The following is a 57,383-nucleotide window of genomic DNA, read 5'->3' as shown; positions in this document are numbered from 1 at the left end:
GTCAGGGTTCTGCCATGTGTACCAGCGCGTGTAGAAGAAGGGGGAGGGGTTGAGCCCCGCTCCTTGTCCGCTCGTCTTAAAATGCTCATAGGCTTGAATCTGATCATCGAATGTAGTGTCAGATTCTTGGGCGTAATGAACAAGATCGATGAGTCGCGATGGATGAACTGCAAGAGGTGCCATGGCTGTTACTGTGGCTCGTGGTATTTCATTCGAGCTGCTTGGAACATGTTGCGCCCCAATATTGAGTAATAATTCTCAACAATCTCCGGCGATTCGTTGAAGTAATTTAGGAGTTCAATGGCAGGATTGGTATTCGGATCACCGAGCGCCATAATCCCCAATCCATGGCTATGGCTAAACTTAAAAGAAGCTGTGGCCGAAGCTCGCACCTCTTCAAACAGCTGCCAAACGCCGAAATCAGTTTGGTACTCGCTCGTGTCGTGGAACAGAATAATGCCGTTCGCGCTAACGCGTGATCTCCAGGTTTCGTAGTCTTCCTGCACTGCATCGTAAGTATGAAGACCGTCGATGTGTAGAAGGTCAATTGAGCCAGAATCAAACGCTTTTACCGCATCGCTGAAGTATGAGCGGATGAACTTTCCACTGTTTGGGAAGTTCGTCGAAAGGAGATACTTGAAATTCTCGAATGTGGATTCGTCGTAGTATCCCGCTTGGTGATCCCCCTCCCACAGATCAATCGCAATGGCTTCGCCATAGTTCCCATTGGATTTGTAGTGCTGACAGGCAGCGAAGAACGATGCGCCATTGTGGGTGCCGAGTTCGACGTAGCGTCGCGGCTTGGTCGCTTCCATTAGTGTGAACAGGAACGGCTTGTGCCCGCTCCAGGCTGTCGGAACGATTACCTCAAGGTCTGTTGGGGCCGAAAGCATCACACGCTGGATGCGAGCCGCTTTCCCGGCTTCATCAAGTCGATCTATTCGCTCGGGCAGCTGTGAGAAAGTTGACTTGCTCAATGACGTGACAAAGTCCGGGCGCTGCGAGGCGGGCTGCGGAAAGCATTCCGCCATGATGCGATCAATCGAGTCTAGATTGAAGGAGGGGGTAGCTGCACTTGAGGTCTTCGTTGCCCGCTCAGACTGGGCAAACTTGAGTTTGAACGACCGTCCCCTCGAGCTATTGCCGGCCTCCACTGATTCAATAATTGCGTCGACAGGATCTCCGTAACGCAGTGCGATTTCTCGCAGGAGTGGGGGCTGAGAGCTCAACTTGCTCGCCTTCAGGTTCAGGTCGCGCCAGTGGCTTCCTTGAGACTGGTCTCGATGAGCGATCGACTCGTAAGCCTTGGCGCCTTGGTCAATCTTGCGCCAAAAGGCCTCCTCCGAGACAATAGGCACATGGAATAAGCCAAATGCCCGTTGGCCGACGTAGGAGCGGCGGTTGCCAATTGATACACTGTGGTTGCCCTGCTCTATGGCTATGGTGCCGCCGGCAAGCTGGCGCAGGTTCAGAGCAATCTTGACGTAGTTTGAGACGGTATCTGAGATTTCAACTTCTGCCCCGTTGACTGAGCCGTTTGCCAAATTGCGAAGCGCGAGATTGTACCAATGACTGTGGATGACATCACAACTGGCTAGGGGCACCAGGGCTTGCCGAAATTCACGCGCAGAATTGAACGGAAGGAACTCGTCGAAGTCTAGGAAGAAAACCCAATCGCTGACGCCTTCTCGTGCAAGTGCGTTAGCGGCTGCCGACATATATTCAGATTGGTAGTACCCGGTGTCTTCGCCTTTCAGAACCGTAACTTTGGCGCCTGAGGTGCCATTGTAACTGCCGACAATTGCAGCCGTGTCGTCATCTGACAAATGATCGATTACAACTACGCGATCAAACAACGCGCAGAAATGGCGCATTGCGTCGTGTGCACGCTGCGTTTCGTTGCGCGCCATTGCCACCACTGTGATGTGCGGGTCAAATTTCTGACTTACTGACGGAAGGACTGTCGGCATAGGTGTGGTCGGAGGAGGCGAGTAAGACACCGCGTTCTGGGGATCGTTGTCTTCGTGCTGCTGGACGCTGAAGTGCGTGCGCCATGCCTTCTTTTCCTTCCCTTTCCGTTTCCGGATTGAGTTGGAGATGTTCCGAAAGAACTTGGAACGTAGCCACCATTTGTCCTGCGCCATCAAGTTTGCGTCGTCGGCCATTTGCCTCGCAGACGAAAGAAGGTCCAGGTATCGTTGGTTCATGATGGATCGCGCCTGACTCGCTTCTTCGAGTTGTTGTTTTAGATTCTCACCATTGGTTTGCGCTTTCGCAAGATCATGGCGGAGAGCGTCAAAGGAATCCTGCAGGGTCTTCTGTTGTGCGCGTAGCTCGCCCTCGGTCAAAGCTGCCTGGGCAAGTAGGAGCTCCGACCTCTCTGGCTGCAACTGGCTGTCAGGCATCTCGTAGACACTGTGGGCGAGGGGCGTGAGTTGGGCGTTGGACGCCACAATAATGTCGTACCGACTTTCTGGAAGATCCGCGTGTGTTGCGTCAGCTGTATAAACAAGGAATGGAGTGCGAGCGTTCGATGTGATGACCGAAGCTGCGGTCGTTTTCTGGCTATAGTGTGCTATGTTTGCAAAATTAGATCTGATCAAATCAATAAATTCGTCGGTATAAAGTTCTTTCTTGTGGAACTGGTTTTTGTAATGTGTTTTGTCTGAGTAAACAGCCTTGTTTGGGCTCGATATTATGAGGGTTCCGTTTGGACGGAGTACCCGAAGTAGTTCGGAGATCATCTTGTCGTGATCGTCGAGGTGCTCGATGGTCTCAAATGAGACAACGATATCAATTGAGTTGTCCTCGAGCGGGATCTCGGTCGCGGAGCCTTGCACGAATGAAAGGCCGGCATGCCGATACTTAAGCTGTGCATGCGAAACGGCCTCCGGATCTATATCAACTCCGATAACCGAGCGAGCACGTGCCATCAGCATGTGGCTGCCGTAGCCTTCGCCGCTCGCTATGTCCAATACATCTTTGTCGTCAGCAAGTTCCAACGCCAACTTGTACCGGTGAAGGTGCTCAAGAGCGATTACGCCGGAGAAAAACTCAGGAATGTAGCGCTCGCCGGTAGCTGAGAGAGGTTTCATATTGCAGGTACCAAGTTACAAGAGTGGAGGAGGCTCAATGGGCCTAATTGGCCGCTTTTGGCGCGCAGCTGTGGTTCAAAGCGCCAATTCAATACTCCCCGTGGATATCCCACCAACCATCTATCGGCTCGCTATTCGGTGGCCGAACGTTGGCGCAATAAAACGCGAACGCTTCATGTGCTGTGAGCCAGGGCCCTTCAATTTCTTCGCCAAATGGCCCTGAGGACGAGCGGCCGAAAGTCTCTTGCGCCTTCGGTTGGTTGACAAACTTGAAATGCCTGACCCCGGCGTTCTGCAAGGCTAACAAGCTCTGGAAGCCACCATCTTCGATCGATATGTATCTGGGCCGGATCGCGCATTTGCCAACGTCAGCCGCGACGATCTCATCGATTCCCTCAACATCAACCTTCATGAAGAATGGGATTCCGTGCCGCGCGAGCAGGTCGTGCACGGTAATGCAGTCGACCGTAATCGTGTCGAATTGTCCGAGCCGTTGACCGAGGTGGGGAACAAACGAACTCCATTCGTCGCAAGCTAGGTTGCGATAGAATGGCAAGCTGCCAGGGTTTTTGTAAATGCCAACATTCTCAATCGTGAGGCGACCGCTTGCGATATGATCAGACAACTCGGTAGCGCATTGTTGCGCCAACACAGGATTGGCTTCAACGGCAACAACCCGATAGCCCATTGAAAGGTATCGTTTTGTATCGACGCCGCGATGCATGCCAATGTCGAAAATCAAGTCGCTTTGCCTGTTGGGCTGTCCGGCGACGCGTTTGCGCAAGAACGACAAGATCGGCAACTTCGTTCGAGCTGAATGGGGAGGGAGTGTCAAAAGCGCCTCGATTGGTATTGTGGATCCACCGCATGAGTGATCTAGCAGATTCCATGCCTGTGTGAATGGTTTGTTGCAATGTATCCGGCCTAGCCTGCAATCAAAGGCATCACAAAGGCGGACTCGGTTCGCGTGATAGTGTTGAGCAGGTTGCGGTGTGCGCTGTTTGCAACCATATAAATCTCTGGTTTGCTGGTTGCTTCGCGGGCCAAAGGGCGCGCAGAGCGCAAAGTGCCCCCTTGCTTCCGTACGCTGCCTGGAATTGCAACCATGATGAGCACGCAAGTACTCATGCACCTGAAAACCGCGCTCGACTTGTCACGCGGCGCGCCGTAGCTCTGTTGAGTGCGCCGTCGCGCCGGTCGCCAGTCTTCTTGCCGGCTGCCCATCTGCTTTGTTCTACCGTGATTATTTACGACAGAGAATGCGCAATGCAGATCGCCAAGGCAAACAACATTCCTGTTCTTCTGAAACGGGATTTGATATAGCTAGAGCCCAATTTCGTTTTAGGGGAGACCTAGCGGTGCGATGGGAATTTAGAGCGTTCAGGGAGATTCGCGAAGGAACCGTCTTTAGCGTTTATGCTTTGCCTCAGGACAAGAGTTCGCCGCCGCCCGCCCTAACGATTGGGGATAGTGTTTGGATCGATAACGACGACCATCGCATTCCGGCCAAAGTACTGAAAGCGGATCAAAGCGAAATCCTGCTGGCGTCCGACGATCTGCAAACGCTTCACTTACTGCCGGCATCGAACAGCCACCGGCACTTCGGCCTGGTTGGGCCGGGTATGTATTCCGAAGACTGGCAAGTGGAGCAACTTCTTCCGCCCGCGCGTTGAAGAGTATTCAACCGCCAGCGAGCCCGGAATGTTGCCCAACTGCCGAAAGATGGGGGCTTCTTCGTTTGAACAGGACAGCTACGCGTTTGTTTGACCGTCAAGGGAAATCAAGAAATTGGTCGAATCGTGGGCGAAGCAGTCTGGGGTCGCCCGCCGGAGCTCGTGATGTGCTTCGGATCGAAGAGGTCCTAGACGAATCGCGAATTTCCGGCACGCCGCGCGACTACGAAGACGCGATCCTCCGGCCGTACCTTGTGCATTGGGGCGATATGGAGTGGAGTTCCTCTGCATGCTGGAAGGCGAGGTCGTTTACCGCTACAGGAACAATCTCTATCGCATGACGCTAGGCGAGGGCCTGTTCTTCGACGCCGACGCTCCGCATGGTCCGGAAGAGCTGACCCATTTGCCGATCAGGTATCTGTCGATCATTTCTTATCTGCCCGGCCGCGGTGGCGACTGAGGAGGCGAGGCAGGAGTGAGGTTTTTGTTCGCTCGCCCAATCTGACCACTTGCATCTAGTTTGTTGATCTGTCCTCCGAAGAGACCGCCGACCCATTTAAGTAGGTGCGGCAAACGCTTGGACCTGTTGGCTCGCATATGTGCTAGACATCATTAGCTGACGTGGCCGCACGATTTCGCCACTCGCAGTTGGCCAATGCTCTCTCGCCACCGCGTTGGTCAAGACTGGCGAGCTGGGGTTAGCCGCCAGCCGGATCTATGGCGCCGCTTACCGGTCATTCCGTATCGAGTTCTTTCAGAGCTGATCGAGCACGGGGTCGGAGCACATTGACGAACGCATTGGTTCTGCTTGCAGCAACGTTGACGCCCCGGCGGGGAGGGCTGCCCCTTGCGGCTTCAATGCCATTTGGCGCCGGCTCCGTTGTTTTTCTACAGGAATAAAAAATTCATCACAGTTGAATTGGCATCCGGAACCTGCTAGCTTTTGTCACAGGCAGCCAATCAGGTGAGGAAACCGGGATGTGCGGAATTGTAGGACTCTTTTTGAAGGACAAGTCGCTGGAGCCCCAATTGGGCGCATTGCTGTCCGAAATGCTTGTAACCATGACCGATCGTGGCCCCGATAGCGCCGGCATTGCCATCTACGGCGGCGGCACAAAAGGTCATGCCAAGGTCACCATCCAGTCAGCCAATCCGGACGTGGACTTCAAGGGTCTGGACGCCGAACTCGGCAAGAAGATCGGCGCCAAGGTTTCATCGACGATCAAGTCGACCCATGCCGTGCTCGACGTGCCGACCGAAAAGGTCGCCGAAGCCCGTGCAGCACTTGCCGAACTGCGCCCCAACGTCCGTGTCATGGGCGCCGGCGAAGCGATCGAAATCTACAAGGAAGTCGGCCTGCCGGTCGAAGTCGTGAAGCGCTTCGACGTCACCAAGATGAGCGGCAGCCATGGCATCGGGCACACCCGCATGGCCACCGAATCCGCCGTCACCACGCTCGGCGCGCATCCCTTCTCGACCGGCCCCGACCAGTGCCTGGTGCACAACGGCTCGCTGTCGAACCATAACAACCTGCGCCGCGAACTGATCCGCGACGGCATGCGCTTCGAGACGGAAAACGACACCGAAGTTGCCGCAGCGTACCTGTCCTCGAAGATCGCGCATGGCCAGAACCTCGGTGAGGCGCTGGAAAGCAGCCTGAACGACCTCGACGGCTTCTTCACCTTCGTGGTCGGAACCAAGAACGGCTTCGGCGTCGTCCGCGACCCGATCTCCTGCAAGCCTGCCGTCATGGCCGAAACCGACCAGTATGTCGCCTTCGGCTCCGAGTATCGCGCCCTCGCCAATCTGCCAGGCATCGAAGACGCCAAGGTCTGGGAGCCCGAGCCGTCCACCGTCTATTTCTGGGAGCACTGAGATTATGCATTCAACAAATCTTGCGACCGCGCCTCTGCACCAGGCCAACTACGCGCCGAAGACCTTCGATCTGTCCAAGATCACTTTGCGCGAGTTCAACCAGGCCCTCCACAATGTGAAGGATGCCGCCGGTGAATCGAACTGGGAGGTTCTCAACCCCAAGGGCAGCCACGCCGTTGCCGTCGGCGCCGAGCACGCGATCTCGATCGATGTGCAGGGGTCCGTTGGCTACTATTGCGGCGGCATGAACCAGAACAGCACGATCACCGTGCATGGTTCGGCCGGCCCCGGCGTCGGTGAAAACATGATGTCGGGCACGATCATCGTGAAGGGCGACGCCAGCCAGTACGCAGGCGCCACCGGCCGCGGCGGCCTGCTTGTCATCGAAGGCAACGCCTCGTCGCGCTGCGGCATCTCGATGAAGGGCATCAACATCGTTGTCCGTGGCAACATCGGCCACATGTCGGCCTTCATGGCGCAATCGGGCAACCTCGTCGTCCTCGGCGATGCCGGCGATGCGCTGGGCGACTCGATCTACGAAGCCCGCCTGTTCGTGCGCGGCTCGGTGAAGAGCCTCGGTGCCGACTGCATCAAGAAGGAGATGCGCCCCGAGCACATCGCCATCCTGAAGGACCTGCTTGATCGCGCCGGCATCACCGACGTCAAGCCGGAAGAGTTCTCGCGCTACGGTTCTGCGCGCACACTCTACAACTTCAACATCGACAACGCCGACGCTTACTGAGGAACACTATGAGCTATCACAATCCTCCGACGACGCCACGCAAGTCGGCCACGTTCGATGAATACGCGATGTCCGAAATCCGTCGCGCCGCAGCGACGGGCATTTACGATATCCGCGGCTCCGGCGCCAAGCGCAAGGTCCCGCATTTCGACGACCTGCTGTTCCTCGGCGCCTCGATCTCGCGCTATCCGCTCGAAGGCTACCGTGAAAAGTGCGACACGTCAGTCGTTCTGGGCACGCGTTTCGCCAAGAAGCCGATCGAGCTGAAGATCCCGATCACGGTTGCCGGCATGAGCTTCGGTTCGCTGTCGGGTCCGGCCAAGGAAGCGCTCGGCCGTGGCGCAACGCTCTCCGGCACCTCGACCACCACCGGCGACGGCGGCATGACCGAGGAAGAGCGCGGCCACTCCAAGCAGCTCGTCTACCAATACCTGCCGTCGCGCTACGGCATGAACCCGCGTGACCTGCGTCGCGCCGACGCCATCGAAATCGTTGTCGGCCAGGGCGCAAAGCCAGGCGGCGGCGGCATGCTCCTGGGTCAGAAGATTTCCGACCGCGTCGCCGAGATGCGCACGCTGCCCAAGGGCATTGACCAGCGCTCGGCCTGCCGCCACCCCGACTGGACCGGTCCGGACGATCTCGAGATCAAGATCCTCGAAATCCGCGAGATCACCGACTGGGAAAAGCCGATCTACGTCAAGGTCGGTGGCGCACGCCCCTATTATGACACGGCCCTCGCCGTGAAGGCCGGTGCCGACGTCGTCGTGCTCGACGGCATGCAGGGCGGCACGGCAGCAACCCAGGAAGTGTTCATCGAGCATGTCGGCCAGCCGACGCTTGCCTGTATCCGTCCGGCAGTGAAGGCGCTGCAGGATCTCGGCATGCACCGCAAGGTTCAGCTCATCGTCTCCGGTGGCATACGCAATGGTGCGGATGTGGCCAAAGCGCTGGCGCTCGGTGCCGATGCAGTATCGGTCGGTACGGCGGCACTTATCGCACTCGGCGACAACGACCCGCGTTGGGAGGATGAATACCAGAAGCTTGGCACCACCGCCGGTGCCTACGACGATTGGCACGAGGGCAAGGACCCGGCCGGCATCACCACGCAGGACGTCGAGCTGATGAAGCGCGTCGATCCGATCGCGGCTGGTCGCCGTCTGGCGAATTATCTGAAGGTCATGACGCTTGAGGCACAGACGATCGCCCGTGCCTGCGGCAAAAATCACCTGCACAATCTCGAGCCTGAAGATCTCTGCGCTCTTTCGATCGAAGCTGCCGCCATGGCTGGCGTGCCGCTTGCGGGGACAAGCTGGGTACCTGGTAAGGGTCCCTTTTAAAACCACAAGGATTGGGAGGAGCAATTCATGGGTACGGCCTTCGAAGCCAAAATCGATCAGTCAGAGGTGACCGATCTCAAAGAGTTCGCAAGGGCTCGCAACATCAGATACTTCATGGTCTCGTATACGGACCTGTTCGGCGGCCAGCGCGCCAAGCTGGTACCGGCCCAGGCCATTTCGGACATGCAGAAGGACGGAGCCGGCTTTGCCGGCTTCGCGACTTGGCTGGACCTGACGCCCGCGCACCCCGACATGCTTGCCGTGCCGGATCCGCTCTCGGTCATCCAGCTGCCCTGGCGGCCGGAAGTGGCCTGGCTCGCATCGGACTGCCTGATGGAAGGCAAGGGCGTTGCCCAGGCACCGCGCAACACGCTGAAGCGCCTTGTCGCCGAAGCCGCCAAGGAAGGCATGCGCGTCAAGACCGGCGTCGAGCCGGAATTCTTCCTGACGACGCCGGATGGCAACCAGATCGCCGACGAATACGATACGGCTGCGAAATCCTGCTACGACCAGCAGGCCGTGATGCGCCGTTTCGACGTCATCGCCGAAATCTGCGATGCCATGCTCGACCTCGGCTGGAAGCCCTACCAGAACGACCATGAGGACGCGAACGGCCAGTTCGAGATGAACTGGGAGTATGACGACGTTCTCCAGACCGCCGACAAGCACTCCTTCTTCAAGTTCATGGTTCGCTCGATCGCCGAAAAGCACGGCCTGCGCGCAACCTTCATGCCGAAGCCGTTCCAGGGCCTGACCGGCTCGGGCTGCCACGCCCACATCTCGGTGTGGGATCTTGCCGGCAAGTCCAACGCCTTCGCCGACAAGAACATGGAACTGGGCCTGTCGGAGAAGGGCCGCTACTTCCTCGGCGGCATCATGAAACACGCCTCCGCACTTGCCGCGATCTGCAATCCGACCGTCAACTCCTACAAGCGCATCAACGCACCGCGCACCGTCTCCGGTGCTACCTGGGCGCCGAACACGGTGACCTGGACCGGCAACAACCGCACCCACATGGTGCGTGTCCCCGGCCCGGGCCGCTTCGAACTGCGTCTGCCCGACGGCGCGGCCAATCCGTACCTGATGCAGGCGATCATCATCGCCGCCGGCCTCAGCGGGATTCGCACCAAGGCCGATCCCGGCCCGCGCAGCGATGTCGACATGTACCGCGAGGGCCACACCGTCACCCACGGTGCCAAGCTGCCGCTCAACCTGCTCGACGCGCTCCGCGCCTATGACGAAGACAGCGAGCTGAAGGCTGCGATGGGCGAGGAGTTCTCCGCCGCCTACATCAAGCTCAAGCACCAGGAGTGGAACTCCTACGCGTCGCACTTCACCCAGTGGGAACGCGACCACACGCTGGACGTCTGAGGCACCCAAACAGGCTGTGCCCGGTCGTGGAGACCGGGCGCAGGCCTCGGATACACCTCACATTTCGCCGGAACACATGCGATGAAATATTCGATCTTCTCACTCGCCAAGGCTGCTCTGTCAGGCCACAAGGGCTGGACCCGGGCGTGGCGCGATCCGGCACCCAAAAGCCACTACGACGTGATCATCATCGGCGGTGGCGGCCATGGACTGGCCACGGCGTATTTCCTCGCCAACGAATACGGCATCCGTAACGTTGCGGTGCTGGAAAAAGGCTGGATCGGTTCCGGCAATGCCGGCCGAAACACCACCATCATCCGCTCCAACTACGGACTTCCCGGCAATACCGGCTTCTACGAGATGTCGATGAAGCTGTGGGAACGCATGGAGCAGGATCTCAATTACAACGCGATGGTTTCCCAGCGCGGCATCATCAATCTGTATCACTCCGATGCCCAGCGCGATGCTTTCGCCCGCCGCGGCAACACCATGCGTATCAACGGCATCGACGCCGAACTGCTCGACGCGGTGCAGATCCGCAAGGAGCTGCCGTTCCTCAACTACGACAGCCCGCGCTTCCCGATCATGGGCGGCCTGATGCAGCGCCGCGGCGGCACCGCCCGCCATGACGCGGTCGTCTGGGGCTACGCCCGCGCCGCCGACCAGCGCGGCGTCGACATCATCCAGAACTGCGAAGTCACCGGCTTCGTGCGCGACCACAATGGCAAGATCACCGGCGTCGAGACGTCGCGCGGCAAGATCAGCGCCGGCAAGGTCGGCATGGCGGTCGCCGGCAACACCTCCCGCGTGGCCGCGATGGCCGGCATGAAGCTGCCGATCGAAAGCCACGTGCTGCAGGCCTTCGTCTCGGAAGCGATCAAGCCGCTTATCCCAGGTGTCGTCACCTTCGGCGCCGGCCACTTCTACATCAGCCAGTCCGACAAGGGCGGCCTTGTATTCGGCGGCGACCTCGACGGCTACAACTCCTACGCCCAGCGCGGCAACATGCCCGTCATCGAAGACGTTTGCGAAGGCGGCATGGCGGTCATGCCAATGATCGGCCGCGTCCGCATGCTGCGCCAGTGGGGCGGCATCATGGACATGTCGATGGACGGCACGCCGATCATCGACAAGACGCCGATCGATGGCCTCTACCTCAATGCCGGCTGGTGCTATGGCGGCTTCAAGGCGACGCCGGCTTCGGGGCTCGTCTTCGCCCACCTCTTGGCGCGCGACGAACCGCATCCGGAAGCCGCCCGCTTCCGGCTCGACCGGTTCCGCCGCGGCGCGATGATCGATGAAAAGGGCCAGGGCGCCCAACCCAACCTGCACTGAAAGCGAGACTGGCGGAATGCGTATTGCATGTCCTTTCTGCGGCGAACGCGAGAACGGCGAGTTCACCTATCTCGGCGACGCTTCGCCCAAGCGGCCCAACTTCGCAGTCGATAGCGGCGAAAGCCCCGAGGGTGTCGAGGACGCCTTCTACGACTACGTCTATCTGCGCGACAACGTCGCCGGCTACATGCGCGAATACTGGTACCACGGTGGTGGCTGTCGCTCGTGGCTGATCGCCGAGCGCAACACGGTGACGCATGAATTCAGGTCGGTGACCGCAGCCCCAGGCGTTGGCGCGGCCAAGCCGGTGCAGGCAGGAGAATAAAGATGTCGGGCTATTCCGGATCCGAACCGCTCGGCAGGACGGCCGCACTCGAGGGCGCGCCGACCAGCGCCCGCAGTCAGGCAGCTTCAGCCAGCCAGTCGCATCGCCTGCGCAGCGGCGGCCTGATCGACCGTCAGCAGCCGCTGCAGTTTTCGTTCGATGGCAAGGTCATGTCGGGCTTTGCCGGCGACACGCTGGCCTCGGCGCTGGTCGCCAACGGCGTCAAGCTTGTCGCCCGTTCATTCAAGTATCATCGCCCGCGCGGCATCATCACCGCTGGCTCCGAAGAGCCGAGCGCGCTGGTCGAAATGCGCAGCGGTGCCCGCAAGGAGCCGAACACCCGCGCCACCACCCAGGAGCTCTATGACGGGCTGGTCGCCCAGAGCCAGAACCGCTGGCCGTCGCTGCGCCGCGACTTCATGTCGATCAACCAGCTTGCCGCGCCGATCTTCGTCGCCGGCTTCTACTACAAGACCTTCATGTGGCCGGCCAAGTTCTGGGAGAAGGTCTACGAGCCGCTGATCCGCCGTGCGGCTGGTCTCGGCAAGAGCGCCGAGCTGCCCGATCCAGACCACTACGACAAGGCCTGGGCGCATTGTGACGTGCTCGTCATCGGTGGTGGTGCCGCTGGTCTTGCGGCCGCCCTGGCGGCCGGCCGTGCCGGTTCGCGCGTCATCCTCGTCGAGGAAGACAGCCGTCTCGGCGGTCGTCTGCTCAGCGACGGTGGCGAAATCGACGGCATGCATGCCGAGGAGTGGGTGCGTCGTACGACCGACGAACTCACCGCCCTTCCGAATGTCCGCATCATGGTCCGCACGGCGCTGTTCGGTGTCTATGATGGCGGCGTCTATGCCGCGCTCGAGCGTGTCAACGACCATGTTCCGGTGCCGGGTCCGCATCAGGTCCGCCAGCGTGTCTGGCGCATCGTGGCCAAGCGTTCTGTTGTGACGGCCGGGGCCATCGAGCGGCCGATCGTTTTCCCGGGCAACGACCGTCCGGGCGTGATGATGGCATCCGCCGTGCGCACCTATGTCCACCGCTTTGCAGCGATGCCGGGTCGCAAGGTGGCGCTGTTCACCAACAATGACGACGGCTGGCGCACGGTCGAGGCGATACAGCAGGCCGGCGGCGACATCGCTGCCGTGATCGATCCGCGTGGCAACGTGCCGGCGGAATACCAGGCGCTTGCCGAGCTTTCCGACCTGCGCGTGTTCTCAGGTGGCATTTCGGACGTCAAGGGTGGCGTCGACGGCGTGCGCGGCGTTGTCGTCACCGACGGCAATGGCCGTACGCAGCAGATCGACGCCGACTGCCTCGCCGTCTCCGGCGGCTGGAACCCGAATGTCGGGCTGTCCTGCTTCCATCGCGGGCGGCCGGTCTGGCGCGACGACATCGCCGCCTTCGTTCCCGGGGATTCGCCGAAGGGCATGACCACTGCCGGTGCCGCCAATGGCGAGTTCTCGCTCGGTGGCTGCCTGCGCGATGGTCATGCTGCGGGTGCAGCCGCCGCCGCCGAATGTGGTGCATCCGGCAATGCCGGCGAGGCGTCAGAAGCCGGCGACGAGGTCTATGCGATCTCGCCGCTCTGGCAGGTCAAGGCCAAGGGCAAGGCCTTCGTCGACTTCCAGCACGACGTTACCGCGTCCGACGTGACGCTGGCGCAGCGCGAAGGCTTCGAGAGCGTCGAGCATCTCAAGCGCTACACCACGCTCGGCATGGCGACCGACCAGGGCAAGACGTCGAACATCACCGGCCTCGCCATCATGGCCGAAGCCACCGGCCGCACCATCCCGCAGACCGGCACGACGATCTACCGTCCGCCCTATGCGCCGGTGGCGATCGGCGCGCTGGCCGGCCATCATCGCGACGAGAATTTCCATGCCTGGCGGCTCACGCCGTCGCATCACTGGGCTGCAGCCCGGGGCGCGGTCTTCGTCGACACCGGCCTGTGGAAGCGCGCGCAGTGGTATCCGCAGCCGGGCGAAAAGGACTGGCTGGAGTCGGTAACCCGCGAAGTGCTGGCCGTGCGTAACGGCGTCGGCTTCTGCGACGTCTCCACCCTCGGCAAGGTCGACGTCCGCGGCGCGGACGCCGGCACCTTCCTCGACCGCGTCTATATCAATGCCTTCTCGTCGCTTGCCGTGGGAAAGGCCCGTTACGGCCTGATGCTGCGCGAAGACGGCATCGTCATGGACGACGGCACGACCTCACGTATCGCCGAAGACCACTATTTCCTGACCACGACGACCGCCAAGGCCGGCCCCGTCATGGCGCATCTCGAATTCTGCCGACAGGTTCTGTGGCCTGAACTCGACGTGCAACTGTCGTCGGCTTCGGACCAGTGGGCGCAGTTCTCGATTGCTGGGCCCAACACCCGCAAGCTGCTCCAGGAACTCGTCGATCCGTCCGAGGACATGTCCAACGAAGGTTTCCCCTTCATGGGCGCCCGCGAGGTCAAGCTGCGCGGCGGCGTCACTGCCCGCTTGTTCCGCATCTCGTTCTCAGGTGAAATCGCCTTCGAAATTTCGGTCCCGGCTCGTTATGGCGCTGCCATGGCGCAGAACCTGATGATCGCCGGCCGCGACCTGGGCGTCACGCCCTATGGCACCGAAGCCCTGGGTGTGATGCGCATCGAGAAGGGCCACGTCGCCGGCCCCGAGCTCAACGGCACCACGACCGCCGACGATCTCGGCCTCGGCAAGATGATGTCGAAGAAGAAGGACTTCATCGGCCGCGTCATGGCCGGTCGCGAAGCACTGACGGCACCTGACCGCCAGGTCGTCGTCGGCATCAAGCCGCTCGACCAGAAGCGTCGGCTGCGCTCCGGCGCCCATGTCGTTCCCAAGGGCGCGATCCCCGGTCCGGAAACCGACCAGGGCTACGTCAGCTCGGTCTGCTATTCGCCGATGCTGGAACAGTGGATCGGCCTTGGCCTGGTCGAACGCGGTCGCGAGCGCTTCGGCGAAGTCGTGCGCATCCACGACCCGTTGCGTAGCGAAGACTACGAAGCCGAAATCTGCAACCCAGTCTTCTACGATCCAGAAGGAGCGCGCCAGCGTGGTTGATTATCTCTGGAACACCCAATCGCCGCTGCAGAAGGCGCTTGTTCCCGGCCGCCATGGCGCAGCCGGCGCACATGTCGGCGTAACGCTGAACGAGGTGCGCGACATCGTGCTGGTGCAGGTCATGGCCCGGCGTGGCAAGGCAGCGGACGCCACGAAGGCCGCGAAGAAGCTGTTCGGCATCGAGGCGCCGGCTACGCCCAAGGCTGTCACCGGTAAGACGGCGACGCTGATCTGGTCGGGCCCCGATCAGTTCACGGTCATTGCGCCCCGGACCGACGAGGCGTCGCAGCTTGCGGCCATGGTGCAGGTCTTTGCCGGATCAGCATCTTTGTCCGACCAGTCGGATGGCCGCTGCTTGATCCGGGTTTCAGGCCCACGTGGCCGCGACGCCATCGCCAAATTCTCGTCGCTCGATCTGCATGACCTGGCCTTTCCGGTCGGCGCTGCGGCCAATACCTCGGTCGACCATACGGCGGTGAACCTGTGGCGCGATGCAAATGGCGCTGACGGCCACCCCGTTTACAACATGCTGGTGTTCACCAGCTTCGCCGACAGCCTTTGGCATACCATCGTGGATGCGTCGCTGGAGTATGGCGTCGAGGCAGCGAGCGCCCGGGCCGCCTGATAGAGCGCAGACAGACATCAGAAGCCCCGGCTGACAGCGCGGGGCTGCTGACAATTCTGGATGGTTCCGCAACGGTGCTCTGTCCTTGCAGGTAGAGTCCAAGCATGCCCGCCGGCATACTCAACCAGATCCCCATTCCCGCCAGCCATGACACGATCGTGCTCCTGGACTGGATGTCGGATGAGACAAGAGATGGCCGCAACCTCTCAGGATAACTCTGGATGGCCAGCCGGTTTGGAAGGCAGCTCCATCGCAGAATGGGACGATGGATTGCTTCGTTGCAGTAGCCGCCAACACGTGGAGTTGCTACCGCGTGACTGTCGAAGTCGACAGCGGGGCGATCACGGTCCTGTATATTACCAAATAGCCTCTTGTTTCTAAGCGAAGCTGCCGCGCGAGGCGGCAGCAAGAATTCTGCATCGGGCTTAGGCTTCGACGCAGGCCTTGCGCAGCTCGATCAGCGAGGCGGTCGGGCGCAGCAGCGACAGCGTCAGACGCTCGACGCAGATCGGCATGACCAGCTTCGCGCCATCGGCATAAAGCGAACCACCCGAAACGCGGAACGAACCCTTGTCGACGATGGTTTCGAGCACGTCGCGGGTGCGCAGCGGCAACAGGTCGGTACAGGCGCTCATGCGCGCGAAGATGTGGCTGATGGGGACGTTGTAGCCATCGACGGCTACGAGAGGCTCTTCATTGCCTTCCTTCCATTCCTCAAGCGCTTCGAGCGCGTCATGGAAGGCATTGTGGAGGGTGATCGGCGCGTGGCCTTCGTAAAGTTCCGGCAGCACTTTCTGCATGTACATGTTCCTCTTCAAGCTCTGTTGGATCGTGCTGCGGCGATGCGGATCAGGGTAGTGGACCTCACTTTCATGCGCCTCCGGTACTTGCCTATTATGCAACATATTTGCACATGAGTTAAATCGCGTCCACTGCAAAACGCGCTGGACCAATCCACGCCAACATCCTGATCGTGTGCTTGCGGCGATAGTCCAATTTGGGCTTGGAGATCATCGTTCGGCCAGTTTCGGCACCACCCGAACGAATGGGAAATCTACCCGTCCGGGGCGTTTTCAAGCCGGCACAAAAACTGTCTGCTGTCAGTTAGGAAAACTGCATCTTTCCCGACAGCCGGCTCAACGAAACGGCACGGGAAACAACTCGAGATGAATGGGTGTCGCTTGGAGGAGAGCAGACCACTCAGCTTTCGCGAAGACGTGCGCAGCCTGCTGTTCAGGGTGCTGCTTTCAGTCGTCAGCGAACGCGAGCCCGATATGGCGGAGGTTCTTACCGGCCGCGTGAGCCTTGATGCGCTCGAAAGCGGGCAACGCATTGCCGCGCTGCAGGCCACCGGCATCTGGTTCCAGCTTGTTGCCATCGCCAATGAACTTCTGGCGATGCGCTCGCGCCGCGAACTCGAACAGATGGGCGGGGCCGACGAGGTCATCGGCTCCTTTGCCAATGTGATGGGCGAAATAGCAGCCGGCGGCTACCCGGCCGAGCAGATCCAGACTACCCTCGAAGAGCTCTGCGTCGGCCCGACGATGACGGCGCATCCGACCGAGGCCAAGCGCGTCACGGTCCTCGAAATCCACCGCCGCATCTACCGCAAGCTGACCGAGCTCGAGCAGCAACGTTGGGCGCCGCGTGAACGCGAACAGCTGATCGACGATCTCAAGAGTGAGATTGAGCTGTTGTGGATGTCGGGCGAGCTTCGGCTCGAGCGCCCGTCGGTCGAGCGCGAGATCGCCTGGGGCCTGCACTTCTTCCGCGAAGTGATCTTCGAAGCGACGCCCAAGCTCTATGACAGCGTCGAAGAGGCGCTGGCCCGTCATTATCCCGAATACGATATCAAGGTGCCGTCCTTCATGCGGTACGCCTCTTGGATCGGTGGCGACCGTGACGGCAATCCGAACGTCACGGCAAAGATCACAGCCTATGCGCTCAACGAGTGCCGCCAGGCGATCGTCGGCTGGTACATCGGCCAGGTGCGCAAGCTGGTCACCGTGCTCAGCATCAGCGCCAATGTCGTCGACATTCCCGATACCTTCATCAAGGCGCTTGGGCATGCGCTGCATCGCTCCGGCAATGCCTCGGAGATCGTCGCGCGCAATCCCGACGAGCCGCTGCGCCAGTTCGCCGGCGCCATGCTCGACCGCCTGGAAGCGATGCGCGGCGCGGCTTCCGCCAAGCCTTACACACGCTCGGAAGGCTTCAAGACCGACCTGCGCGAACTTGAAAACGTGCTGGGCCAGCTTGGCGGCAAGCTGATCGCCAGGCGCTTCGTCCGACCGCTGCGCCAGCAGGTGGAGACGTTCGGCTTCCGCACCGTATCGCTTGACATCCGCCAGAACTCGACGGTGGTGAACCGTGTGCTGGCCGAGTTGTTCAAGCTCGCCGAACCGGCCGCAGCACCCGCGCCCGACACGCCGCAATGGACGCAGCGTATCAGGGCGGCGCTCAATTCCGGCGAGCAGCTGGAGGTCGACAGGCTGGCGCTGTCAGAGGAAGCGCAGGAGCTGCTCGATCTGTTCGACGTCATCCGCAAGGCTTCGGCCGGCTTGAATGATGGTGCTGTCGGTGCCTTCATCCTGTCGATGACCCGGTCGAGCGACGATCTGCTCGCCGTCTATCTGCTTGCACAATATTCCGGCCTGGCGACGGCCATGGATGGCAGCGGAACCATCGCGCTGCGTGTCGTTCCGCTGTTCGAAACCATCGCCGATCTGCGCGCCGCGCCCGACATTCTCGACCAGCTGTTCGGCGTCTCGATCGTTCGCCGCTCGGTTCGTGACTTCGGCAACCGCCAGGAAGTGATGCTCGGCTATTCCGACTCAAACAAGGACGGCGGGTTCCTCGCCTCCAACTGGGAACTCAACAAGGCGCAGCGGCGGATCACGGCACTTGGCATCAAGCGCAAGGTCAAGATCAGCTTCTTCCACGGCCGTGGCGGTTCGGTCAGCCGTGGCGGTGCGCCGACGGGCAGGGCGATCGCCGCCCAGCCGGCGGGCACCATTGGCGGCGCAATGCGCGTCACCGAGCAGGGCGAGGTCGTGTCGTCGAAATTCGCCAATCGCGGCACCGGGCTCTACCAGCTCGAAATTCTCGCCGCGAGCGTCTTCGCCCACAGCGTCAAGTCGCAGAACGAGGCCGAACTCAAGGACATTCCGGAGTTCAGCGAGGCTCTGGAAGCGCTGACCGGCATGTCCCAGGCGTCCTATTCGGGGCTGATCAACGAGCCGGGCTTCATCGATTACTTCAATCAGGCGAGCCCGGTCGAGGAGCTGGCGCTGCTCAAGATCGGCTCGCGTCCGGCCCGTCGTTTCGGCGCCCGCGATATCTCCGATCTGCGTGCCATCCCTTGGGTGTTCGCCTGGAGCCAGAACCGCCACCTGCTGACCAACTGGTATGGTATCGGCAGTGCTCTGAACTCGTTCGTCAATGTCCGCGGCGATGCCGGCCTGGATCTGCTCAGGCAGATGTTCGAGCGCTCGCGCTTCTTCCGGCTGGTCATCGACGAGGTCGACAAGGGGCTCTACCAATCCGACATGGACATCGGGAAGCTCTATGCCGGGCTGGTCCAGGACCGCGAGGTCGGCGAGCGCATCTACGCCAAGATTTCAGCCGAATATGCGCTGACCCGGCGGATGATCTCCGAGGTCAATGGCGGCCTGAAATTGTCCGAGCGCTTTCCGGCCTTCAAGCGCCATTTCGACCGCATTCGCCCGCAGATGGACTCGATCCACCGGCTGCAGGTGCAGCTGCTGCGCGAGGTGCGCGCCCAGGACGACGCGACCGTCAACCCGAAGCGGGCCGTCAATGCGCTTCTGCTTTCGATCAACTGCATTTCCGCCGGTCTCGGCTGGACCGGATGACCCAGATTTCAGGCGTCTCAGGCGCCGCTAGGAGGAGCCCATGAATATCCCGACAAGACCCGGCATCGGCAGCGCCCGCAATTTCTTCCGCACCGGCGTCGCCCAGGCAGACCCCGCTGTCAGCGATGCGATGGGGCGCGAGCTTCAGCGCCAGCGCGACGAGATCGAACTGATCGCCTCGGAGAACATCGTCTCGAGGGCGGTGCTCGAAGCACAAGGCTCGGTGCTGACCAACAAATATGCCGAGGGCTATCCGGGGCGGCGATACTATGGCGGCTGCCAGTATGTCGACGAGGTCGAGGATCTGGCGCGGGAACGCGCCAAGGCGATGTTCAACTGCAGCTACGCCAACGTGCAGCCCAACTCCGGCAGCCAGGCAAACCAGTCGGTGTTCATGGCGCTGATGCAGCCGGGCGACACGTTCCTCGGTCTCAATCTCGCCGCCGGCGGTCACCTGACCCATGGCGCGCCGGTCAACCAGTCGGGCAAGTGGTTCAACGTCGTCTCCTATGGCGTCAAGCCCGACACCCATCGCATCGACATGGATGAGGTTCGCGACCTCGCCAAGAAGCACCAGCCCAAGGTGATCCTGGCCGGCGGCTCGGCCTACCCGCGCATCATCGATTTCAAGGCATTCCGCGAGATCGCCGATGAGGTTGGTGCCAAGCTGTTCGTCGACATGGCGCATTTCGCTGGCCTGGTGGCCGGTGGCGTGCATCCCAACCCGCTCGAACACGCCCATGTCGTGACGACGACCACGCACAAGACGCTGCGCGGTCCGCGCGGCGGCATGGTGCTGTCCAATGACGAAGAGATCGGCAAGAAGATCAATTCGGCGGTGTTCCCGGGTCTCCAGGGCGGTCCGCTGATGCATGTCATCGCTGCCAAGGCGGTCGCCTTCGGCGAAGCGCTGACGCCTGATTTCAAGGTCTATGCCGCCAATGTCGTCTCGAACGCCAAGGCGCTGGCCGAAACGCTCCAGGACGGTGGCGTCGACATCGTCTCCGGTGGCACCGACACGCATCTGATGCTCGTCGATCTCAGGCGCAAGAATCTCACCGGCAAGGCGGTGGAAGCAGCTCTTGGCCGTGCCCACATCACCTGCAACAAGAACGGCATCCCGTTTGATCCGCAGGGGCCGATGGTCACCTCAGGCGTTCGCCTGGGCACACACCGGCATGCACGACGCGCGGCTTCCTCAACGAGGAGTTCCGCCAGGTCGGGCGCATGACGATGGCCGTCATCGACGGGCTTGCGGCCAATGGCGAGGAAGGCAACGCCAAGATCGAGGCTGCCGTTCGTGAAGAAACGCACGATTTGGTCAGCCGATTCCGAATCTACGACTGAATTCTGTCGCTGCAGAGCGGGCATGTCTTGGCGAATTCGACTGGAATGCGCCAAGACATGATGTCGATGGCGGGCTGATGGCGCAACACAAGAAGCTGAATGTCCTGATCGCCGAGCGCAACCCGCTTGTGATTTCGGCTTTGCGCGACATGATCAGCCGCGACGAACGTTTTTCATTCGTCGAGGGTGTGCAGAGCGGCGATGCCTTCATCAAGGCGGTGGCCTCGGCCGAGCCGGCGTTCGATGTCGCGATCGTTGCCTGGAAGCTTTCCGACATGGATGCCAGCGAGGTTCTCACCGAACTGCACCGGCGACAGCTTGCCGCGCGCATGGTGATCTTTTCCAACGATCACGACGTCGGCATCCTCAAGCAATGTGTGCGCTTGGGCGTGCAGGGTTTCTGCTACCAGTTCGACGATCCGTGTATTCTGTTCGACACGCTGCTTGCGGTCGCCAATGGCCGCATCTGTATCCCCTATATCGATGTCGCCAAGATCAACGAGACGCCCTTGTCTCGTCTGACGACGCGCGAACTGGAGCTGCTTGGTGTGCTGGCGGACGGCTGGACCAATCTGCAGATCGCGACAAGAACCGGGATCTCCGAGAACACGGTCAAATACCACCTAAAGAATCTCTACGACAAGCTGGGCGTACGCAACCGCGCCATGGCAGTCGCGCTCTACGCCAGCGAGCGCAAGCGCGGCCCGCAGCCGGGCACTCGATAGAGCCTGTCAGGGCGGGCCGAGCGCCTGCTTCTCTTCCGCTTCCGAGAGCGAGGCCCTGGCCTGGGTCGTGGTCACATAGGCATCGACAGTATCGGAGGCTCCGGCCGGAACATAGTCCTGTCCGGCAGTTGGTGCCGCAATGGCAAGCCTGACATCCTACTGCTAGTCGGCGCGGCAGACCAAAGAAACAAGCGACGAGCCGAAGCTCGAACTCACGGCAGAGCGCATCGGCTCTATCGGCGCCTGATCTTTGCATTGACTGTAACAACCGGCGGCGACCGGCATCACATTCCAGTTGCCGCCGCAGCCGTTTGAGGCTGCCTCCACCTCGCGCGACTCCTCCTGTCGCTCACTCGGGAAAAACATAACGTGCAGGGCCGTTCCTGCCCGTTTGGGCAACGCGGACCGCCCGTTAGCGACCTCCGGCGTAAAAATTCCGACACCGCGTCAGCTCAACAAAAGCCAATCGATTCAATGGTCTTCGGCGTCATCGAAAGTCGTAGTGCGACAAGTGCGCGCGGTCGTCACTTGACAGGAAATTAACTTTGCCGGACATTCCTCAGGGGAAATTAATTTCCCGCAGAAGCAAACCAAAATGAAGCCGAAAACGGCCATGGTTGAGGAGGAAAAATGGAAGCGACTTTAAGTCAACAGCGCGGGGACGCGACTCTCGAGCAGCGCATCGACAAGATGCATGGAAGGGATCGAGCGGGTCTCGTGATATTTGTTGCGGTGCTCTGGTGCACCATGTTGTTCGCCCTGTTCAGCGTCTGGTCCTACATCTCCATCCCAGCTATCCGGATCATCCTGTCGATCGCCTGCGGCCTCGTGCTGGCCTTCAACACGGCGGCCATCGTCGCCATGCTGCGCCACTACGTCGAAGACAAACACTTCATCTATGGCCTCGACATCAAGCATCTCGACGAGATGCGTCGCCGTCGCGGCTGAGGAGCGCATAATGGCTTACAAACCTCCGAAACAGAGCCTCGCCGGCCAGATTTTCGACGTCGTGACCTTGCTGGTTCTGACCGTGGGCGCGCTCTACATCCCGCTCTATCTGGGCCTCGCTGGTGCCGCCAAGGTGCCAAATCCGATCGCCAACCCGACCTGGGAAGCGCTTGGCCAGAACGCCACCGAACAGCAGCAATGGGCAGCACTCGGCGTTACCGACCCGGCCGCCGCCAACGACATCATCACCGCCCGCTTCGACTACAGCTTTAGTTGGAGCGCGCTGATCGTCATGGCCGTGCTGGTCATCGGCTACTTCGTCATGGTCGTGCGGCTGTCCGACAGGGAATACCGCGAAGTCATCGAAGAACGCTTCGGCGACAAGAAGCGCTAGGGGAGGCCACAATGGATACCTGGAACATTCTGGAATACGCGGCCTGGGCTCTCTCCGCGCTGTTTGGCGTCCTGATGCTCATCGACCTCGTCCGCATCGACACGACCTATGACAACGAACTGTTGATCTCCTCTCGCGAAGGCGAGATCGAGGCGACCGCAGAACGCCACGAGATCTGAGGGGACGACGATGGCAAATGTGACTTCAACCGCAGCCGAGCCCGAACGGCTCCAGCTGCTGCGCGTGCTCGGCCCCGCCCACATCTGGGCGCTCGGCGTCGGCATCGTGCTCGTCGGCGAGTATATGGGCTGGAACTTCTCGGTCGGCAAAGGCGGCATGATCGCTGGCCTGATCGCCTGCTGGGTTGCAGGCCTGCTCTACACCTGCGTCGCCATGATAGATTCCGAGGTGACTTCGACGGTCGCCGCAGCCGGCGGCCAATACGCCCAGGCCAAGCACATCGTCGGCCCGCTGATGGCCTTCAACGTCGGCCTTTTCCTGGTCATGGCCTACACCATGCTGGAAGCGGCCAATGCGATCACCGTCGGCTTCCTGCTCGACACGGTTGCCGGCCTGCAGGGCCATACGGGGCTCAACCAGCAGCCCTTCATCATCCTCGCCATCATGTTCCTGGCGTGGCTCAACTATCGCGGCGTGCTCGCGACACTGACCTTCAACCTTGTCATCACCGCGATTGCATTCGTCTCGATCATCACGCTGTTCATCGCGGTGCAGTTCGGTGCTTCCAACGTGCCGCTCGACTTCTCAGCCATAACAAGCGATCCGCTGCCTTACGGGTGGGTCGGCATCGTCGCGTCGCTGCATTTCGGCCTCTGGTACTATCTCGGCATCGAGGGCACCTGCCAGGCCGCCGAGGAAGTGCGCTCGCCGGCACGTTCGCTGCCCTACGGCACGATGGCCGGCATCATGACGCTGCTGATCGCCGCGACCATGACCTGGTACGTCTGCTCGGGCTTGATCCCCTGGGAATATCTCGGCCAGGCCGGCACGCCGCTGTTCGACGCCGCCCGCGTCACCGGCAGCACGTCACTGATGGTGTTGCTGTTCGTCGGCACGACGTTCGCCACGCTCGCTTCGGCCAATGGCTGCATCAACGACGCCTCGCGCGCCTGGTTCTCGATGGGCCGCGACCGTTACCTGCCGAGCTGGTTCGGTGCTGTGCATCCGATCTACCGCACGCCGTACCGCGCCATCGTCTTCCTGGTCCCGATCGCGCTGATCTTCGCGCTCGGCGCGCCGCTTGACCAGGTCGTCACCTTCTCGATCCTGTCCGGCCTGCTCGGCTACACCTTCATGACCTTCAACATGGTGATGTTCCGCAACAAGTGGCCACTCGACACGATCAAGCGCGGTTATGTGCATCCGTTCCACCCGCTGCCGACGATCGTGCTGTTGATCCTGTGCTCGACGGCCTATTTCGCGGTGTTCCTCGGTTATGGCACGCAGCTCAGCGCGATGATGTGCTTCTACATCGTGGCTTCGCTCTGGTTCCACTTCCGGCGCTACCAGTTCGTGCGCCGCGGCGACCAGTTCACCATGCCCTGGCCGAAGCCGCAGGGTTACTGACACAGGCCCAAGCATGGCGGCGCGGCCCCCCCCGCGCCGCCATTTTCACAAAAACAAGGCGCCGCAGATGTTCACCACGCTTGCCTTTTCTGCCTTCATCGCAGTTTCCTGCGGCTGGATCGGTACGCGCGCGGTCCGCGAGCACCGCGATGCTCTCGCCGAACGCAGAGGACTGCTCAACGACGCTGCCCGGCTCCTCGAGAATTCGCAGATTACGTTCGGCTCCGACCAGTTTCCGGTTCTCGTCGGTCGGATCGGCGATGGCCGCCGGGCAAAGATCGAGCTCATCGCCGACACGATGGTCACGCGGCGACTGCCGCAGCTCTGGCTCAGGGTAACGCTGAGCGAAGCCGAGGAAGGCAACAGGCCGACAATCGGCGCGCTCGCCCGCCCGACAGGTGCGGAATACTATTCTCTGGTCCACGATATGCCGGAATGGCTGTCGCCGCCGCCGACCGATGCCTCGCTGCTGATGCGGGGCGATGGTCAGGCAACGGCATGGCAGGTCGAGCGTGTTTCGGCGCTGTTCCGGAGCCTGTTTGCAGACCCGAAGGTCAAGGAAGCCGTCATCACGCCGCGTGGCACGCGTATCATCCGCCAGGCCGCGCAGGGCGAGCCTGGAGCACATAAGGTGCTGAGGCAGGTGCGTTTTCCGTTGACGGCGATTCCCGCTGACCTCGTGGCGCTGGCCATCGCCGAAGCAAAGACGTTGAGCGCCTTGTTGGTCGAAGTCGACATCGTCGCTCCCGTCTATGAGGCGGCTTGAGGGTTCCATGACAAGACCGATCAATCCTTATGTTGTGCTGGCTCTGGCGATCGTGTTGCCCGGTGCTGGCCACGTCGCGGTACGCGCCGCGCCGCGCGGGCTCGCATTCGCCTTCTTTGTCGTTTTGTTTTCCGTACTGTCCTACGTCACCACGACGCCGGAAACATCATTCCTTGGTCGCCATGCCGGGGGCCTGTTCGTCTGGGCGCTTTCGATACCCGATGCCTATCGCCGGGCGCGGATACGCAGCGTCATGGCTCCGAAGGTATGACTTTCAGCTTGCCAGGGTTGGGGTCGAGCGTTCGAATCGCTTCACCCGCTCCAAATGTCCCAAAAAAAGGCCGCGGTTCACCGCGGCCTTCGTCGTTTCTGGGGGCAGCTTGGTCCCAATTGAGAATAGGACATCAAGGTCCGGGTTACCGGCGGGTTACAAGTACTCAGCTCGGACCCGCGTGAAATCGGGCTTCTATTGCGGCAAGCTCGATGCCGTCCTCCGTGAGGTATTCCAAGGGCTGTTGACTGAACTTTCAGACCAAGCGTTCAAGTCGCCAACATCGGTGACGACGGCTGCCCGTTAACCCCTAGGCACTGCCGTATCGCACATAGAGCATCAAAACCTATCGTTGTCGGCGCTGTTCACTATTCTAATTCCGTGCGTCGGCGTCCCGTATTGAAGAATGGCGTGTCCCAGAATAGTTATGGGGCAGTCATGTGGATAAGTGGATCACAAAGATGAGCGAGGGACATCTGCATCGTTGGTTCTTAAACAATGGCGACAAAATCGCCCATAAATGGCTGCACTATTTCGACATTTACGAGCGCCATTTTCAGCGGTTCCGTGGCCAGAACGCAGTAGTTCTTGAAATTGGCGTAGGCAGCGGTGGCTCTCTTCAAATGTGGAGAGATTATTTCGGACCTCGAACTACGATAATAGGACTGGACATTGATCCGCAGTGTAAGCAACACGAAGCCGAAGGGATCGAAATTATCATTGGCAGCCAAGCTGATACAGCAATCCTCGACGAAATTATGAGACGCCACCCAAAGATCGATATCGCCCTAGATGATGGAAGCCACGTCATGAGCGATATGATTGCGACGTTTGAGCATCTATATCCGCGTATTGATGTAAATGGATTGTACTTGGTCGAAGATTTGCACACTTGCTACTGGGAAGAGTACGGCGGCGGTCTGCGACGGCAGGGCAGCTTCATCGAATTGATAAAAGAGCGTATCGACGACATCAACGCGATGCATGCGCGTGGGGTTATCCCGGTCAGTGAGTTCACGCGGTCCACTGACTCCATGACTATATATGATAGCGTCGTCGTGTTTGAGAAAAGACGTCAAGGCAGGCGTCAAGCAATCATGACGGGTGGATCTTAGGCCGTAGCCAAGCGAGTCCAAGCCTTATCAATATGTGCGCCGTCGACCCTGGTTTAGGCGGCAAGCCGCAGCTCCCGGCAGCCGCAGCAAAGGGCTCAGAGCATCTGGAACTCAGCGCCAAGGTCGTCGCGCAATGCTGTCACCGCCTGTTGCAGGTCTTCCGGTACGGGCGGTTGAAGAGTGTGCTGGAAATCGACGAAACTGGCTAACAGTGCGAGAGAACGAAGGTTGTTCCCCAAGTACTTTAGCGCGAGCGCTTCGTGGTAAACGGCCCGCCAGATTAAGTCTGACTCCACGACTGCGGTCGCCGGTGACAGTTCTATCTTCTTGCGACACAGGCGAAACGCCGAACGAAAGAAGCTTGCGGCGCCAACGTAGTCGCCAGTATGGATCAACAGCAACATTCCTCGATAGTATGTAGAGGCGGCGATGCAGAGCGGCCAGCGAGTGGCAAAGTCATCTAGCGTCGCTATGTCGCCTAGGGAGGGGTCCGCAACCGCCAGAGTGGGTGCAAACACTCTTTCAGCGAGCGCGTAGTCTCCGGAATCCATGGCGCCCCGGAAAAGACGATAGCGTAGCCCAATTTCGAGCGAAGAACCGGGGCGCGCCTTTCCGAGAGCTTCTTGTAAATACCGGTGGACAAGCATTGCGAGATGGTCGGCCGAACGCTCTTGATATTTCAGCGGCGACCTTGACGCATACATCAACATGCTTGGTGCGCTTGTATCTACCTGGACGTAGTGCAACCCAGCCTTTTTTAGGGCCTCGATCAGCGCTTCGGCGCTAAAGATAATAGTGTGTGCGCCAGGCGAGAGCAGAGCCAGCAGGGAACTAGGATTGGTTCGGCTGTGGATGCGGTCTGCATCTGGAGTCGTCAGGATTAGGACGCCGTCTTCGGTGAGATAGGACTTGAGGATGGTAATGAATTCATGTGGGTCGTGTACATGCTCGACAACTTCTGAGCAGTGCACAATATCAAAAAGTTGTTCCTGGTTGAGATTCGGGGTTGCAAAATCATTGATGATGTCGAGGCCTAATTGTTCTCGGCCGTGGTCTCCATAGCGCGACGGTTCGAAGCCTTTTACTTGCCATGCCAGCATGCTTCGAACAGAGTCTAGACCAAATCCAAAGCCGCATCCGATATCCAAAATTTTGCCTGGGCGGCCGTCGTCAGGTATAACTTTCAAGATATTCTTGGAAATGAGATCAATCGCAGCGTTGAACTCAACATAGTCGCGGATACTGAGTTCGGAAGATGTATGCTGAGTGTAATCGATATTGGGGTAGGGGTGATAAACTAGAGATCTGCAGGCATCGCAACGATAAAGATAAAGCGTCGAATTTGCGTCCAATGTCGGCTGCGTATTCTTTGCTGTGAGTACGCATGACTTATTGTTGGAGCTTCCGCATACCGGGCAGGAAAATGACGATTGCCGGCTTTGGCCATCGCAAAAATCGACAATGTTGGTACTCAAAATTCAGTCCCTCGCGAAACAAGGTCGTTGAACCAGGCCGGCAAGTCGCTCAACCCTGCTTATGAGATGGATAAGCTTTGCTTTGACTCAGTGATTCATCCCGTTGAAGTGGCCACGTGACCGTTTCGTGCGGCAAATCAAACGTCTTTCGAGCTAATATCCATGACGATGCCATTCCGTTGTGGAGAGGGAACTCGAGCATTGGGCCAACCCTCTTTGATGGGTGAATGAACATCCTGACCGGATCGGCCATCCCCACCTCGATCACCTCGAAGCCCATCGCCGGCGAGAAGAGCACCTTCAAACCTTCACTGGACATCCGCCAGAAGTCGTTGGGCGTCTCGTGGATCGGGAACGAGTGCGGTACCGCGTGTAACGTCAGCCCACCGAGTTTGAGCACCTTGTTGATTTGTGCCGCAAGCAGCCAGGGGCAGGCCAGGTGTTCGATTACCGCCTCTGAGAAGACGCCATCAATGGTTCCGGGAGCAATCGAGTCACTCAGAAAATGAGCGTCCTCAACGATATCAACGCCGGGAGCCTCGTGAATGTCCAATCCGATGAATTTGCATTCTGGCTCAAATTTACCTGCGTTCAAAGTTGACGATGGACCTACGATCCGAGCACCGATTTCGAGTACCGTGCCGCCAATCCTCTTCATTTCTGATGCGAACGCGTCGATTGGGTACTCACCATCTGCAGAATATGCGTTGATTGGATGCTCTGGTCCCAGCTCAGTAACGTCGAACTCTACGGTGCCGTCGATAGTCTCGACTTCGAGTGTTACCGGTCGAAACGGGCTGCAGGGGAGATAGACGGCGAATCCACAGAGGGTAGAGACCAGCGTGGGGAAAAACGGCTGCAAATCCGGTCGATCGAAGAGTGCGTTCGTTGTAGCGCGATATGCCCCGCTTCTAATATGGATCGCAGTGGGGGCCCGGCCATAAGCGTGGGCCCAGCCTTTAACAAAGACACCATGCGCGTCGCACCAAAGTGCATCAATCATATGGACCGCCTGCGTGGCAGGGGTCGAGCTGAGAGCGTTCATCAACCACCCACAAGATCGCTATTAACACGAATGCTCGCATGTGGCCGAATGCAGTACCAGTTGTCGAGGTCGTGTACGCAGTTTTGCAGTGCTTGATAGTCGTCTGCCGCCATTATAAAGAATTGCCGGTCAAGGGGGGGCTCATGCCAGTCATTACAGTTGCGGCGGTAATCCCACTATTTAACGGTGCGGCATTCATCCGTGAAGCACTGGAAAGCGTTTTCGCTCAGTCTGAGCCGCCAGACGAGATCATTGTCGTGGATGACGGCTCCACAGACAATGGTGCCGCTGTCGTTGAGGAACTAGCCAAAACTCGTCCAGTGGTCCTGCTGCGCAAAGCAAATGGAGGGCAATCGTCCGCTCGTAACCTTGCAATTCAGAGCTGCCAGAGCAGCCATATCGCACTTCTGGACCAGGACGATGCGTGGTATCCTGAGCACCTTGCTATCCTCAAGCGGCCGTTTGAGAGGGCATCCCCTACGGATCGGCTTGCGCTGGTGTATGGGAATCTTGACCACGTCGATGTGACTGGGCAAATGGTTGCCCACAGTTGCCTGGATATCTTTTCAACCAAACATCCCAGAACGACACTGGAACAGTGCATTGGGCAGGACATGTTTATCCTACCCGGTGCTTCACTTATCGATCGAAAGGCTATCCTTGAAGCGGGCCGTTTTGACGAGCAATTGTCGGGATATGAGGACGACGACCTCTTTCTTAGGATTTTCCGTGGAGGCTACCGAAGCACTTACATTGATCAACCAGTGACAAGGTGGCGTATTCACAGCTCCTCTACCTCGTACAGCATGAAAATGGCCGTCTCTCGAATGGTTTATTATCGCAAGCTAAAAGGGATGTTTCCGAACGAACCTCGCCTGCATACGCACTGGCTCAGGGATCTTATTGCGCCTAGATTCTTCCGCTCAACCATACAAGACTTCATTGCCGGCTCCCGCCTAGAGGATGTGCCGCGCATGGAGCGCACTTGGGCTGACATCCAAGAGATCGCATCGGAGCTTCCTCGTCGCCCTCGAAAGCGAATTCGCCGAGTCGCTCCAATCATCAACCTGACTTATCGTGGACGCTTGACAAATATCGCTCGGCTCTTGCTGAGATATGCAGCATCCCGTCGCAAGTGAGGTAGGTAGGTCCTTTTCCTCCGGTTACCGCGCGGTTACGCTTTATGCAATTCGCTGCGGTTTTTCACAGTTCGCCGCAGTTCACTAGGCTGCTGATTGAAGTCTTTGTTGCCGTCCGGACTGCGTTCTTTCGCATATTTGCACGCACAGGACAGAATCTCGCGAATTGCTTAGACGGTGAAATTTCTCGCTCGCCAACCTGCAATCGCCACGCCGGCCAAGGCGTCGAGATTGTCGGCGTTGGGGCAGAAATCCCGATAGGATGCCTCGAAATCTCTTGATCCCAGCCGGTCGCTGCAGACGCGCCGCGCCGGGCACATCATGCAGGTCCGGCGCATGTCGCGACTCCATTCCGGGTAGCGGTTCTCGAAACTCTCTGCGTCGACACCCTTGGACTTGATGGCCTCGGGCAGCAGAACCTTTGAGGCGAAGGCAAGACGCATGGCCTGCCTGAAGTCCGACTGCGATAACCCGCACTCTGCCAGCATACGTTCGCCGTCATTGCCGAGTTGGCTGATCTCCGACACCGCGGCACGGCGCTGGCGCCAGTCCTTATAGCGGAGCACGACTAATCGCCAGAGCTCGTAAGACTGCGGTACCGTTTTCATTGCTGCCATCTCCCACATGTCACGAGGCACCCTCACCCTTGCAACTGTTGCAGGCGGGGCGGCAGCGTTCCTTGCGCTGGATCAAGCTGGCGGCAAAAAAGAAGGCGGGTTGCCCTGCGTGCAACCCGCCCCAACAGAGGCCTGTTTGAACCTGCCGGTCAGGCGGCAGACTGGGAGATCACGCCGCGGCGGATCTGGTCTTCCTCGATGGATTCGAAGAGCGCGCGGAAGTTGCCTTCGCCGAAGCCCTCGTCGCCCTTGCGCTGGATGAACTCGAAGAAGATCGGTCCGATCACGGTCTTCGAGAAGATCTGCAGCAGGATCTTGGTCATGCCGCCGTCGACCACGCCTTCGCCGTCGATGAGGATGCCGTGCTTCTTCATCTTGTCGAGCGGCTCGTCATGGCCGTGCACGCGATCCCGCGACATCTCGTAATAGGTGTCGGGCGGGCCTGGCATGAATTTCAGGCCCTTGTCGGCGATCCTGTCGGTGGCGGCGTAGATGTCGTCGGTGCCGACCGCGATGTGCTGGATGCCTTCGCCCTTGTACTTCCTGAGATATTCCTCGATCTGGCTGGTGTCGTCCTTGGACTCGTTCAGCGGAATGCGGATCTTGCCGCAGGGCGAGGTGATGGCGCGGCTGACCAGGCCGGTGATGCGGCCGTCGATGTTGAAGAAATGGATCTGCTTGAAGCCGAACAGCTCGCGATAGAAGTCCCACCACTTGTCCATGTTGCCGCGATAGACGTTGTGGGTCAGGTGGTCGAGGAAATAGAAGCCGACACCCGCAGGCTTCGGATCGGCTTCGCCGAGCCAGTCGAATTCCGCCGCATAGGCCGAGCCCTTGGCGCCGTATTTGTCGACAAAATAGAGCAGCGAGCCGCCGATGCCGACGATGGCAGGTACGTCGAGCGCCTTGTCAGTGCCGGTATAGGGGGTGGCGCCCTTCGATACCGCATGGTCGAAGGCATGCTTGGCGTCGACGACGCGCCAGGCCATCGAGGCGGCACAGGGGCCGTGCTCGTCGACGAAACGCATGGCGTGGCTGCCCGGCTCGGCATTGACTATGTAGTTGATGTCGCCCTGGCGCCAGACGCTGATCTTCTTCGTGTTGTGGCGAGCCACCGGCTGGTAGCCCATGCGGGTGAAAAGCTCTTCCAGCTTCTCGGGTTCGGGATGGGCGAACTCGACGAATTCGAAGCCGTCGGTGCCGGCAGGGTTGTCAGCGCTGATCCTGGCCGGGGGCGCATCGTGCGGAAACGGACCCATCGAAATTCCTCCTCAAAATTCGGTAGTGCATATTGTGCCCCCGATTTCATGCAATGTGCTTGCATTCTGGCCTGATATTGGTTGAACTATGCGCGGAACGTGCATGTGTGCGGGGTTGGATGCAATGAATGAGGCGCTCGACCAGTTCGACGTCAAGATCCTGCGCGAGCTGCAGATCGATGGCCGACTGACCAACAACGAGCTGTCGGAGAAGATCGCGCTCTCGCCCTCGCAATGCTCGCGTCGGCGCGCCCGGCTGGAGGCGGAGGGCTTCATCCGCGGCTATCAGGCCATGCTCGACCGCGAGCGACTGGGGCTCGATCTGCTGGTGGTCATCTCGGTGACGCTCGCCACCCACAATCGCGACAACGCCCAGCGTTTTGCCCGCCTGGTCAACGACCTGCCGGAGGTGCTCGAAGCCTATTCGCTGACCGGCGAGATGGACTACCACATCAAGGTTGTTGTGCGCGGGCTCTCGGATCTGTCGCGCTTCGTCAACGAGGTGCTATTGCCGCATGACTCCGTCCAGCATGTGAAGACAGCAATCGTGCTGAACACGCTGAAGCAGTTCGGGCCGCTGCCGATGGGGTAGGGCGCGCAAAGCGCGACGCGGATGCGCTCCCGTCCCGTTGTGGGGAGGGGACTAACGCCGCTTGGCCAACAGCGCCCGCTCGACATCGGCCAATCCAGCTTCGATGCGCTCGATGGCACCCGTGCCGAGTGCCTTTTCGAGGGTCGCCTGATAGGTGTGGGCGAGGTCCGCGATTGCGCGATAGGCCTTCTGGCCGGCTGGCGTCAGCTCGAGGTGCTCGACGCGGCGGTCGGCCTCGTTTTCGCGGCGCTTTAGCCAGCGGCGCTCTTCAAGGGCTGCCACGGCGCGGCTGACCTTGGTCTTGTGCATGTTTGAATGGGTCCCGATCTCGGTCGCGGTCATGCTGCCAACGCTGCCCAAGGCGGCGAGCGCGCGCCATTCCGGCCGCGTCATCTGGAAGCGCTGCTTATACTCCCTGGAAAAGCTCAGGCTGATCAGTTCCGCCGCCCGGTTCAGTCGGTAGGGCAAAAAGCTCTCCAGATCGAATGCGTCCGGCATCTCAATCCTTTGATAGTTACAAAATCGACGGTTACACTTGCAACCATCTCGACGTTCTCACGTCCGCCAGGGAGGTGCAAGGCATGCTGGACAAGGCCACCAAACAAGCGTCACTCGCGACTGCCGCTGGTTACATGCCGGGCTTTGGCAACGACTTCGAGACCGAGGCGTTGCCGGGCGCGCTGCCGCAAGGCCAGAACAGCCCGCAGAAGTGCAATTATGGCCTCTATGCCGAGCAACTGTCGGGTTCGCCTTTCACCGCCCCGCGCGGCACCAACGAGCGTTCCTGGCTCTACCGCATCCGACCGAGCGTTCGGCACACCAAGCGCTTTTCCAATGCCAGCTATCCGCACTGGAAGACTGCACCTTGCCTCGACGACCATTCCTTGCCGCTCGGCCAGCTGCGCTGGAACCCATTGCCGGAGCCGAAGGACAAGCTGAACTTCATCGAAGGCATCCGCACCATGACGACGGCGGGTGATGCGATGACCCAGGTCGGCATGGCGGCGCATGCCTACATCTTCAACGGCGACATGGTCGACGACTACTTCTTCAACGCCGATGGTGAGCTGATGATCGTGCCGCAGGTGGGCACCATCCGCGTCTTCACCGAAATGGGCGTCATCGACGTCGAGCCGTCGGAGATCTGCCTCGTGCCGCGCGGCATGATGTTCAAGGTTTCGCGCCTGGGCGATGACGCTTTCCACCGCGGCTATGTCTGCGAAAACTATGGCGCCAAGTTCACGCTGCCGGACCGGGGCCCGATCGGCGCCAACTGTCTTGCCAACCCGCGCGATTTCAAGACGCCCGTCGCCGCCTATGAGGACAAGGAAACGCCCTGCCGCGTGCACGTCAAATGGTGCGGCAAGTTCTATGTCACCGAGATCGGCCACTCGCCGCTCGACGTCGTCGCCTGGCACGGCAACTATGCGCCGTTCAAATACGACCTCAGGACATTCTCGCCTGTCGGCGCGATCCTGTTCGACCATCCGGACCCGTCAATCTTTACGGTGCTGACGGCGCCGACCGAAGAAGCAGGGACCGCCAATGTCGACTTCGTCATCTTCCCGCCGCGCTGGCTGGTGGCCGAGCACAGCTTCCGCCCGCCCTGGTACCATCGCAACATCATGAGCGAGTTCATGGGTCTGATCCATGGCCAGTACGACGCCAAGGAGGAAGGTTTCGTGCCCGGCGGCATGAGCCTGCACAACATGATGCTGCCGCATGGCCCTGATGCGATGGGTTTCGAGAAAGCCTCGAACGGCGAGCTCAAGCCGGTCAAGCTCGACCATACCATGGCCTTCATGTTCGAGACGCGTTTCCCGCAGCAGTTGACAAAGTTCGCCGCCGAACTGGAGACGCTGCAGGACAATTACATCGACTGCTGGGACGGTATCGAGCGCAAGTTCGACGGCACGCCCGGTATCAAGTGAAGCATCAAGTGAGGACGTAGATGAAGCTCGCCACGCTGAAGGATTCCACCCGCGACGGCCGCCTTGTCGTGGTCTCGCGCGACCTGACACGCTGTTCGGAAGTCGGCCACATCGCCCGCACCTTGCAGGCGGCGCTGGACGACTGGGCCCATGTCGGTCCGCGCCTCGCCAATGTCGCCGAGGGCATCGAGACCGGCTCGCAGCCGACCATGCGCTTTCATGAGCACGATGCCACGTCGCCTTTGCCGCGCGCCTATCAGTGGGCCGACGGCTCAGCCTATGTGAACCATGTCGAGCTGGTCAGGAAGGCGCGGGGCGCCGAGATGCCCGCGAGCTTCTGGACCGATCCCCTGATGTATCAGGGCGGCTCGGACTCGTTCCTCGGCCCACGCGATCCGATCGTCATGGCCGACGAAGCCTGGGGCATCGACCTCGAGGGCGAAATCGCAGTCATCGTCGACGACGTGGCGATGGGCGCAACATCAGATGAGGCGCGCGATGCCATCCGCCTGGTCATGCTGGTCAACGACGTGTCGCTGCGCGGGCTGATCCCGGCCGAGCTCGCCAAGGGCTTCGGCTTCTTCCAGTCCAAGCCGTCAACGGCGTTCTCGCCGGTTGCCGTTTCGCCCGATGAACTCGGCGACGCCTGGCGCGACGGCAAGCTGCACCTGCCGCTGCTAGCCAGCATCAACGGTAAGCCGTTTGGCCGCGCCAATGCCGGCACAGACATGACCTTCGACTTCGGCCAGCTGGTGGCGCATGCTGCCAAGACCAGGCCTCTGGTTGCGGGAACCATCATCGGTTCGGGCACCGTGTCGAACAAGCTCGACGGCGGACCGGGCAAGCCCGTCGCCGAAGGCGGCGCGGGTTATTCCTGCATCGCCGAGATACGCACCATCGAAACTATCGACACAGGGGCGGCGAAGACGCCTTTCCTCAGGTTCGGCGATCAGATCCGCATCGAGATGCATGACAAGACAGGCCACTCGATCTTCGGCGCTATCGAACAGACCGTGACGAAGTACGAAAAGGCCTGAGCCCGATGAGCGAGACCGTCCTGTTCGACTACTGGCGCTCGTCTGCGAGCTACCGGGTTCGCATCGCGCTCAACATGCTCGGCGAGGCCTATCGCCCCGTATCAGTCGACCTGCTCGCTAAAGCGCAGAAGGCGCCGGAATATCTGGCGCGCAACCCGCAGGGATTGGTGCCGGTGCTCGATATCGATGGCCACGCTTTCACCCAGTCGCTGGCGATCATCGAATATCTCGACGAGACCCGCCATGCCGGTTTCCTTCCCTCCGATCCGCTCGGCCGCCAGCGCGTGCGCCAGCTGTCCTATGCCATCGCCATGGAAATCCACGCTGTCTGCAACACCGGTGTGATCGCCGAGCTGATGCGGCTGGTCCCGAATGGCGAGGCGGCGCGCGACGCCTGGATGCAGAAGTTCATCGGCGATGGTATGGCAGCCTTCGAAAAGCTGCTCGACCACCCGGCTACTGGCGCCTTCTGCCATGGCGATAATCCAACCATGGCTGACATCTGCTTGGTGCCGCAGGTCTACAATGCCCGGCGCTGGAACGTCGACATTTCGGGCCTGAAGCGGCTGCTGGAGATTTCCGCCCGCTGCGAAGGCCTCGAGGCCTTCGCCAAAGCCCATCCGGATCGCGCCAAAGGCTGAGTGTCAGCGCATCCGCCACGCCTGCGTCCGCTTGATCAGAACCCGCGACAGGAACAGGTGGATCAGGCGTGCGGCGGCATTGGTGTAGAAGATCATCATCGCCATCGCGGCCGCCGGTGCCACATCGCCGGCGTCGTCCATGTTGAGCACCGCCACCGAGGCCAGCGTCGTGTCCTTGGAATAGAGGAACACCACCGCCGACACGGTCGTCATGGCGTTGACGAATATGTAGATCGAGATGTCGAGGATGGCCGGCAGGCAGACAGGCACGGTGACGCGCGCAAACAGCTTGTAGAAGGGCTGCTTGAGCGAAGCCGCCACCGGCTCGAACTCCTGGTCGATCTGCTGAGCGCGGTCAGCGCCGTCAGGTGCCCCACCGTGTAGAAGTGGGTGATTGTACAGACCACCAGAATGGTCATGGTGCCGTAGATGGCATGCAGCGGGTTGGCCGGATCGTTGAAGAAGAAGATGTAGGCGAGGCCGAGCACCATGCCCGTACCGCCATCGGCAGCATGGCGAGGAACTGGAACGCCGTGCGGCCGGCGCGGAAGCCGTCGGTCTTCTCGACCATATAGGCGCCGACGAAGATGATGACCGTTCCGATGACCGCCGTCAGCGCCGCCAGCCGGATCGAGTTGTAGTAGGAACCCCAGCCGCCGCCATCCATGCGGTCGAAGGCGAATGCTTGAGACCGAGGCTGAGAGGTCGTAGGGCCAGAGCTTGACCAGTGCCGCGAACTGGCTGGTCGCCATGATGCCGAGGATGAAGACGGCGATCAGCGAACACCAGGTGAGGCAAAGCGTGTCGAATCCGCGGTTCGGCTTGGGCTGGTAGGGCACCGAGCGCGCTGACAGCAGCGCCACCTGCTTCTTGGTCACCATGCGGTCGACGATAAAGGCGGCGATGGCAGGGACGAGCAGGATGACCGAGACGACCGCGCCCATCTCGAAGTTTTGCTGGCCGATGACCTGCTTGTAGATGTCGACGGCAAGCACATTGTACTGACCGCCAATGACCTTGGGCAGGCCGAAATCGGTGATGACAAGGGTGAAGACGACAAAGGCTGCCGAGATCAGGCCGTAGCGGGCGCCGGGAATGGTCACCGTCCAGAAGGTGCGCCAACGACTGGCGCGCAGCGAGGCGGCCGCTTCGTAGTGGCGCTGGTCGGAGATCGCCAGCGCCGTCGAGATGATGATCATCGCATGCGGGAAGGCGAAGAAGATCGAGCCGACGACGATGCCGAGCGGGCCGTAGATCGAGGCCCCCATCAGCAGATCCTTGAGCATGCCCTGGTTGCCGAACAGGTAGATCAGGGCAATGCCGGGAAGCAGCGACGGCACCAGGATCGGCACCATGGCAACAAGCTTGAAAACACCCTTGAAGCGCATGCAGCTGCGGTTCAGCGCATAAGCGAAACCGAAGGCTAGCCCGACGGTGATGATGGTGCTGACGAGTGCGATGAACACCGAGTTCTCGATCGAGCGGAACAGCGTCGGCGTCGAGAAGTAGGCGGCGTAGTTCTCAAGTCCGAGCGCCCGTGACGGCCTGAGCATCACGCGGCGGAAGTCGTTGGAGGTGAGTTCCTGCCATTCCGTTCCGGTCTGCGGCTTGAGGCCGACGAGGTAGGTTGCATCAGACGTCGTGCCACGAATCTTGTACTTCACCGGGCTGCGGAAGCTGAAGTCGGGGAAGAAGCTCGTCGCCTGCAGCCGCCCGTCGGAGTTGGTGGCGAGCTTGGCCGGCGGTACCGCATCGAGTTTCTCGTTCAGCGCCGCCGCGGTGACAGGTTGGCCCCAGTTGCCGTCCTTGTCGCTGACCTGGAACTCGAAATTGGCGAGGTTGAAGCTGTAGGTCGAGAACGATTTGGACAGCATGATCGCCAGCGGGGCTGCCAGCCCCACCACCAGATAAAGCGCGATCACGACCATCAGGCCGCGCTTGATCAGCTCGTCGCGGTCGAGCCTGAGGCGGAGGCTGCGGCCGACGGGAAGGGCAGAGTCGAGAGCCATCGCCATGTCAGGCACCCCTGGGGTAGATCAGCAGCCGTTCGGCCGGCAGTTCGACCGTCAGCGCCACGCCATCGGTCAGCGACAGGCGGCGCGCGGCATTGATCGAAAAATCGGCGATCAGGGTTTCGTTGCCGAGCGCGTGGCCGTGCAGCCGGGTGCGCCAGAACGATCCCAGGAATTCCATCTCGCTGATGGTGACGTCGATGGCGTTGGCGGTCGCACCGTTGGCGAGAGCGCCTGCGGCATGCGGAATGACGTCCTCGGGGCGGATCGCCGCGATGACGGGCGCGCCCTCGTCGAAGCCGTTCTGTGCGCAATTGAAAGTCGCCGCACCGAAGCCGACTGTGCCCTTCGACGCCCTGGCCTCGAACTTGTTGGCCTCGCCGATGAAGTCGGCGACGAAGAGAGTCGCCGGGTGGCGGTAAATCTCGGTCGGCGTGCCGATCTGTTCGATGACGCCGTGGTTCATCACCACGATGCGGTCGGCCATCGACAGCGCCTCCTCCTGGTCATGGGTGACCATGATGGTGGTGACGCCGAGCTTGCGCTGCAATTCCTTGATCTCATGGCGCAGATGGGTGCGCACCTTGGCGTCGAGTGCCGACAGCGGTTCGTCGAGCAGCAGCAGGCCGGGCGAAATGGCAATGGCGCGGGCAAGTGCGATGCGCTGCTGCTGGCCACCGGAAAGCTGTGCCGGGTACTTGTTGCCCTGGTCGGGCAGGCCGACGAGTTTGAGCAGCTCGGTGACGCGCGCCTGGATCTCGGTGCGCGGGCGCTTGGTGTTTTCGAGGCCGAAGGCGATATTCCTGGCGATCGTCAGGTTGGGGAACAGCGCGTAGGACTGGAAGACAATGCCATAGTCGCGCTGCGACGGCGGCAGGGTCGAGACGTCGCGCCCGCCCTGCTGGATCGAGCCGCGGGTCTGCAGGTCGAGGCCGGCAATGGCGCGCAAAAGCGTGGTCTTGCCGCAACCCGACGGGCCGAGGAAGCAGACGAACTCTCCCTCGCTGATGTCGAGCGATATGTCCTTCAGCGCATGGAATTCGCCGAAGGCTTTCCAGACGTTCGCGATTTTGAGATAGGCTGGCTTCACGTTCAGGCTGGCGGCGGTCATGGCGCTCACTTCAGTCGGAATTCGCGGCTGCCCGGCGAGGGTTTCGTGTCTCATCGTAACCATCCGGCTTGGGGGCAAAGGGCGGGCGCAGCCCGAGGCGACGCCCGCATGTCGAGGGTGGCTGATGGAGGTCAGCTCTTCGGCTCGGACTTCGAGTCGTAGCGCTTGGTCCATTCCTCAAGGATGGCGTTGCGGTTGTTGGCCGCCCACTCGAAGTCGTTTTTGATCATCCTGGCTTCGATGTCGGCCGGCAGGTGTTCAACCGGCTTGGCGACGCCGGGCATGGCGACGACCGCATAGCCGACATTGTACATCTCGTTTGCCTTCTTCGAGACCGACCAGTCGAGCAAGGTCTTGGCAGCCTCTTCCTTGGACGTGCCGGCCACGATTGCCGACGCTTCCATGTCCCAGCCGATGCCTTCTTCGGGGATGATGATGTCGATGGGCGCACCCTCTGCCTTCGACTTGGCGGCGCGGAACTCGAAGGAGATGCCGATCACCGTCTCGCCTGCGGCTGCCATCTTGCACGGCTTGGAGCCCGAATGCGTGTAGGCGGCAACGTTCTGATGCAGGCCGTCCATATAGATCCAGCCGTCCTTGTCGCCGAACAGCTGCAGCCAGCTCGATACGTCGAGATAGCCGGTGCCTGATGACGCCGGGTTTGGCATCACGACATGGCCCTTGTATTCGGCCTTGGTGAGGTCCTTCCAGCTCTTCGGCGCGGTCAGGCCAAGCTTCTGGCCTTCGATGGTGTTGAAGCAGATCGAGGCTGCCCAGGCGTCCATGCCGACCCAGCTCGGCGGATTGTCGCTGTCGACGAAATTGGGCTTCAGCTGGTCGGCTCCCTTGGGCGCGTAGGCTTCCAACATGCCCTCGGACTTGAGAACCAGAAGCGAGGTGGCGGCGAGGCCCCAGACCACGTCGGCCTGCGGATTGTCCTTCTCGGCGAGCAGCTTGGCGGTGATGACGCCGGTGGAGTCGCGGATGAAGTTCAGCTTGATGTCGGGATGGTCCTGGTTGAACGTCTCGGCATAACGCTTGAGGTCTTCGGCCTCGATGGCCGTGTAGACTGTGAGCTCTGTCTCCGCCCAGGCCGCCGATGACATCAGCATCGTCGCAAAGGCGGCAAGCGCGAAGGTTTTCTTCTGGTTCATTGAAGTGGCTCCCATTTGAATCGCTTAGGCACGTTCTGATTGGGAGAGGTCTTGTCGGGCCGCGTTTTGGCTGTGCCCGTTTGCGCCTCGTCCATGGTCGATAGTGGGAACGGGCGGTCAATAAGTAAAATCTATTCTTTTTATGATCTGGTAGGCTGAGCTTATGCGATGCACAGGGTTGCGACAGGCATGTGACAAGGCTGCCGCATGCTTGTCCACGGGCGTTAGTTTTGCATCGAAACGCAAAAACTTGCCGGCCTGTCAGCCTGAGAAGGCGAGTGCGATCACCCCGCCGGCAACGATGACGGCTGAAACGATGCGGGCCTGCCACGGTCGCTCGCCGAATATGAACAGGCCGATGAGGGCTGCGATGATGACGCTCGATTCACGCACAGCCGAGACCGCGCCCAGGGGCGCGATCGTCTTGGCGTAGATGACGAGGCCGTAGGCGGAGACGGCGCCCAGGCCGCCGACGAGGCCGAGCGTGACCGTCTTGCGATCGATCGTGTGGGTCGCGCCGCGGCGTCGGAACAGCACGAATAGCGTGACCGGAAATTCGAGCAGGAACAGCCAGCCCATATAGCCGAACGGGCTGTCGGACAGGCGCACGCCGATGCCGTCGATGACCGAATAGGAGGCGATCAGCACGCCGTTGATGGCGGCAGCGCCGACGGCGCGCGGATCGGCATGGGCTGCGCCGCGCTGGAAAGCGAGGAAGGCAATGCCGAAGGTAATCGCGCCAAGCCCGACCCAGCCTAAGGGCGGCAGAGTCTCGCCGATCATCACATAGGCACCGAAGGCGACCAGCGCCGGCGCCAGCCCGCGCGCGATGGGATAGACCTGGCTGAGGTCGCCCAGCCGGTAAGACTGGAACAGGAAGACGTAGTAGCCGTAGTGGATGACGGTCGACAGGAAGATGTAGATCCAGCTCGCTTGCGACGGCGGCGTAGCGAAGAACACCAGCACGAGCCCGAGCGTGGCATGCGTGGCGGAAACCACTGCCAGTACGACGGCGCGGTCCGTCGCCGCCTTGACGACCGCGTTCCAGCTCGCATGCAGCAAGGCTGCCACCAGCACGATAGTAAGTGCGAAACCGGACATCGATCAGGCTTTCGAGGTGGGCAGGCGAAAAAGGGGAGAGGGCAGTGATCCGGTCAATCTCGCCCCGGCAGTTGGCAATGGCATTTCCCCTCCAAGCAAATGAGGGGGCACCAGCCCCCTCATCGACACTCATCTGATTTGCCGGCTTAAGACAAGGCTCAGGCCCACGGCAAAGAGAAGGTCTTGACGTTGGTGAAGCTCTTCATCGCTTCGATGACGCCTTCCTTGTAGCCGTTGCCGGAGTCCTTGATCCCGCCAAAAGGCGACATCTCGATGCGGTATCCCGGGACTTCCCAGATATTCACCGTGCCGACCTGCAGGCCGGCGATGTATTTCTGCATGCGCCGGAAGTCGTTGGTGCAGACGCCCGAGGAGAGGCCAAAGGCGGTGGAGTTGGACAGTGCGATCAGCTCGTCGTCATTGTCAGGCGCGCGCACGATCGGGATGATCGGCCCGAAGGTCTCTTCCATCACCAGCTCGGAGGTATGCGGCACGCGGTCGACGACGATCGGCGGCAGCAGCGCGCCCTTGCGGCCGGGGTCGTAGAGCACTTCAGCGCCCTGTTCGGCGGCCATGTAGACGCGCTTTTCGAAGAGGGTCGCAGCCTTTTCGTGCACAACTGTGCCGAGATCGGTCGAGCGGTCCATCGGATCGCCGAACCTGATCTTCTTCGCCCGCTCGAGCACCATCGGCACGAAGCGGTCGGCGACGCTTTCCTGGCACAGGATGCGCTTCACTGCCGTGCAGCGCTGGCCCGAGTTCTTGGTCGCACCTGCCACGGCGAGATCGGCCGCCTTGTCGAGATCGTCGTCCGACAGGTCGTTGAGGATGATCAGCGGATCGTTGCCGCCGAGCTCCAGCACCTGGCGCTTGTAGCCGGCCGTGCGGGCAATCAGCTTGCCGACGGGCACGCCGCCGGTGAAGGTGATCAGTTCGATGTTGTCGTTGGTGATCATTTCCGCGCCGATGTCGGCGGGCATGCCGGTCACGACAGACAGCATCTCAGGCGGCAGGCCGGCCTCGTAGAGGATGTCGGCGAGGATCAGCGCCGTCATCGGCGTGAGTTCCGTCGGCTTGACGACGACGCAGTTGTTGGTGGCGATAGCTGGAGCGACCTTGTGAGCCACCATGTTGAGCGGGTGGTTGAAGGGGGTGATCGCCGAGATCGCCCGCAGCGGCTCGCGGGTGGTGAAGATTTTCCGCGCTTTTCCATGGGGGGTGAGATCGCAGGAAAAGATCTGGCCGTCATCCTGGATGCACATCTGCGCCGACAGCGTGAACACGTCATAGGCGCGGCCGACTTCATAGAGGGAGTCGGCCTTGGAGATGCCGAGCTCCAGCGTGATGACGTCGGAGATCTCTTCCTTGCGCGCGGCAAGCGCTTCGGCAGTGCGGAACAGGATCTGCTGACGCTCGTAGCGCGTCAGCTTCGACTTGTAGTTGGCCGCGATCTCGAAGGCCTGGCGCGCGTGCTCGGCACGCCCGGCCGGCACCGTGCCGATCACCGCATCGGTGTAGGGGTAGTGGACGTTGACGACGCCATCGGCATCGACCTTGCGTCCGGCGATGCGCATGGGCTCGTGGCGCACCTTGAACGTCGTTTCAGCCTTGACCATTGCAGGTCCTCCTTCAGGCCAGCGCTGCCGCAAGCGCGGCATAATAGAACGCATCGAAGTTGCGCAAAACCGGCTCATTGGGAAGCGTCGGCAGCTTGCGGTTGACGATGAACGGCACTGCCTGCTCGGTCAGGCCACCATGCGAGCGCAGCGGCTCGTTGAGCGCTGCCAGATCATGGCGATGTTCGCTGGTGCCGATGGTCTTGTTCTCGGTGGACACCAGAACGATGTCGCCGATGCGGTCGGAGGGCAATTCAAAGCGCTCGCAGGCGGTGGCGTTGTCGATGACCACGTCGATGCCTTCGATGGCGGCGAGGCGCTTCATGATGCCGGCCTGGTCAGCACCCTCTGGTAGGTAGGCTGTGGCAAACGAACCGAGCGCGCCGTGATGGACGACATAAGGATCGGTGATCGGCAGGATGACGCGCGCTGCGTCCTTGCCGAGCCACTCGTCGAGCAGGTCCTGGACATAGACCACGTCAGGGGTGCCGTCGGCCTTGTGCTTGGGCTTCATGCCATGGTCTGCGGTGATGACGATGGCAGCACCGAGCGCATCGAGTTCGCCGAGATACTTGTCGAACATCTCGTAGAAGGCGTTGGCCTGCGGCACGCCGGGCGCATATTTGTGCTGCACATAGTCGGTCGTTGTCAGGTACATCACGTCAGGCTTGAATTCCTTCAGCAGCTTGACGCCAGCGGCAAAGACGAACTCCGACAGTTCCGCCGAATAGACTTCCGGCACCGGCTTGCCGAGCCAGGCCGACGCATTGTCGATGCCGTGCTCGGCCTTTGTTGAGACATCTGATTTCTCTGACGAGAAGCAGATGGCGCGGCCGTCGTCGAACTTCAGGCCGCTGCCGAGGAGCGCCCGCAGCTTGTCCTTGGCGGTGACCACGGCGACGCGGGCGCCGGCATCGTAGAAGGCCTGGAAGACGGTCGGCGCGCGCAGGAAGCGCGGGTCGTTCATCATCACTTCCTTGCCGGTCTCGCGCTCGTAGAGGTAGTTGCCGCAGATGCCGTGGACTGCCGGCGGACGGCCGGTGGCGATCGACAGGTTGTTGGGGTTGGTGAAGCTCGGAATGACGCTGTGGGCGGTGCGCTCGGTGCCCTTGGCGCGGATCTTCACTAGGTTCGGCATCAGGCCTGCCTTGATCGCTTCGTCGAGATAGGCCGGCTCGCAGCCGTCGAGACAGATGGCAATCGCCGGCACGCGCGGCCATTCGTAGGTGCGGCCGTTGGCGCTGACGTTGATCGTGGTCATCTTGTTCATTGGGGGAGGTCCTTTGTGATCTTCTTGTTGTCAGGCGGCGAGCTTGGCGCGCTCGGCGATGGCAGCTGCGGGGGGAGCAGCGGTATCGACGCCCATTTCGCGCAACGACTGGCCGGCAGCCTCGACCACCTTGCGCATGACATGCTCGTCCATCCGCCCGATGCAGCCGACGCGGAAGCTGTCCACCACCGTCAGCTTGCCCGGATAGATGATGAAGCCCTTTTCCTTCATCAGCTCGTAGAAGCGGTCGAAGGCAAAGTCCGGATGGGCCGGGCAGAAGAAGGTGACGATGATCGGCGACAGCCAGCGGTCCTTGAGCAGCGTCTCGAAGCCGAGTTCGCGCATGCCCGCAACCATGACGTCGCGATTTCTGGCGTAGCGGGCACCGCGGCCGGCAACGCCGCCCTCGGCCTCGTGCTGGCGCAGCGCCTCGAGGAAGGCGGCAACCACATGCGTCGGCGGAGTGTAGCGCCACTGGCCGGTCTTGTTCATGTGCGCCCACTGGGCATACACGTCGAGGCTGAGCGAGTGGCTACGGCCCTTGGCGGCCTCGAGTTCGCTCTTACGGGCAATGATGAAGCCGAAGCCGGGTACGCCCTCGATGCATTTGTTGGCCGAGGAGACCATTGCCTCGTAGCGGATCTCGCTGACATTGAGCGGGATCGCGCCAAACGCGCTCATCGAGTCGACAAGGAACTTGCGGCCCTTGGCATAGACGGTTTCTGAAATCTCGGCGACCGGGTTAAGGATGCCTGAGCTGGTCTCGCAATGGACCAGGATGACGTGGGTGATGGCGGGGTCGGCGTCGAGCGCTGCGACAACCTCGTCGCCGCGCGGCGGCATGTAGTCGCCCTTGTCGATGGCGACGTGGTCGCGGCCGAGATAACCGAGTGTCTGGACGATACGCTGGCCGTAGGCGCCGTTGACGAGGACCAGTGCCTTGCCGTCGCGCGGTACGAAGGAGCCGAGCATTGCCTCGACGGCGAAGCTGCCCGAGCCTTGCATCGGTACGCAGTCGAATTCGCCGTTTCCGTCGCCGAGCATGGCGAGCAGCCGCTGGCGCATCTCTGATGTCATCGCCCGGAAGTCGCCGTCCCATGAGCCCCAGTCGCGCAGCATCGCCTGCTTGACGGCATAGGAGGTGGTCAACGGCCCGGGGGTGAGCAAATAGGGCTCGCCCAATGCCGGAGCAGGGAGGGGGGCCGGAGCAGGGAATGGGGCCTGAGCCGCAAGCTTATGTTCGGACAGCATTTTCGTCTCCTCGCCGTCATCCTGAGATTGCCTATGGCTCACCTTGGAATCCCCTGATCCATATGTACAATCGTTATTTCGTATCCAATGATAAGTTTGGGTAATGATGTTTGGATGACGCCGGCAATTTCGCTCAGGCCGTCTTGGCCAGCCGGCTTTCCAAGAGGTCGCCGCTCTGGGTCAGGATCGGGTAGGCGACGGATACCAGCAGCGAGTTGAATTCCTTCAAAGCCCGCACCGCTTCGAGATGGATGTCGCTGGTCTCGATGCTCTGCACCGTACCCGATTGCAGGCGCTTCAGGTGGCGTTCATGGCTGTCGCGCTCAAGCTTGCGCATGCGTTCCTTCTCGACCACCAACTGGCGTGCTGCTTCGAGGTCGCCCGAGACAAGCACGTTCATGGCGATCTGCATGTTGGCGAGCACCCGGTCATGCAGGGCCGTCAGCTCCGACCAGCCCTCCCTGGAGAAGCTCAGCCTCTTGTCGCTCTTCTCCTCGGCCAGCACCAGAAGGTTCTTGGCGATGATGTCGCCGGCATGTTCGAGGTTGATGGCGAGGTCCGTCAGTTCGATGCCGCGCCGCGCCTCGTCCTGGCTCATCGTGCCGCGATTGACCTCGGCGATATAGAGCTTGATGTCGGTGTGGGCGCGGTTGACCTCCTCGTCGAGCCGGCGCAATTGCGCCACGCGTGCCTTGTCGCCGCTTTCGAACAGCTCCATGACTGGCCGCAGCATGATCTCGACCGTTTCGGCCATGCGCAGCACTTCGCGGGTGGCGCTCGCCAGCGCCACGCTCGGCATCTTGATGACGGTGCGATCGAGCGCACTTTTGCGCCGCGACATCAGGTCGAATGTCTTCTCGCCTGCCGGCGCGTCGGGCAGGATCAACCGTGCCAGCCTTTCCATCGCTGCGGTGAAGGGCAGGCAGACGACCAGCAAAGCGAGGTTGAAGGCGAGGTGCAAATTGACCACCTGCCGGGCGGTCGTCTCGCCGAACCAGGCATCGGCAGGGTAGCCGCCTGCAAGCCAACCAGAATTGCGACCGCTGCCGTTGCCCGGAAGATCAGGTTGCCCAGCGGAATGCGCCTGGAATCGATTGCCTGGCCGCGGTCAAGCCGACAGCGACCAGTCCGGCGCCGAGATTGACGCCGAGGATCATCGGCAACGCCACCTCTGCCGCAGCACGCCTTGGGCCGCCATCGACATGAACAAAAGCACGGAGGCGACGCTGGAATGGATCAGCCAGGTGAACAGTGCAGCTGCGCCGAAGGCAGTCACCGGATCGCCCCTGAGATAGTCGATCGCCATCGGCAGCAAGGCGCTGTGACGCATCGGTGCGGTCGCTTCGCCGACCATGCGCAGCGAGATCAGGATGAAGGCGATGCCGAGCAGCGTGCGCCCGGTCTGCTTGACGATCCGGGCCTCGACCTTGAGGAACATCGTGGCGCCGGCGAAAAGCAGCAGAGGCACCAGCCAGGAGAGGTCGAACGACAGCAGCGCCTGCACCACCAGCGCCGAGCCGACATCGGCGCCCAGCATGACGGCAAGCCCGCCGGAGACGGTCATCACCCGGTGGCAGCGAAACCCGCGGCAAGCACGGCAACCGCGGTGGCACTCTGCAACATGACGGCGAGCACAGTGCCGGCCGACGCCGCGCGTATGCGGCCCTTGGTGGCGCCACGCAGCGCCTCGCGCAACAATACGCCATGGGCGCGCTCGACGCCGGTGCACCATGCGCACGGCCCACAGCAGAAGCATGATGGCGCCTGCCAGCTGCAGCAGGATATACAGAAGATGCATGGTGGCGTGCCTCCCAACGCGCGGCGCGCAAGGGTGGCGCCTGCCCTATCCTCGGCATGTCAGGCCATAAATCAAATCGTTAGTTTCGATGTTTCTATCGCTCCAGTTTATTGCTAGTCTGATCTGATATCAGGGATCAGACATGCGCTACGTGCAGCTCAGGGCTTTCCACTATGTCGCGGTGTGCGGCGGTTTTTCGCGCGCCGCCGAGATGCTGTTTCTCACCCAGCCGGCCATTTCCGACCAGGTGCGCAAGCTGGAGGAAGAGTATGACGTGCTGTTGTTCAACCGTCACAAGAAGCAGGTGACGCCGACGGCGTCGGGCCTGCAACTGCTCGAAATCACGCGGCGCATGTTCGACACGGAACAGCAGGCACTTGAGCTCTTGTCGGAATCCCGCGCGCTACGCTCAGGCACGCTGCGCATCGTCGCGGACGCCGCCCACCATCTGCTGCACATTCTCGGCCAATTCCGCCAGAAGTATCCCGGTATCCAGGTCTCGGTCCGCGCTGGCAATACCGAAACGGTCATTTCCAGCCTCTACAGCTACGAAGCCGATATCGGCGTGCTCGGCGAAATTCCGACCGGCCGCGATTTCGAGATCGTCAAGCTCAATTCGACGCCGATCATAGCGTTCGTCTCGACCGATCATCCGCTGGCGACAGCCAGTCGCGCTGTCGCTGCACGAACTGTCCTTGCTGCCGCTGGTGATGCGCGAGCGCGGCTCGAAAACCCGCGCCAAGCTGGAAGACCTCGCTTCGAAGGAGGGTTACGAATTCAAGCCGGCGATCGAGGCGGAAGGCCGCGAGGCGGTGCGCGAGATCGTCGCCTCGGGCGCCGGTGTCGGCTTCGTATCGGCGGCAGAGTTCGGACAGGACGTCCGACTGGTCCAGATCCCGATCGCTGCGCCCGAAATGCTGATGGACGAAGCACTGATCTGCCTCAAGGAGCGCAGCGGCGGCAAACTGGTGCGGGTCTTCCTCGATATCGCTAGGTCGATGGCTACGGGATGAGCATCGCTAGCGACCTGTGCTAGGCTGTCTTGCCCACCAGCCTGGGAGGCCTGCCGTCTTGGAGATCATCGTCCTCTCGCTCCTGCTGCTCTCGCTGGCCTTTTCGCTCGGCTTTGTCCTCAACAGAAGTTCGACCTGCGCAGTGATCGCGATGACTGAGCTCCTGCAGGAGCGCAAGCCGGCGCGCTTCGTGGCATTCTTCGAGTGCACGCTCTGGGGCGCGCTCATCTACGCGGTCTGGCAAATGACGTCCGGACCGCAGTCGCATTGGTCGGCGTTGGCCTACACCGCAACCGGCGGCTTGATCTTCGGCGTCGGGGCTTTCGTGAACGGCGCCTGCGCTTTCGGCAGCGTCGGCCATCTTGGCAATGGCGATACCCAGTTCGGCTTCACATTCCTTGGCATGTATGCGGTCTCGACTGTAGCAAGCCTTGCAAATCTGTTGCCCGCAGTGATGACGTCGTCAATGTCTCTTCAGGTTGCTGCGCCAGTCACCCTGTCGATGCTGGTCGGTTTTGCCCTCCTCCGTTTTGTGATCCAGCGAAACAACGTCAGGGCATATCTCAAGATGACATGCGCCATGCTGGCCATTGGCGTGGCCTACGCCACGATCGTCTTGCTCAAACCTGGCTGGTCCATCGCGCTGTCGCATGCTCAATCGCTTCCATTGGCATCCATAGCCATTACCGTGGCAATGTTTGCCGGCAGCGTTGGCAGTCGCTGGTTGGAGAGAGGCCGTACCAGGATCAAATGGCCAAGCCTCCGCGGCGCGCTTCGCCGCCTCGTCGGAGGGACGCTGATGGGAAGCGGGGCAGTGCTTATCCCTGGCGGCAACGACACGCTGCTGCTGGTGGGGCTACCCATAGGCGCCCGGGAGGCGGCGCTTGCCTATCTGCTGTTTGCCCTATCGGTTGCAGTTCTTGTTCGGACGATTGGCTCACCGGCCCAGGCATGGTCTTAGCGATCTGGCGGTTCCCGGGTTCAACGCTTTGTCAAAATTTTCTCTGGTGTGAAACAAGATTTCATGTTAGGAATTATCTGACTTCGGATCAGATCGGCAATCGGCCGCCATCCGAACATTCGCAGACCCAAGCAACCGAACCATGTGGCGAAGCCTCCGGGCTTCGGGCAGGTCGCTATTGACTGGCGATGGCTATGAAAACGGCATCAACCTTGCTTCAGCTTTTGGCCCTGAGCGCATGTCTCGTTGCACGGGTCCTTGGCGCGGGAGACATGCAGACGCCGGGTGTGCGCCGTGCCCTGCAGACCATGGCGGGAGCCGGACGTCAGACGATCACCGAATGCCTGACAGTGCAGGCCTGAGGCGGAACCGGAGGAGAATGCCTGCTAGCCGTCGACGGCGATCGCAGCGCCGGGAACATAGAGCAAGATCGGCCGTATTTCGTAAACCGCGGTCGGGTTGGCGGAACGCAGCTCGCGTGCCGCTGCCACTGCGCCGTCCATGCTGGGATAGTCCACCACGTAGAAACCGAGCAGTTGCTCCTTGGTCTCTGCGAACGGACCGTCGGTAACCAGTCCCAGTCCCTTTCCGCGCAGCGTGACCGCGCTGTCGGTCGGCCCGAGGCGCGCTGCCGGTCCCAGATGCTTTTCGCCGACGAGACGATCATTGACCTCGAGCAGGTCCTCCATAAGTGCGGCGTCTTGTTCCTCGGTCCAGGATTCGACAACGCCCTCGGCGTGATAGGCCAGGATGGCATACAGCATGGTTGTTCCTCTCTTCTTCCGCACCTTCCGATTGCGGACCAGCGAGCCATTGTTTGGCGCTGACTGCAAGTGTCAAAAGCTGCCCGGTCGCCGTCTTGGCAGGACGGCAGCCGATCACATGCGTATGCCTTCGAAAAGCTCGCGCTCGCGAGCCAATCCCTCGCCGACGACGTCGAAGAAGGCACGGACACGCGCCGTGCCCTTCAGGTCCTGATGGGTGACGATCCAGAGCTCGCCGGCCAGTTCCTCGATCGGCCGGGCCAGCGCGCGCACCAACCCCGGCTCGCCGTCGCCGAGATAACAAGGCAGGAGTGCCAGGCCGATGCCGGCCCGGGCCGCCACCGACTGGTTGACCAGGCTGTTGGTGCGGTAGACGAAACGCTCGGCCGGGACGTTGCGGTCCAGCCAGTCTGCGGCCGTGATGCCGCCCGCCGTCTCCTCCCAGCCGACCAGGGCATGCGGTCCGAGCGCCGCTGTGTCGCGGATCGCACCATCATGGGCGTCGAGATAAGCCGGCGAGGCAAAGAAGGTCCAGGCGACGCCGGCAAGCTTGCGGCCCCAGAGGTCGCCTTCCCTGGGCCGGATCGGCCTGAGCGCCACGTCGGCCTCGCGACGCGACAGGCTGAGAACACGGTTCTCGATGGCCAGTTCGACAACGATGCCGGGATGCACGGCGCGGAACCCGGCCAAATGCTTGGTCAGCCTGGAGTAGGCGAGCGTTTCCGACGAGGTGACGCGCAGCCGCCCGGACAACCGGCCATCGGCGCCAGCGATGTCGCGTGCCAGCGCCAGCGCCTCGTCCTCCATGCGCTCGGCAGCCGCCGCCATGCGCTCGCCTGCCGGTGTCAGCTGGTAGATGCCGCCGGGCAGGCGCTCGAACACCCGCACCGCCAGTTTCTGTTCGAGCCCGTTGAGCCTGCGAAACACCGTCGAGTGGTCGATGCCGAGCAATGCTGCGGCTGAGGTGAGGCTGCCAGCACGGGCCACGGCGAGCACCAGCCTGAGTTCATTCCAGTCTTCCATGCATATGTTCTAGCACTTCGTATCTTTGCAGTCATGCAAGCGTGGTTGGCAAAATGCCAATGAGCGTTGCGAGATCGCAAGATCTAGATTGTCCCCTGAAGCAACGACCGTCAGGTCAGAACCCAAGAGGACAGACCATGAAACTCTACTATGCCACCGGCACCTGCTCGCTTTCGCCCCACATAGTGGCGCTGGAAGCAGGTATTCCGCTCGACATCGAGCGCGTCGACATCATGAGGAAGCCGCATGTCACCGGCGCAGGCCAGGACTTCACCAAGGTGAACCCGAACGCCTATGTGCCGGTGCTCGAACTCGACGACGGCTCGCTCCTCACCGAGGGGGCAGCGATCGTGCAGTATCTTGCCGATCTCAAGCCGGAAGCCGGGCTGGCACCGGCGGCCGGCACGCGCGAGCGTTACCAGTTGCAGTCCTGGCTCAACTTCGTCGCCACCGAACTGCACAAGATGTACAGCCCGTGGCTGTTCCACCCCGAATATGGCGTCCAGGCGCAGGAGGTGGCGCGCGGCAAGATCACCGAACGTCTGGCTTATGTCGAACGCCATCTGGAGCGCAGCAGCCTCTATCTGATGGGCGAGACCTTCACCGCCGCCGACGCCTATCTCTTCACCATTGTCGGCTGGTCCGCCTATGCCAAGGTTGACCTCTCCGCCTTCCCGCAACTGCGCGCCTACATGGATCGTGTCGGCGCGCGGCCCAAGGTGCGCGACGCGATGCGGGCCGAAGGCATGAAGCTCGCGGCCTGACCATGGGCCAGGGACTTGCCTGGGCCCTGCTGGTGGTGGCGGGCGTGCTCGACGTTGCCTGGGCCGTGTCGATGAAACATGCCGAAGGCTACACTCGGCCCGGTTGGACGGTGGTCTCGGTGCTTCTGCTGGCAGCCTTCGTCTATCTGCTTGGCAAGGTACTTCAGGTCCTGCCCGTCGGCACCGCCTATGCGGTGTGGACCGGTCTTGGCGCAGCCGGCACGGTCATTATGGGCGTCGTGTTGTTCGGCGAGACGCTTGGGCCGTTGAAGCTGGGTGGCGTCATTGTCGTGCTTGCCGGCATCGCCATGCTGAAGCTGGCGGAAGCCTGACGCAAAAGAAAAGCCCCTCCGCGGAGGGAGGGGCAGTCGGGGGAGGGGTCTGGGAATGATCAGGCAGCTTCGCGCAGTTCCGTGCTGTCGGCCTTCACGCGCTCGGATTTGGGATCGTAGGGCGCCTTGAGATGAGCCGTTGCCTTGTAGCGTTCACCGGCAAGGTCGATCTCGAAGCGGCCGCTTTCGATGAAGTCCTTGTCGACGCCGGCCTCGTTGTGCAGCAAGCCGAGCGCCACCGAGCGGCCGAGCGTGTGGCCGTAAGCAGCCGAGCGCACTTCACCGACTGGTTTGCCGTCGCGCAGGATCAGTTCACCGCCCCAGAGCATGGGTGCCGCATCGTCCACCGTGAATTGTGCGATGCGGCGGGTGAGCTTGCCCTTGGCCTTGGCGGCGACCAGCGCCTCCTTGCCGATGAAGCCGTCAGGCTTGTCCAGCGATACGGCGAAGGCGAGGCCGGCCTCGTACGGGGTGATATCGGGCGTCAGCTCGCGGCTCCAGGCGCGGAAGCCCTTCTCGATACGCAGCGCTTCCAGCGCATAGTAGCCGCAGTCGGCAAGGCCATGCTCGCGGCCCGCTTCGTGCAGCGCCTCATAGACGCCGACGGCGAATTCGGTCGGCACGATCAGCTCCCAGCCAAGCTCGCCGACATAGGTCATGCGGTTGGCGTAGGCGGTGGCATAGCCGATGTCGATCTCGCGGATGGTGGCGAAGGGGAAGCCGGTATTGGAGAGATCGGCCGAGGTCAGCTTGGCCAGGATGTCGCGCGAGCGTGGCCCCATCAGCGCCAGCACGGCATAAGACGAGGTGACGTCGGTCAGCGTCACATGCGCGTCCTCGGGGACGTTCTTTGAAATCCAGTCGGCATCGTGCACCGCCTGGGCCGAGCCGGTGACGAGCAAGAACTTGTCGTGGCCGAGACGCATCACGGTAAGATCGCTTTCATAGCCGCCGCGCTCGTTGAGCAGGCCGGTATAGATCGAGCGACCGATCTCGACGTCGATATCGGCTGCGCAGATGCGGTTGAGCACTCGAGCTGCGTCGCGGCCCTGCACCAAAATCTTGGCAAACGAGGTCTGGTCGAAAATGCCTGATGCCTCGCGGGTGGCCTTCATCTCGCGCTTCACCGCCTCATGCCAGTTCTGCTTGCCGAAGGCGTATTGTGTCTCGGGCTTCTCACCTTGGGCGGCGAACCAGTTGGCGCGCTCCCAGCCCATCTTGGAGCCGAAGCAGGCGCCCTTCGCGGCGAGCCGGTCGTACAGCGCGGAGCGGCGGAAGGGACGGGCGGTGTCGAGCTCTCGGTTCGGCCAGGGCATGGCGTAGTGCAGGCCGAGCGTTTCCTTGACGCGGTCGTGCAGCCAGCGCGGATTGTTGTTGAAGCCGGCAAAGCGCCTGATATCGACCGGCCACAGGTCCATGGTCGCTGCACCATTGACGATCCACTCGGCCAGCGCCCGGCCGGCGCCGCCGGCACTGGCGATGCCCATCGAATTGAAACCGGCGCCAACGTAGAAATTCTTCAGTTCCGGTGCCTCGCCGAGGATGAAGTTGTTGTCGGCGGTGAAGCTTTCGGGCCCGTTGTAGAATTTCTTGACCTCTGAGGTTTCCAGCTGCGGCACGCGGACAAGCGCGTTCTGCATCAGGATCTCGAACTGGTCCCAGTCGTCGGGCAGAAGCGCGAACTCGAAATCGTCGGGGATGCCCTTCATGCCCCACGGCTTGGCCTCGGGTTCGAAGCCGCCCATGACCAGGCCGCCGACCTCTTCCTTGAAATAGATGTAGCCGTCGGGGTCGCGCAGCACCGGCAGGTCCGGATGCACACCCTCGATCTTGCCAGTGACGATGTACATGTGCTCTGCCGAATGCAGCGGTACGGTCACGCCGCACATCGCGCCAACCTTGCGCGCCCACTGTCCGGCGCAGTTGACCACGATTTCGGCTGCGATGTCTCCCTTGTCGGTGGAAACACCTGTCGCCCGGCCGTCCCTGGTCTGGATGCCGGTGACGCGGACACGCTCGATGACCCGCGCGCCGCGGTTGCGCGCGCCCTTGGCCAGCGACTGGGTCAGGTCGGTCGGGTTGGCCTTGCCATCGCCCGGCAGCCAGACCGCGCCGACCAGGTCGTCGATGGCCATCACCGGCCATTTCTCCTGCGCTTCCCTGGCCGAAATCACCTCGATGTCGACGCCCTGCGCGCGGGCCGAGGCGGCGGTGCGCTTCAGCACGGTCATGCGGTCGGCGCTGCGTGCCACCGACAGCGAACCGCAGTTTTTCCAGCCCGTCGCAAGCCCGGTCTCGGCCTCGAGTTCGCTGTAGAGCTGGGTCGAGTATTTGATCAGGCTGGTCATGTTGGCGTGGCTGCGCAGTTGCCCGACGAGGCCGGCGGCGTGCCAGGTGGTACCGCCACTCAGCTGGCCCTGCTCGAGCAGCACGACATCGGTCCAGCCGAGTTTTGTCAGGTGATAGGCGACCGAGCAGCCGATGATGCCACCGCCGATGATGACGACGCGTGCCTGCGTCGGGAATTGCTGCGCCATGATGAAAGAACCTCCCAAAGGTGATGCTTGTCACCATATCTTGATCGCAACAAAATGCAACACAAAATGCAACAAATAGCCACATTAGATCACGCGCCTGATGGCGACCTTGCGGCTGCGTGGCGCGGCTGGCAGAAATTTTCGCGGCGCTGTCGGAACGCGCCGCCGCCGAACGTCTTGAAGACGTAAAGCCGGCAGGGGCGATGAAGGAGAATGACATGAGAAAGATCGTGGTGGGTGCATTCATGAGCCTCGACGGCATCATGCAGGCGCCGGGCGGACCGGACGAGGATCCGATCGGCGGCTTCACATTTGGCGGCTGGGCCGCGCCCTATTTCGACGAGACCATGACCGAGGCGGTGGGTGGGATGTTCGCCAGGCCCTTCGACCTTCTGCTCGGGCGCAAGACCTGGGACATCTTCGCCGCGCACTGGCCTTATGTCGACGCCGACGACCCGATCGGCCCGCTGTTCGACCGCATCAACAAATATGTGGCGACACGCAACCCCGAGCTGAAGCTCGGCTGGCAGAACAGTCATTCGCTCGGCCCGGATGCGGTAGCTGCCGTGCGCAAGCTGAAGGCCGAAGACGGGCCGGACCTCCTCACCCAGGGTTCGACCGATTTCCTCAAGACCCTGCTCGCCAGCGACCTCGTCGACGAGCTCAACGTCTCGATCTTTCCGCTGGTGCTCGGCAAGGGCAAGCGCCTGTTCGGCGACGCGGCGCTGCCGTCGAAGCTGAAACTGGTGTCGTCCAAGGTTTCCGGCACGGGCGTGACCGTCAACAAATATGTCCGCGACGGCGATATCGTCACCGGCTCGTTCGAGTTCGAGACGCCGACCGAGGCGGAACTGGAGCGGCGGCGGAAGCTGACCTGACGTTCACGCAAAAGGCGGCGCGACGTGGCGCCGCGCTTCGCCATCTATTCCCCGACGATCACCTTCGGCCCCTTGCGCTCCAGCGCCTCGACCATCGCTGCGGGCGGAGGAGCGTCGACGATGACGCCGGCGGCGAGTTCGAAGCGGGGGATGCGCAGCGGCGTCAGCCGGCCGAATTTGGAACTGTCGAGCACGAAATAGGCGCGGGCGGCAGTCGCCGCCATGCGCGAGCGCTGTTCGGCGCCGTTGCGGGTGAAATCGGTAATCTCGCCGTCGGGCGACAGCGCGCCGCCGCCGAGAAAGGCAATGTCGATGCGGAAGCGGCCTATGGAGTCGAGCGCGTCGATGCCGACGGCGGCTTCTTCCGACGGGTCGATCTCGCCGCCCAGCATGTGCACACGGAGATGCTGCTGGCGGCACATATGCAGCGCGATCGTCAGGCTGGTGGTGCAGATCGTCAGGTTCTGCTTGCCTGTCAGCGCATGCGCCACGGCGAGCGTGGTCGTGCCGGAATCGAGGAACACCACCATGCCGTCCTCGACAAGTGCTGCCGCCGCCCGGCCGATTGCCTCCTTGCCGCCGGCATTCTCCTGGCTGCGCAGGGTGAGCGTCGGTTCGGTCGCCTCGAACAGGGTTGCGCCGCCATGGACGAGGTCGAGCTGGCCGCGCTCGGCTAGTAGCTTCATGTCGCGCCTGATGGTCTCGCGCGAAACGTCGAAGAAGGCGGCAAGCTCGGTAATGCCGACCGAGCCGTCGGCGGCCAGCCGCCTCAGGATCTCGTCGTGGCGTCGCGGCGCGAGCGCCTTGTGGTTCTGCGAGTCGGACATGCACTCTATGTGGCGGCATTGCACCTGTTATGGCAAGCAGATGTTGCAATATGTGGCATGTGGAGTGTGGCGCCACATCGGAACGCCGTATATGTCTGTTCGGACGCGCTCGCCCGCCGGATCGTAGGCGCAGCGCTCGACGATCGTCGCCCGGCTGCGGTGGCGAAGGCCTCGACCTCGATTTCCTTGAGGTCCATCTCCTCACCATACTGGTTCCTTGCCACGGCGCAGAAAGCCAGGTCACCGAAGGTGACGGCTTTCCGTGACTGGCTGTTGAGCATTACTGCGCCCGTGGCAGCTGTCGGGCAGTGAACCAGGACTGCCTGGAGTAACGCTACCAAGAATCGTAATGTTGCATTTTGTGCTATTTTGCGCTAATTTGTGCCTCGACGGTTTTGGCCTGGGAAAAGTCGAGCTCCTGCCTTGCCGCATGCGCCGGGAGGGCCACATGAACGTGCCAAGCAAGCACACGGACTTCGATGTGGCAGCCCGCTGGCCGGGCGTGAGTTTCCAGCGTCTGGTGCCGCGATCCCAGGTGGCGCAGGCATCTGCCGCGTTCTCCATCCTGCTCTTGCAGGGCTTTTCCCAGCTCTGCCTGTCGTCACTGGTCGAACCGTTGCGGCTCGCGAATTCCCTCGCCGGTGCCGAGCTGTTCCGCTGGAAGCTCGTCAGCCTCGACGGCCGCTCGGTGGCGAGCGCCAGCGGCATTTCGGTTGAGGTTTCCGGCAGCTTCGCCGAGGCGGCCAGGGCGCTGCCGTTCGAGC

At 61.3% G+C, this 57,383-nt stretch carries 48 protein-coding genes and 5 pseudogenes (2 of these 53 running past the window's edge); 31 read left to right on the top strand and 22 right to left on the bottom strand.

Annotated features, from left to right (window positions below; genetic code table 11):
• The 3 genes from SLT36_RS30060 to SLT36_RS30050 all read right to left on the bottom strand — a co-directional run.
• Nucleotides 1-183, bottom strand: the 5' end (the start) of a protein-coding gene (locus SLT36_RS30060) for a hypothetical protein (RefSeq protein WP_432288742.1). It extends 993 nt beyond the left edge of the window; only the first 183 of its 1,176 coding nucleotides appear in the window; its start codon is at nt 181-183; the stop codon falls past the left edge of the window.
• Between the two features lie 5 nt (nt 184-188).
• Nucleotides 189-3,095 carry a methyltransferase domain-containing protein gene (locus SLT36_RS30055; RefSeq protein ID WP_432288741.1) on the bottom strand — a complete coding sequence of 969 codons (2,907 nt, stop codon included), beginning with the start codon at nt 3,093-3,095 and terminating at the stop codon, nt 189-191.
• An 88-nt stretch (nt 3,096-3,183) separates the two neighbouring features.
• Nucleotides 3,184-3,837: an FkbM family methyltransferase gene (locus SLT36_RS30050; protein ID WP_432288739.1), complete on the bottom strand. Its 654-nt coding sequence runs from the start codon at nt 3,835-3,837 to the stop codon at nt 3,184-3,186.
• Between the two features lie 517 nt (nt 3,838-4,354).
• On the opposite strand from SLT36_RS30050, the gene SLT36_RS30045 reads away from it, so the two are divergent.
• The 10 genes and pseudogenes from SLT36_RS30045 (at nt 4,355) to SLT36_RS30000 (ending at nt 15,443) form a co-directional block, all read left to right on the top strand.
• A complete protein-coding gene (locus SLT36_RS30045; protein ID WP_432288737.1) occupies nt 4,355-4,768 on the top strand; it encodes a hypothetical protein in 414 nt (137 codons plus the stop codon).
• A 271-nt stretch (nt 4,769-5,039) separates the two neighbouring features.
• Nucleotides 5,040-5,228 (top strand): annotated as a pseudogene (locus SLT36_RS30040) (helix-turn-helix domain-containing protein); the annotation flags it as partial.
• Between the two features lie 518 nt (nt 5,229-5,746).
• Nucleotides 5,747-6,643 (top strand): class II glutamine amidotransferase, encoded by an 897-nt coding sequence (locus SLT36_RS30035; RefSeq protein WP_432288736.1) that lies wholly within the window; start codon nt 5,747-5,749, stop codon nt 6,641-6,643.
• Between the two features lie 4 nt (nt 6,644-6,647).
• A complete protein-coding gene (locus SLT36_RS30030) occupies nt 6,648-7,385 on the top strand; it encodes a GXGXG domain-containing protein (RefSeq protein WP_067967917.1) in 738 nt (245 codons plus the stop codon).
• An 8-nt stretch (nt 7,386-7,393) separates the two neighbouring features.
• Entirely contained in the window at nt 7,394-8,722 is a 1,329-nt protein-coding gene (locus SLT36_RS30025) for an FMN-binding glutamate synthase family protein (protein ID WP_182576238.1), read from the top strand.
• Between the two features lie 27 nt (nt 8,723-8,749).
• Nucleotides 8,750-10,093 (top strand): type III glutamate--ammonia ligase, encoded by a 1,344-nt coding sequence (gene glnT / locus SLT36_RS30020; RefSeq protein WP_067967923.1) that lies wholly within the window; start codon nt 8,750-8,752, stop codon nt 10,091-10,093.
• Nucleotides 10,094-10,174: 81 nt separating this feature from the next.
• Nucleotides 10,175-11,428 carry a sarcosine oxidase subunit beta family protein gene (locus SLT36_RS30015; protein ID WP_432288734.1) on the top strand — a complete coding sequence of 418 codons (1,254 nt, stop codon included), beginning with the start codon at nt 10,175-10,177 and terminating at the stop codon, nt 11,426-11,428.
• A gap of 16 nt (nt 11,429-11,444) precedes the next feature.
• Nucleotides 11,445-11,753 (top strand): sarcosine oxidase subunit delta, encoded by a 309-nt coding sequence (locus SLT36_RS30010; protein WP_067967931.1) that lies wholly within the window; start codon nt 11,445-11,447, stop codon nt 11,751-11,753.
• A 2-nt stretch (nt 11,754-11,755) separates the two neighbouring features.
• Nucleotides 11,756-14,818, top strand: a complete 3,063-nt coding sequence (locus tag SLT36_RS30005; protein ID WP_432288732.1) for a sarcosine oxidase subunit alpha family protein — start codon at nt 11,756-11,758, stop codon at nt 14,816-14,818.
• Complete coding sequence (locus SLT36_RS30000; RefSeq protein WP_432288731.1) at nt 14,811-15,443, top strand: sarcosine oxidase subunit gamma; 633 nt, start codon at nt 14,811-14,813, stop codon at nt 15,441-15,443. The genes SLT36_RS30005 and SLT36_RS30000 overlap by 8 nt, the downstream gene beginning before the upstream one ends.
• A gap of 425 nt (nt 15,444-15,868) precedes the next feature.
• Here the strand turns inward: SLT36_RS30000 and SLT36_RS29995 are convergent, their stop codons facing one another.
• Entirely contained in the window at nt 15,869-16,249 is a 381-nt protein-coding gene (locus SLT36_RS29995; RefSeq protein WP_432288729.1) for a hypothetical protein, read from the bottom strand.
• Nucleotides 16,250-16,609: 360 nt separating this feature from the next.
• Here SLT36_RS29995 and SLT36_RS29990 point away from each other — a divergent pair, with 360 nt between their 5' ends.
• From SLT36_RS29990 to SLT36_RS29945, 10 genes and pseudogenes are all read left to right on the top strand, one after another.
• Nucleotides 16,610-19,318 carry a phosphoenolpyruvate carboxylase gene (locus SLT36_RS29990; protein WP_432288728.1) on the top strand — a complete coding sequence of 903 codons (2,709 nt, stop codon included), beginning with the start codon at nt 16,610-16,612 and terminating at the stop codon, nt 19,316-19,318.
• Nucleotides 19,319-19,358: 40 nt separating this feature from the next.
• Nucleotides 19,359-20,665, top strand: a pseudogene (gene glyA / locus SLT36_RS29985) (serine hydroxymethyltransferase).
• Between the two features lie 77 nt (nt 20,666-20,742).
• A complete protein-coding gene (locus SLT36_RS29980) occupies nt 20,743-21,390 on the top strand; it encodes a LuxR C-terminal-related transcriptional regulator (protein WP_432288727.1) in 648 nt (215 codons plus the stop codon).
• A 630-nt stretch (nt 21,391-22,020) separates the two neighbouring features.
• Nucleotides 22,021-22,338: a hypothetical protein gene (locus SLT36_RS29975; RefSeq protein WP_310323612.1), complete on the top strand. Its 318-nt coding sequence runs from the start codon at nt 22,021-22,023 to the stop codon at nt 22,336-22,338.
• A gap of 10 nt (nt 22,339-22,348) precedes the next feature.
• Nucleotides 22,349-22,732, top strand: a complete 384-nt coding sequence (locus tag SLT36_RS29970; protein WP_432288726.1) for a hypothetical protein — start codon at nt 22,349-22,351, stop codon at nt 22,730-22,732.
• Nucleotides 22,733-22,743: 11 nt separating this feature from the next.
• Nucleotides 22,744-22,911, top strand: a complete 168-nt coding sequence (locus SLT36_RS29965; protein ID WP_432288725.1) for a hypothetical protein — start codon at nt 22,744-22,746, stop codon at nt 22,909-22,911.
• A 10-nt stretch (nt 22,912-22,921) separates the two neighbouring features.
• On the top strand, nt 22,922-24,319 hold the full coding sequence (locus SLT36_RS29960) for an APC family permease (RefSeq protein ID WP_310323605.1): 1,398 nt from the start codon (nt 22,922-22,924) through the stop codon (nt 24,317-24,319).
• 67 nt (nt 24,320-24,386) lie between these two features.
• On the top strand, nt 24,387-25,085 hold the full coding sequence (locus SLT36_RS29955; protein WP_432288723.1) for a hypothetical protein: 699 nt from the start codon (nt 24,387-24,389) through the stop codon (nt 25,083-25,085).
• 7 nt (nt 25,086-25,092) lie between these two features.
• Nucleotides 25,093-25,356 (top strand): hypothetical protein, encoded by a 264-nt coding sequence (locus SLT36_RS29950; protein WP_432288722.1) that lies wholly within the window; start codon nt 25,093-25,095, stop codon nt 25,354-25,356.
• Between the two features lie 461 nt (nt 25,357-25,817).
• Nucleotides 25,818-26,471 (top strand): class I SAM-dependent methyltransferase, encoded by a 654-nt coding sequence (locus tag SLT36_RS29945; RefSeq protein WP_432288720.1) that lies wholly within the window; start codon nt 25,818-25,820, stop codon nt 26,469-26,471.
• 95 nt (nt 26,472-26,566) lie between these two features.
• Here SLT36_RS29945 and SLT36_RS29940 read toward each other — a convergent pair whose 3' ends face one another.
• Together SLT36_RS29940 and SLT36_RS29935 are read right to left on the bottom strand one after the other, a co-directional pair.
• A complete protein-coding gene (locus SLT36_RS29940; protein WP_432288718.1) occupies nt 26,567-27,946 on the bottom strand; it encodes a class I SAM-dependent methyltransferase in 1,380 nt (459 codons plus the stop codon).
• A 49-nt stretch (nt 27,947-27,995) separates the two neighbouring features.
• Complete coding sequence (locus SLT36_RS29935) at nt 27,996-28,949, bottom strand: hypothetical protein (protein WP_432288717.1); 954 nt, start codon at nt 28,947-28,949, stop codon at nt 27,996-27,998.
• Between the two features lie 185 nt (nt 28,950-29,134).
• On the opposite strand from SLT36_RS29935, the gene SLT36_RS29930 reads away from it, so the two are divergent.
• Nucleotides 29,135-30,130 (top strand): glycosyltransferase family 2 protein, encoded by a 996-nt coding sequence (locus tag SLT36_RS29930; protein ID WP_432288716.1) that lies wholly within the window; start codon nt 29,135-29,137, stop codon nt 30,128-30,130.
• 170 nt (nt 30,131-30,300) lie between these two features.
• Here the strand turns inward: SLT36_RS29930 and SLT36_RS29925 are convergent, their stop codons facing one another.
• Entirely contained in the window at nt 30,301-30,738 is a 438-nt protein-coding gene (locus SLT36_RS29925) for a hypothetical protein (protein ID WP_432288715.1), read from the bottom strand.
• Nucleotides 30,739-30,896: 158 nt separating this feature from the next.
• A complete protein-coding gene (gene hppD, locus SLT36_RS29920; protein WP_432288713.1) occupies nt 30,897-32,006 on the bottom strand; it encodes a 4-hydroxyphenylpyruvate dioxygenase in 1,110 nt (369 codons plus the stop codon).
• A 124-nt stretch (nt 32,007-32,130) separates the two neighbouring features.
• On the opposite strand from hppD, the gene SLT36_RS29915 reads away from it, so the two are divergent.
• Nucleotides 32,131-32,598: an Lrp/AsnC family transcriptional regulator gene (locus SLT36_RS29915; RefSeq protein ID WP_432288711.1), complete on the top strand. Its 468-nt coding sequence runs from the start codon at nt 32,131-32,133 to the stop codon at nt 32,596-32,598.
• Between the two features lie 51 nt (nt 32,599-32,649).
• Here SLT36_RS29915 and SLT36_RS29910 read toward each other — a convergent pair whose 3' ends face one another.
• Nucleotides 32,650-33,096, bottom strand: coding sequence for a MarR family winged helix-turn-helix transcriptional regulator (locus SLT36_RS29910; protein WP_432288709.1), 447 nt, complete (start codon nt 33,094-33,096; stop codon nt 32,650-32,652).
• 83 nt (nt 33,097-33,179) lie between these two features.
• On the opposite strand from SLT36_RS29910, the gene hmgA reads away from it, so the two are divergent.
• Genes hmgA through maiA form a run of 3 tightly spaced genes read left to right on the top strand, consistent with a single transcriptional unit; the run spans nt 33,180 to nt 36,207 of the window.
• Complete coding sequence (gene hmgA, locus SLT36_RS29905) at nt 33,180-34,529, top strand: homogentisate 1,2-dioxygenase (protein ID WP_432288707.1); 1,350 nt, start codon at nt 33,180-33,182, stop codon at nt 34,527-34,529.
• Nucleotides 34,530-34,549: 20 nt separating this feature from the next.
• Nucleotides 34,550-35,566 carry a fumarylacetoacetate hydrolase family protein gene (locus tag SLT36_RS29900; RefSeq protein WP_432288705.1) on the top strand — a complete coding sequence of 339 codons (1,017 nt, stop codon included), beginning with the start codon at nt 34,550-34,552 and terminating at the stop codon, nt 35,564-35,566.
• A gap of 5 nt (nt 35,567-35,571) precedes the next feature.
• Complete coding sequence (gene maiA / locus SLT36_RS29895; protein WP_432288703.1) at nt 35,572-36,207, top strand: maleylacetoacetate isomerase; 636 nt, start codon at nt 35,572-35,574, stop codon at nt 36,205-36,207.
• 3 nt (nt 36,208-36,210) lie between these two features.
• Here the strand turns inward: maiA and SLT36_RS29890 are convergent.
• From SLT36_RS29890 to SLT36_RS29850, 9 genes and pseudogenes are all read right to left on the bottom strand, one after another.
• A pseudogene (locus tag SLT36_RS29890) lies at nt 36,211-38,222 on the bottom strand (putative 2-aminoethylphosphonate ABC transporter permease subunit).
• A gap of 1 nt (nt 38,223) precedes the next feature.
• The gene (locus tag SLT36_RS29885) at nt 38,224-39,384 is read right to left on the bottom strand and encodes a putative 2-aminoethylphosphonate ABC transporter ATP-binding protein (protein WP_432288702.1); all 1,161 of its coding nucleotides are present in this window, start codon (nt 39,382-39,384) and stop codon (nt 38,224-38,226) included.
• Between the two features lie 77 nt (nt 39,385-39,461).
• Nucleotides 39,462-40,484, bottom strand: coding sequence for a putative 2-aminoethylphosphonate ABC transporter substrate-binding protein (locus SLT36_RS29880; RefSeq protein WP_432288701.1), 1,023 nt, complete (start codon nt 40,482-40,484; stop codon nt 39,462-39,464).
• Nucleotides 40,485-40,745: 261 nt separating this feature from the next.
• Nucleotides 40,746-41,585: an EamA family transporter gene (locus tag SLT36_RS29875; protein WP_432288699.1), complete on the bottom strand. Its 840-nt coding sequence runs from the start codon at nt 41,583-41,585 to the stop codon at nt 40,746-40,748.
• 158 nt (nt 41,586-41,743) lie between these two features.
• Nucleotides 41,744-43,201, bottom strand: a complete 1,458-nt coding sequence (gene phnY, locus SLT36_RS29870) for a phosphonoacetaldehyde dehydrogenase (protein WP_432288698.1) — start codon at nt 43,199-43,201, stop codon at nt 41,744-41,746.
• A 13-nt stretch (nt 43,202-43,214) separates the two neighbouring features.
• Nucleotides 43,215-44,471: a phosphonoacetate hydrolase gene (phnA, locus tag SLT36_RS29865; RefSeq protein WP_432288696.1), complete on the bottom strand. Its 1,257-nt coding sequence runs from the start codon at nt 44,469-44,471 to the stop codon at nt 43,215-43,217.
• A 30-nt stretch (nt 44,472-44,501) separates the two neighbouring features.
• The gene (locus tag SLT36_RS29860; protein ID WP_432288694.1) at nt 44,502-45,722 is read right to left on the bottom strand and encodes a 2-aminoethylphosphonate--pyruvate transaminase; all 1,221 of its coding nucleotides are present in this window, start codon (nt 45,720-45,722) and stop codon (nt 44,502-44,504) included.
• 133 nt (nt 45,723-45,855) lie between these two features.
• Nucleotides 45,856-46,692 carry a Na/Pi cotransporter family protein gene (locus tag SLT36_RS29855; protein WP_432288693.1) on the bottom strand — a complete coding sequence of 279 codons (837 nt, stop codon included), beginning with the start codon at nt 46,690-46,692 and terminating at the stop codon, nt 45,856-45,858.
• A gap of 183 nt (nt 46,693-46,875) precedes the next feature.
• A pseudogene (locus tag SLT36_RS29850) lies at nt 46,876-47,417 on the bottom strand (Na/Pi symporter).
• 245 nt (nt 47,418-47,662) lie between these two features.
• On the opposite strand from SLT36_RS29850, the pseudogene SLT36_RS29845 reads away from it, so the two are divergent.
• Nucleotides 47,663-48,533, top strand: a pseudogene (locus tag SLT36_RS29845) (LysR substrate-binding domain-containing protein).
• A gap of 58 nt (nt 48,534-48,591) precedes the next feature.
• A complete protein-coding gene (locus tag SLT36_RS29840) occupies nt 48,592-49,494 on the top strand; it encodes a YeeE/YedE thiosulfate transporter family protein (RefSeq protein ID WP_432288691.1) in 903 nt (300 codons plus the stop codon).
• A 386-nt stretch (nt 49,495-49,880) separates the two neighbouring features.
• On the opposite strand, the gene SLT36_RS29835 is transcribed toward SLT36_RS29840, so the two are convergent.
• Nucleotides 49,881-50,258, bottom strand: coding sequence for a YciI family protein (locus SLT36_RS29835; RefSeq protein WP_432288690.1), 378 nt, complete (start codon nt 50,256-50,258; stop codon nt 49,881-49,883).
• A 114-nt stretch (nt 50,259-50,372) separates the two neighbouring features.
• A complete protein-coding gene (locus tag SLT36_RS29830; RefSeq protein ID WP_067968047.1) occupies nt 50,373-51,281 on the bottom strand; it encodes a LysR family transcriptional regulator in 909 nt (302 codons plus the stop codon).
• A gap of 137 nt (nt 51,282-51,418) precedes the next feature.
• Between SLT36_RS29830 and gstA the strand changes: the two genes are divergently transcribed.
• Nucleotides 51,419-52,045: a glutathione transferase GstA gene (gene gstA / locus SLT36_RS29825; protein ID WP_432288689.1), complete on the top strand. Its 627-nt coding sequence runs from the start codon at nt 51,419-51,421 to the stop codon at nt 52,043-52,045.
• A gap of 2 nt (nt 52,046-52,047) precedes the next feature.
• A complete protein-coding gene (locus SLT36_RS29820; protein ID WP_182575071.1) occupies nt 52,048-52,377 on the top strand; it encodes a DMT family transporter in 330 nt (109 codons plus the stop codon).
• Between the two features lie 59 nt (nt 52,378-52,436).
• On the opposite strand, the gene SLT36_RS29815 is transcribed toward SLT36_RS29820, so the two are convergent.
• The gene (locus tag SLT36_RS29815) at nt 52,437-54,914 is read right to left on the bottom strand and encodes a GcvT family protein (protein WP_432288687.1); all 2,478 of its coding nucleotides are present in this window, start codon (nt 54,912-54,914) and stop codon (nt 52,437-52,439) included.
• Nucleotides 54,915-55,132: 218 nt separating this feature from the next.
• On the opposite strand from SLT36_RS29815, the gene SLT36_RS29810 reads away from it, so the two are divergent.
• Nucleotides 55,133-55,792: a dihydrofolate reductase family protein gene (locus tag SLT36_RS29810; protein ID WP_067968508.1), complete on the top strand. Its 660-nt coding sequence runs from the start codon at nt 55,133-55,135 to the stop codon at nt 55,790-55,792.
• Between the two features lie 44 nt (nt 55,793-55,836).
• On the opposite strand, the gene SLT36_RS29805 is transcribed toward SLT36_RS29810, so the two are convergent.
• Nucleotides 55,837-56,619: a DeoR/GlpR family DNA-binding transcription regulator gene (locus SLT36_RS29805; RefSeq protein WP_432288685.1), complete on the bottom strand. Its 783-nt coding sequence runs from the start codon at nt 56,617-56,619 to the stop codon at nt 55,837-55,839.
• 448 nt (nt 56,620-57,067) lie between these two features.
• Here SLT36_RS29805 and SLT36_RS29800 point away from each other — a divergent pair, with 448 nt between their 5' ends.
• Nucleotides 57,068-57,383: the 5' end (the start) of a GlxA family transcriptional regulator gene (locus SLT36_RS29800; RefSeq protein WP_432288684.1), read on the top strand. Its footprint extends 743 nt past the window's final position; 316 of the gene's 1,059 nt are visible here — the first part of the coding sequence; it begins with the start codon at nt 57,068-57,070; its stop codon lies off the right edge, out of view.

It is taken from the genome of Aminobacter sp. BA135 (assembly GCF_050859125.1).
GTDB classification, from domain to species: domain Bacteria; phylum Pseudomonadota; class Alphaproteobacteria; order Rhizobiales; family Rhizobiaceae; genus Aminobacter; species Aminobacter ciceronei.
This window is presented reverse-complemented; position numbering and strand designations above follow the sequence as displayed.

What these genes read in the sequence shown, in the direction of transcription:
- SLT36_RS29810 (WP_067968508.1), top strand. Translation starts at nt 55,133, where the DNA reads ATGAGAAAGATCGTGGTGGGTGCATTCATGAGCCTCGACGGCATCATG.
- SLT36_RS29885 (WP_432288702.1), bottom strand. Translation starts at nt 39,384, where the DNA reads ATGAGACACGAAACCCTCGCCGGGCAGCCGCGAATTCCGACTGAAGTG.
- SLT36_RS29875 (WP_432288699.1), bottom strand. Translation starts at nt 41,585, where the DNA reads ATGTCCGGTTTCGCACTTACTATCGTGCTGGTGGCAGCCTTGCTGCAT.
- SLT36_RS29990 (WP_432288728.1), top strand. Translation starts at nt 16,610, where the DNA reads ATGAATGGGTGTCGCTTGGAGGAGAGCAGACCACTCAGCTTTCGCGAA.
- SLT36_RS29930 (WP_432288716.1), top strand. Translation starts at nt 29,135, where the DNA reads ATGCCAGTCATTACAGTTGCGGCGGTAATCCCACTATTTAACGGTGCG.
- SLT36_RS30030 (WP_067967917.1), top strand. Translation starts at nt 6,648, where the DNA reads ATGCATTCAACAAATCTTGCGACCGCGCCTCTGCACCAGGCCAACTAC.
- SLT36_RS29995 (WP_432288729.1), bottom strand. Translation starts at nt 16,249, where the DNA reads ATGTACATGCAGAAAGTGCTGCCGGAACTTTACGAAGGCCACGCGCCG.
- SLT36_RS30015 (WP_432288734.1), top strand. Translation starts at nt 10,175, where the DNA reads ATGAAATATTCGATCTTCTCACTCGCCAAGGCTGCTCTGTCAGGCCAC.
- SLT36_RS29860 (WP_432288694.1), bottom strand. Translation starts at nt 45,722, where the DNA reads ATGCTGTCCGAACATAAGCTTGCGGCTCAGGCCCCATTCCCTGCTCCG.
- SLT36_RS30055 (WP_432288741.1), bottom strand. Translation starts at nt 3,095, where the DNA reads ATGAAACCTCTCTCAGCTACCGGCGAGCGCTACATTCCTGAGTTTTTC.
- SLT36_RS29925 (WP_432288715.1), bottom strand. Translation starts at nt 30,738, where the DNA reads ATGAAAACGGTACCGCAGTCTTACGAGCTCTGGCGATTAGTCGTGCTC.
- SLT36_RS29975 (WP_310323612.1), top strand. Translation starts at nt 22,021, where the DNA reads ATGGAAGCGACTTTAAGTCAACAGCGCGGGGACGCGACTCTCGAGCAG.
- SLT36_RS29970 (WP_432288726.1), top strand. Translation starts at nt 22,349, where the DNA reads ATGGCTTACAAACCTCCGAAACAGAGCCTCGCCGGCCAGATTTTCGAC.
- SLT36_RS30025 (WP_182576238.1), top strand. Translation starts at nt 7,394, where the DNA reads ATGAGCTATCACAATCCTCCGACGACGCCACGCAAGTCGGCCACGTTC.
- SLT36_RS29950 (WP_432288722.1), top strand. Translation starts at nt 25,093, where the DNA reads ATGACAAGACCGATCAATCCTTATGTTGTGCTGGCTCTGGCGATCGTG.
- hmgA (WP_432288707.1), top strand. Translation starts at nt 33,180, where the DNA reads ATGCTGGACAAGGCCACCAAACAAGCGTCACTCGCGACTGCCGCTGGT.
- phnA (WP_432288696.1), bottom strand. Translation starts at nt 44,471, where the DNA reads ATGAACAAGATGACCACGATCAACGTCAGCGCCAACGGCCGCACCTAC.
- SLT36_RS29960 (WP_310323605.1), top strand. Translation starts at nt 22,922, where the DNA reads ATGGCAAATGTGACTTCAACCGCAGCCGAGCCCGAACGGCTCCAGCTG.
- SLT36_RS29935 (WP_432288717.1), bottom strand. Translation starts at nt 28,949, where the DNA reads ATGATTGATGCACTTTGGTGCGACGCGCATGGTGTCTTTGTTAAAGGC.
- SLT36_RS29805 (WP_432288685.1), bottom strand. Translation starts at nt 56,619, where the DNA reads ATGTCCGACTCGCAGAACCACAAGGCGCTCGCGCCGCGACGCCACGAC.
- phnY (WP_432288698.1), bottom strand. Translation starts at nt 43,201, where the DNA reads ATGGTCAAGGCTGAAACGACGTTCAAGGTGCGCCACGAGCCCATGCGC.
- maiA (WP_432288703.1), top strand. Translation starts at nt 35,572, where the DNA reads ATGAGCGAGACCGTCCTGTTCGACTACTGGCGCTCGTCTGCGAGCTAC.
- SLT36_RS30005 (WP_432288732.1), top strand. Translation starts at nt 11,756, where the DNA reads ATGTCGGGCTATTCCGGATCCGAACCGCTCGGCAGGACGGCCGCACTC.
- SLT36_RS29900 (WP_432288705.1), top strand. Translation starts at nt 34,550, where the DNA reads ATGAAGCTCGCCACGCTGAAGGATTCCACCCGCGACGGCCGCCTTGTC.
- glnT (WP_067967923.1), top strand. Translation starts at nt 8,750, where the DNA reads ATGGGTACGGCCTTCGAAGCCAAAATCGATCAGTCAGAGGTGACCGAT.
- SLT36_RS29820 (WP_182575071.1), top strand. Translation starts at nt 52,048, where the DNA reads ATGGGCCAGGGACTTGCCTGGGCCCTGCTGGTGGTGGCGGGCGTGCTC.
- SLT36_RS29880 (WP_432288701.1), bottom strand. Translation starts at nt 40,484, where the DNA reads ATGAACCAGAAGAAAACCTTCGCGCTTGCCGCCTTTGCGACGATGCTG.
- SLT36_RS30010 (WP_067967931.1), top strand. Translation starts at nt 11,445, where the DNA reads ATGCGTATTGCATGTCCTTTCTGCGGCGAACGCGAGAACGGCGAGTTC.
- SLT36_RS29955 (WP_432288723.1), top strand. Translation starts at nt 24,387, where the DNA reads ATGTTCACCACGCTTGCCTTTTCTGCCTTCATCGCAGTTTCCTGCGGC.
- SLT36_RS29980 (WP_432288727.1), top strand. Translation starts at nt 20,743, where the DNA reads ATGGCGCAACACAAGAAGCTGAATGTCCTGATCGCCGAGCGCAACCCG.
- SLT36_RS29835 (WP_432288690.1), bottom strand. Translation starts at nt 50,258, where the DNA reads ATGCTGTATGCCATCCTGGCCTATCACGCCGAGGGCGTTGTCGAATCC.
- SLT36_RS29945 (WP_432288720.1), top strand. Translation starts at nt 25,818, where the DNA reads ATGAGCGAGGGACATCTGCATCGTTGGTTCTTAAACAATGGCGACAAA.
- SLT36_RS29910 (WP_432288709.1), bottom strand. Translation starts at nt 33,096, where the DNA reads ATGCCGGACGCATTCGATCTGGAGAGCTTTTTGCCCTACCGACTGAAC.
- SLT36_RS29965 (WP_432288725.1), top strand. Translation starts at nt 22,744, where the DNA reads ATGGATACCTGGAACATTCTGGAATACGCGGCCTGGGCTCTCTCCGCG.
- SLT36_RS29915 (WP_432288711.1), top strand. Translation starts at nt 32,131, where the DNA reads ATGAATGAGGCGCTCGACCAGTTCGACGTCAAGATCCTGCGCGAGCTG.
- gstA (WP_432288689.1), top strand. Translation starts at nt 51,419, where the DNA reads ATGAAACTCTACTATGCCACCGGCACCTGCTCGCTTTCGCCCCACATA.
- SLT36_RS29830 (WP_067968047.1), bottom strand. Translation starts at nt 51,281, where the DNA reads ATGGAAGACTGGAATGAACTCAGGCTGGTGCTCGCCGTGGCCCGTGCT.
- hppD (WP_432288713.1), bottom strand. Translation starts at nt 32,006, where the DNA reads ATGGGTCCGTTTCCGCACGATGCGCCCCCGGCCAGGATCAGCGCTGAC.
- SLT36_RS30045 (WP_432288737.1), top strand. Translation starts at nt 4,355, where the DNA reads ATGCGCAATGCAGATCGCCAAGGCAAACAACATTCCTGTTCTTCTGAA.
- SLT36_RS30035 (WP_432288736.1), top strand. Translation starts at nt 5,747, where the DNA reads ATGTGCGGAATTGTAGGACTCTTTTTGAAGGACAAGTCGCTGGAGCCC.
- SLT36_RS29815 (WP_432288687.1), bottom strand. Translation starts at nt 54,914, where the DNA reads ATGGCGCAGCAATTCCCGACGCAGGCACGCGTCGTCATCATCGGCGGT.